This window comes from Georgenia sp. 311, assembly GCF_006151955.1.
Lineage (GTDB): Bacteria > Actinomycetota > Actinomycetes > Actinomycetales > Actinomycetaceae > Oceanitalea > Oceanitalea wutianyii.
On the sequence record NZ_VDFS01000018.1, the window covers coordinates 109,656 to 167,326 of the forward strand.

The window sequence follows — 57,671 nt, forward strand, 5'->3', positions numbered from 1 at the left end:
GGAGGCTGGCGACGCCGGGGGGCAGGAAGCGCCGGCCGGTGACGGCCTCGCTCGTGCCGGTGCGGTCGAGGTAGGGCGCGATCCCGCCGTTGTGCAGCGGCCAGCCCGCGCCGAGCACCATCGCGAGGTCGACGTCGCGCACGTCGGCGACGACGCCGTCCTGAAGGAGCAGGTGCACCTCCTCGGCGAGCGCGCGCTGGACGCGGCGCAGGACGCCGTCGGCGTCGAGCGGCTCGGGCAGCGGCCGGGAGCCGAAGAACCGGTCGAGGTCCTCGCGGACGGCCGAGGCCGCGCTCGGCCGCTCGTCGACGGTGAACCGCTCGCCCTCCTCCACCATCCGCGCGAGCCCGGGGGACTGCGGGTAGCGGTCCCCGAGCGTGCGGCGCAGCTCGTCCAGCACGTGCATCGCCACCGCCGGGCCGACGAGCTGGAGCAGCTGGAACGGCCCCATCGGCAGGCCCATCGGGCGCAGCGCGCGGTCGGCGTCGGCGACGGTCGTGCCCTCCTCGAGCGCCCCGAGCACCTCGCCGAGGAGCCGGACGAGCACGCGGTTGACGACGAAGCCCGGCGCGTCCTGGCAGGCGATCGCGCTCTTGCGCGCCCCGGCGGCGACGGCGAAGGCCGTGGCGTAGGCGGTGTCGGAGGTGTGCGGCGTGCGCACGACCTCGACGAGCGGCATCTGGGCGACCGGGTTGAAGAAGTGCAGTCCGACGACGCGCTCGGGGTGCGCGAGCCCGTCGGCCATCGCGGTGACGGACAGGGCCGAGGTGTTGGTCGCGAGGACGCAGTCCGGCCCGACGACCGCCTCGAGCTCGGCGAAGACCCGCTGCTTGACCCCGAGGTCCTCGAACACCGCCTCGACGACGAGGTCGCTGCCGGCGAGGTCGGCGAGGTCGGTGGTCGCGGTCACCCGCTGGCGCAGCTCCGCGGCCTTCGCCTCCGCCAGCCGCCCCGACCGCTGGAGACGGGCGACCTGCGCCTCGACGTGGGCCAGCCCGGCGGCTGCGCGCTCGTCGTCGAGGTCGCGCATCGTCACCGGCACCCGCAGGGTACGGGCGAGGAGGACGGCGAGCTGGCTCGCCATGAGTCCCGCGCCGAGGATGCCGACCCGCCGCACCGGCCGCGCGAGCTCCTCGGAGGGGGCGCCCTCGGGGCGACGGGCGCGCCGTCGGGTGAGGTCGAAGGCGTAGAGCCCGGCCCGCAGCTGGTCGGACATGATGAGGTCGGTGAGGGCGGCGTCCTCCGCGGCGAAGCCCTCCTCCTGCGTCGCGGTGCGGGCGGCGGCGACGAGCTCGAGGGCCCGCTGCGGCGCCGGTGCACCGCCCTCGGCACGGAGCGCGACCGCGGCGCGGCGGGTGGCGACGGCGTCATCCCACGCCGCGGCGTCGGCGGTGTGGTCCGGACGGGCGGGGGTGATGGCTCCGGCGAGCACCTCGGCGACCCACGCGAGGGCGCCGTCGCGGAAGTCCGCCTCCCCGCCGCGCTGGACGGCGTCGACGAGCCCGACGTCCAGCGCCTGCTGTGCGGACAGGGTGCGCTGGCGGGGCGGGTTGTCGATGATGACCTGCAGGGCCGCCTCCGGCCCGACGAGGCGGGGCAGCAGGTAGCACCCGCCCCAGCCGGGGACCAGGCCGAGGGAGGTCTCGGGCAGGGCGAGCGGCGCGGCGTCGGTGGAGGCGACTCGGTAGCGGCAGGCGAGCGCGATCTCCAGGCCACCCCCGAGGGCCAGCCCGTTGACGAGCGCGAAGCTCGGCAGCTCGCGGAGCGTGGCGACGATCCGATGGCCTGCCTGGGCGACGCCGCGCGCGTCGTCGTCGTGGGCCATCACGCTGACGTCGCGCAGGTCGGCGCCCGCGGCGAAGGCCTGCCCGGACCCGGTGACGGCGACGGCCACCACCTCACCCGAGCGGACACGCTCCGCGGCGGCGGCCAGCGCCTCGTCCAGCGCCGCGATGCTCCGCGGGCCGAGCGTGGCCGGGCGGCCGTCGGCGCCGGTGAGCGTGAGCAGCGCGAGCGTGCCCCCGGCGAGCGGGACGTCCTCGACCGTGACGGTCGTGGGCTGGGTGGTCGATGTCATCGTCACTCCCTCGTGATGGGTTTACCGACGACCGACAGTACCGGGTAAGTCGGGCGGCGTCCGTCCGGCGGGGGAGCGAGCGGGGAGTGAGCGGGGAGCGGGCGGCTCAGGCCGTGGCGAGTGCCGCGGTCAGCGGACCGGCCGTGAGGTCGACCTGCCACGGGCGGGCGCCCTGGTCGGCGAGGGCAGCCCGGACGGACGGCTCGTCGACGGTCCGCGGCGGCGTCCAGGCGAGCTGCCGCTGCACCGCGGGGGCGAGCAGGTTCTCCTGCGGCACGTGGTGCTCCTCGCCGAGGGCGCGCACGGCGGCGCGGACGGCGTCGAGCCGGGCGGCGGCGGCCGGGTCCTTCTCCGGCCAGGCCCGCGGCGGCGGCGGGGTGCCGGTCGAGACCGGCAGGCGGCGCGGCGGGTAGTCCTCCGGGCGCAGCGCGAGCGCACGCTCGACCGCGGCCCACCAGTAGCCGCTGCTGCGGCGGGTGCCCTTGCCCGCGAACTCGGGCAGTGCGACGAGGTCCCGCTCACTGCGCGGCAGTGCCTGCGCGGCGGCGACGATCGCGCGGTCCGGCAGCACCCGGCCCGGCGCGCGGTCCCGCTTGCGGGCGAGCTCGTCGCGCGCCTGCCACAGCTCGCGGACGACGGCGACGCCCTGGCCGCCGCGGATGGCGTGCATCCCCGACGTGCGCCGCCACGGGTCCACGCGCGGCTCGGGGGCCGGCGCGAGGCGCACGGCCTCGAACTCCTGCTCGGCCCACTCGAGCTTGCCCGCCGCCTGGAGCTCGGCGGCGAGCCGGTCGCGCAGCTCGACGAGGAACTCGACGTCGAGCGCCGCGTACCGCAGCCAGTCCTCCGGGAGCGGGCGCTCGGACCAGTCGGCGGCCGAGTGCTCCTTTGCCAGCGCGAAGCCGAGCTCCTCGGCGATGAGCGCGCCCAGGCCGACCTTCGGCCGGCCGAGCAGACGCGCGGCGAGCTCGGTGTCGAAGAGCCGGTCGGGCTGCAGGCCGAGGTCGTGGAAGCCGGGGAGGTCCTGGTTCGCGGCGTGAAGCACCCACTCCTGCCCGGCGAGTGCCTCGTTCACCGCGTCGAGCCGCCCGACGGCGATCGGGTCGATGAGCACGGTGCCCGCGCCCTCGCGGCGGAGCTGGACGAGGTAGGTGCGCTGGCCGTAGCGGTAGCCGGACGCGCGCTCGGCGTCCGCGGCGACCGGACCGGTGCCGGAGGCGAGCGCCTCGACCGCGGCGGCGAGACCGGCGTCGGTCTCGATGACCGGGGGAGTGCCCTCGTGCGGTTCGGTGACGGGGACCAGGTGGGGCGTCTCGACGTCGACGGGCTCGGTCATGGACCCAACGGTATGCCCCGGCGCGGCCCCGGCGCCCGGTGGCGCGCGGTGGTGGACCTATGGTGACGAATGCCCCACGGTCACTGGTGGGGACGCAGCGCGGTGACGCCCTCCGGGAGTGGCTCCAGGCCCGCCGCGGAGGCGGCGAGCGCGGTCCACGCGTCGAGGTGCGGCCCGAGGTCGGTGGTGTTCGGCGTCCACGACGCGCGGAGCTCGATCTCGACCGTCCGGCCGCGCAGTGCGAGCCCGCCGAAGCTCTCGGACAGGACACGCGTGACCGTGCCGGACAGCGAGTGGTAGCCCGCCCCGGCACTCTCCAACGCGTCGGTGAGCCATGCCCAGCCGACCTCCCCGAGCAGCGGGTCGGCGCCCATCTCGTCCTCGAGGGTGGCGCGGGCCATGACGATGATCCGGAACGTGCCGTTCCACGCGCTCTGGCCCTCGGGGTCGTGGAGGACGACGAACCGGCCGTTGCCGAGCATCGTCTCGGGGTCGGTCGTCGGGTTGACCTCCGCGGTGAGCGCCAGGGCGTAGGGCGCGATGCGCGTGGGCGGTGGCACCTCCGCGAGGTGCACCTCGGGCCGCTGGCGGCGTCCTCGCAGACTGAGGAGCGCGTCCTCGAAGTCCGGCGGGATACGCGAACCGTCGCTGTTCACCACTCCAGGCTAGGCCGGGCCGGCCCGAACCCGGGAGGGGCGCGCCGGTAGACTCGCCGGGCCCCGTCGTCACCGACCCTGGAGGATCCCGTGGCCGACTTCCGCCCGGTTCTGCTCGGCACCGATCTCGGCGTGTACTCCATCGCCCGGTCCTTCCACGAGGCGTACGGCGTGCGCTCGATGGTCGTGTCCAACCAGCTCCGCGGCCCGATCGACCACTCGCGGATCATCGACAACGTCCTCGTCGGTGCGGGCGCCGGGGAGGAGGAGACGGTCGCCGCCCTGCTCGACGTCGGGCGTCGCCACGCCGGGACCCCGCTGCTGCTCATGGTCAACGCCGAGCACGAGGTCGAGCTCGTCGTGCGCAACCGCGCGGCCCTCGAGCCGCACTTCGTCATCCCGTTCGCCTCCGGGGAGGTCCTCACGGCCGCCGCCGACAAGGAGGTGCTCGCCGCGACGTGCGCCCGCCTCGGGATCGCCACGCCCGCCTCCCAGGCGGTCGACCTCGCCGACGCCGGGCAGGAGGGCTGGGCGCCGCCGGCGCTCGACCTCACCTTCCCGGTGGTCCTCAAGCCCGCCGTGAGCGCCGAGCACCTGCTGCTGTCCTTCGCGGGCAAGCGCAAGGTCTACACGGCGACGACGGCCGCCCAGGCCGATGACGTGCTGCGGCGCCTCGCCAGGGCCGGGCTGCGCGACGTCGTCCTCGTCCAGGAGCTCATCCCGGGCCACGACACGCAGGGCCGCACGGTCACCTGCTACGTCGACCGGGCGGGGGAGGTGACGCTCATGGCGTCGGGGCAGCTGCTGCTCCAGCTCCACGAGCCGACGATGATCGGCAACTCTGCGGCGATCCTCACCGAGCCGCAGCCGGAGGTGGAGGAGCAGGCGGCCGCGATCCTCCGCGAGCTCGGGTTCACCGGGTTCGCCAACTTCGACGTCAAGGTCGACCCGCGTGACGGTCGCGCGCACTTCCTCGACCTCAACCCGCGCATCGGGCGCCCCAACTACTACCTCAACGTCGCCGGGCGGAACCCGGCCCGCGCCGTCGTCGCCGACTTCGCGGCCGAGCTCGGGCTCGGCGGTCCGGTGGCGTCGCCGCTGTACCGGCCCGAGCAGGAGGTGGGCGTCTACTCCTACCTGCCGTGGTCGCTCGTGCGGCGCTACCTCACCGACCCCGGTCTGCGGCGGACGGTGGCGCGCGTCCACCGGACGCGGCGCTTCACCCACCCGCTGGCCTACGCCCTGGACCGCGACCCGCGCCGGACGTTCTACCGCGCGGCGTCGACCGTCAACCTCGTGCGCGACTTCCGCGCCCACTACCCGGAGCCGACGCCGACCGGCCTGTGAGCCTCAGCCCTGCGCGGCGCCCTCGGCATACTGCGCGGCGAACTCGGCCGACGGCGGGGTGGGAGTGATGACGTCGATGAGCACGCCCCCGGGGTCGACGACGATGAAGTGCCGCTGACCCCAGTCCTCGGTGCGGATGTCCCGCGCGAGCGGCAGGCCGGCGCGGCGGACGAGGCGGTCGTACTCGCCGTCGACGTCGGTGACCTCGAGGTTGAGCAGGACGCCGGACGCGGGCCGGCCGAAGCCGGCGGGCACGCTCTCGTGCGTCGGGTCGAGGAGCGCGAGCTCGTAGGCCGGGGGACCGGGGCGGTGCAGGCTGACGTACCAGTCGGCGGCGAACGTCACCTCGAAGCCGAGGTGCTCGGTGTAGAAGCGGGTGGAGCGGGCGAGGTCCTCGGTGCCGAGGACGGGGTAGAAGCTCGTGAGTTCCATGGTTGCCTCTCTCGTTGGCGTACCTTGGGTACGTCAAGGGTGTCACGTACCTGAGGTATGTCAAGAGGGGTGGGGCGATGACGAGCAGGGCCGACCAGCGCGAGGCGACCGCGGCGGCATTCGTGTCCGAGGCGCGTGCACTCTTCGCCCGCGAGGGGTACGCCGCCGTGCCGCCGGCCCGGATCGTCGAGGCCGTCGGCAGGACCAAGGGCGCGCTCTACCACCACTTCGGGAGCAAGCTCGGGCTCTTCCGGGCCGTGGTGGAGCAGGTGCAGCGCGAGGTGGGGGCGCGCGTGGCGGCCGCCGCCGAGCAGCACACCGACCCCTGGGACCAGCTCGTCGCCGGCTGCGAGGCGTTCGTCGCGGCGGGGGCGGACCCCGACGTCCGGCGGATCATGCTCGTCGACGCCCCGGCCGTGCTCGGCTGGGCGGAGTGGCGGGCGATGGACGAGGCGTCCTCGGGGCGGCTGCTCGCCGAGGTGCTCACCGAGCTGGTCGAGGAGGGCACCCTCGAGCCGCAGCCGGTGGAACCGCTCGCGCGGCTGCTGTCCGGGGCGATGAACGAGGCCGCCCTCTGGCTCGCCGAGCAGGGCGGGGAGGGCGACCTCGAGGCGGTCACCGCCGCCCTGCGCCGCCTGCTCGACCCGCTGCGCGTCAGGCCCGGTGGACCGACACGGTGACCGAGACCGTCACCGCGAGCGGCTCCGGCAGTGCGGCGACGGCCGCGAGGAGCTCGTCCCTGTCGAGGTGGTGGGCGCTGGGGCCCATGAGCGCCTCGTGCACGACGTCCGCGTGCGTGAGCGTCGCGCGGTAGCGCACGGCCCGTTCTGCCGTCGTCGTGAAGTCGGCGAGCTGACGGGCCAGCCGGGCCTCCTTGTCCGGGGCCACCGTGAGCATCCCGAGCGGGCCGATGATCTCGGCGAGGTGGTCCTGCGCCGGCGCGACGACCACCAGTCGCCCTCCGGGCGCGAGCACGCGGGCGATCTCCGCCGGGTTGCGCGGGCCGAAGACGCTGAGCACCGCCGCGGACGAGCCGGCGGCGAGCGGGAGCGGTTGCCACACGTCCGCGCGGACCGCCGCCAGGCGCGGGTGGGCCCGGGCGGCGCGCCGGGACGCGTACGGGGAGATCTCGACGTCGACGCCGAGCGCCCGGGGGAGGGCGTCCAGCACGGTGGCGAGGTAGTAGCCGGTGCCACCGGCCAGGTCGAGGACGAGCGGGTGGTCGGCGTCGTCGGCCGCGGGGACGTCGCGGACTGCCTCGGCGAGGGCGCGGGCGACCGGCTCGTAGTGCCCGGCGGTGAGGAACGCAGTGCGCGCCGCGACCATGTCGGCGGTGTCGCCCGCGACCGCCGGCCGTGCGCCCCCGAGCAGGGTGAGGTAGCCCTGCCGGGCGATGTCGAAGGCGTGCCCCGCCGCGCACCGCACCGTGCGCTCGGTCCGGGTCAGCGTCTCGGTGCACACCGGGCAGCGCAGCCGGTCCATCACGAGGTCGAGGGGCGTCTCCATGTCACCCGCCACCCTATGCGCCCCACGATCGCCCGTGTCTCTCCCACCCGCCCCGCGCCCCGCGCCTACCCACCCCTCTCCACTCCCATCTCCACCCCCGTCACGCGCCGAGCGCTGGATCCTGCACGCGCTCGCAGCGCGGCCGCGCCCACCCCGCTGACCTGCCGAGCGCCAGGCCGTCCCGTCCCGCACCCCCTCCGCCGAGAGGTGGATTCTGCACGCACGCAGCGCCTCCGCCGAGGGCATCGGAATCTGCCACTACGTCGGGCCGAGGGGCCCGAGTTCGCGCGTCAGAACGGCGTGTTGCGCGCGTGTCGCGTACTTGGTGGCAGCTTTCGTGCGCTGGTGGGTGGGGGTGCACGATCCAGCGCCCGGCGAAGGGGGAGTGGGAACCAGCGCTCGGCGAAAGAGGGAGGAGGCGCCGGTAGGCGTGGCGGGGGAGTGAGGGGGCAGCTGGGGTGGGGAGCGGCTGGCTTAGGGTTGGGGGGTGCTCATCCTGCTTCCCCCGTCGGAGTCCAAGTCCAGCCGTAGCCGGGGCAAGCCGGCCGACCCGACGGCGGTGAGCTTCCGGGAGCTCGTCGCGCCGCGGCGGACCGTCGCGGCCGAGCTCGCCGCGGTGAGCGCCGGGCCCGACGCGCTCACGGTCCTCGGCGTCGGCCCGAGCCTGGCCGAGGAGGTCGCCCGCAACACCCGGCTCGACACCGCTCCGGCGCTCGCGGTCGGCGAGCTGTACACCGGCGTCCTGTACGACGCGCTCGACCTCGCGGGCATGGACGCCGCGGCCCGGCGCCGCGCCACCCGCTGGATCGTCGTCGTCTCCGCGCTCCACGGCGCCCTGCGCCTCAGCGACCGGGTCGCGCCCTACCGGCTGTCGATGGGCGTCACGCTCCCGGGCACCGGCCCGCTCGCCCGCTTCTGGCGCCCCCACCTCGAGGAGGTGCTGACGACGGCGGCGGGGGACGGCGTCGTCGTCGACTGCCGCTCCTCGACCTACGCGGCGGCAGGCTCGCCCCGCGGGGAGGCGGCCGAGCGCTGGGTGCAGGTGCGCGTCCCCGGCGCCAGCCACATGGCCAAGCACACCCGCGGCCTCGTCGCCGGCCACCTGTGCCGGACGGGGACGGCGCCCCGCACACCGGAGGCGCTCGCCGAGGAGCTCGGCGACGCGTTCGTCGTCCACGGGCTCACCCCGCCGGCGCGCCCCGGAAAGCCGTGGGTGCTCGACGTCACCCCGGGGCAGGCGGAATAGAACGCCGGGCGCCCGGTTGGACCTCGGGTAGGCCACCCCGACGAAAGGCGTTCGATGCCGCTCCCGCTCTCCATCCTCGACCTCGCGACCGTCGCCCGCGACCAGACCGTCGCCGAGTCCCTCGCCGGGACCGTCGCCCTCGCGCGGCAGGCGGAGACGAGCGGGTACTCGCGGGTCTGGTACGCCGAGCACCACAACATGGCGGGCATCGCCTCCTCGGCGACGTCGGTGCTCATCGCCCACGTCGCCGCGCACACGTCGAGCATCCGGCTCGGGTCCGGCGGCGTCATGCTGCCCAACCACTCCCCGCTGACGATCGCCGAGCAGTACGGCACCCTCGCGACCCTGCACCCGGGGCGCATCGACCTGGGCCTGGGCCGCGCGCCGGGCACCGACCAGAACACGATGCGCGCCCTGCGCCGCGACGTCACCTCCGCCGACTCCTTCCCCGACGACGTCCTCGAGCTCCAGGGCTACCTGCGCGGGCAGTCGCGCATCCCCGGCGTCGACGCCTACCCGGGCAAGGGCACCGACGTGCCGCTGTACATCCTCGGCTCCTCGCTGTTCGGTGCCCGCCTGGCCGCAGCGCTCGGCCTGCCCTACGCGTTCGCCTCGCACTTCGCGCCTGCCGCGCTGCACGAGGCCGTCGCCCTGTACCGCAGCTCCTTCCAGCCCTCCGACCAGCTCGCCGAGCCCTATGTCATCGCCGCCTACAACGTCGTCGCGGCCGACGACCAGGCCGACGCCGAGCGCCAGGCCCAGGAGGTCATGCGCAGCCGGGTGGCGCTCATCCTGCGCCCGGGCACGGAGTACACCGACGAGCAGGCCGACGCGCTGCTGCGGTCCCCGCAGGCCGGGCACCTGCACCAGATGATGACCTACAGCGCGGTCGGCACCCCCGACGTCGTGCGGGAGAAGGTCACCGCGTTCGCCGAGGAGAGCAGGGCGGACGAGCTGATGACCGCCCACCAGAGCCCCCGGGTGGAGCAGCGGCTGCGCTCGGCGGAGCTGCTCGCGGAGGCGTACCTCACCTGATCCCGACGGAGCCCCCGGCGCCCGCGCGGCCTAGGGTGGGGGGCGACGTGAAAGGGGACCAAGTGGAGCACAGCATCAGGCTCGTGCCGCTGGACGACGCGGAGTTCGCGGCGCTCACGGCAGATGTCGACCTCCCTGTCGAGCAGTCGCTCGCCTGGGACGCCTATGACCGCGCGGTGCCGGGCCGCTGGCCGTGGAAGCGCTTCGTCTTCCAGGTCGACGAGCAGCCGGCCGCGGTGCTGTCGCTCTCGGAGTACGTCGGGCGCGGGTTCCGCTACCTGTGGGCCAAGCACGGCCCGGTCTGGCTCGTCGAGCCGACGCCGGAGCTCGAGCTCGCGCTGCGCGAGCGGCTGGTCCACGGCGTGCACGCCGTCGACCCGCGGCTCGTGTTCGTGCGCCTCCACGCGGCGCACCCGGCCGAGGACCTCCACCCGCTGCTGCAGTCGGTGACCTACGACCGCACCGTCGTCGTCGAGCTCGCCGGCCGCAGCGACGACGACCTGCTCGCCGGCATGAAGAAGCGCGGCCGCCGCGACCTGCGCAAGGGTCTGCGCGAGCAGCCCGTGGACTGCACCGAGGAGACCGGCATCAGCGCCGAGGGCTTCGCCGAGCTCTACGAGGTCCTGCGCGAGACCGCCGAGCGCGACGGCTTCGGGGCCCACCCGATCACCGTCTACACGACGATGCTCGACGCGCTCGGCCCCCAGCACGCGCGGCTGTTCGTCGCGCGCCACGCCGGTGAGGTCCAGGCCTGGGTCATCGTCACCGTGCACGACGGCGCCGCGACCGCCTACTACGCCGCGAGTACCGAGGCCGGGCGCGCGCACGACGCCGCCACCCAGCTCTACTGGCACATCATCCGCACGCTGCGCGACGAGGGCGCCAGGACCTTCGACTTCATGGGCGTGGGCTCGGAGATCGCGCCCTCGCTGGAGGCACTGACGACGATGAAGACGAAGTTCAACCCCGAGATCGCCGAGGTCGCCCCCGCGTGGGACGTGCCGGTGCGCCCGTGGGCCTACCGCGCGCTCACCAAGGCGCTGGCCGCCAAGCGTGCCGCCGTCGCCACCGCCCGCCGCGCCGTGCCGGCGGTCCGTGGGGACGAGACCCGTGAGGAGGAGACCGCGTGAGCCTTCGTCCCGTCGACGACGCCACCTACCGCGAGCTCGCCGCCGGCCTCGCGCTGCCCATCGAGCAGGCGCCGGTGTGGGCGGCGTTCGACGCCGTCGTCGCCGGCCGTTCCCACTGGGGCCGCCTGGCCTATGAGGAGGACGGCGTGCCCGCCGCGGTCGTCTCGCTCGCCGAGGTCCGGGGTCCGGGCGGCTTCCGCTACCTGTGGGCCAAGAACGGGCCGGTGTGGCTCGTGGAGCCGACGGCGCAGCGGGAGGCGGCGCTGCGCCGCGAGCTCGCGGAGCGTCTGCGGCAGGTGGATCCGCGGTTCGTCTTCGTGCGCCTCCACGCGCTGCACGAGGCGCCCGACCTGCGCCCGGTCATGCAGGGCATCACCTACGACCGCACGGTGATCGTCGACCTCGACCGCAGCGAGGAGGACGTCTTCGCCGCGATGAAGCAGCAGGGCCGCCGCGCGATCCGCAAGGCGATGAAGGACGAGTCCCTCACGGTCACCGAGGAGACGGGCCTGGACGAGGCCGCGTTCGCCGAGCTCTACGAGGTGTTCGTCGAGACGGGTGAGCGGGAGGGCTTCGGCCCGCACCCGGCCCGCCGCTACCTCGACATGCTCACCACCCTGGGCCCGGAGCACGCGCGGGTGTTCGTCACCCGGCGCGACGGGCGGGTGCTCGCCTGGGCGCTGGTCCTCGTCAACGACGGTGCGGCGCTGTACTCGGTGGGCGCGTCCAACGCCGAGGCGCGCAGCGCCTACGCCGCCGACCTCCTCCACTGGCACGTCATGAAGACCCTGCTCGCCGAGGGCGTGCGCTCCTACGACCTCGCGGGCGCCGGGTCCGAACGCTTCCCGGGCCTGTCCGGGCTCACCCAGTTCAAGACGAAGTTCGAGAAGGAGATCACCGAGGTGGCCCCCGCGTGGGACATGCCGGTGCACCCCCTCGCCTACGACGCGCTCGTCCGGGCGCTTGGCGCCAAGCGCTGGGCCACGGCGCAGGCACGCGGCCTGCTCTCCCGGGTCCGCAGCCGCCGCAGCGCCTGACGCGCCGCCCGGTCCACCGCTCTGGGACACCCCTCCGCACCTCTGGGACGCCCCCTGGCGCGCGCCACGCGGCCGCGAAGGGGCGTCCCAGAGGGAGAGGCTCAGCCGATGATGGTCGAGCCGGTGTAGAGGTGGAGCACCGGCAGGCCCATGGCCTCCCGGGCGCGCGACGCCCAGTCCCGGCGGAAGGTGTCGTCGAGCATCTTCGGGGTGGTGACGACGACGACCTCGGAGGCACGGAAGCCGTTCGCCGCCTGGAGCAGGGCGGGCAGGGGGTCGTCCTGGACGACCTGCCCGTCGGCCGTCGCGCCGGATGCGGCGAGCAGGTCGAGGGACCGGCGCAGGGCCTCGGCCGCCTCGGTCCGCGCCTCGCGGTCGTCGGGGTCGGGGTCGGTGATGTCGGACCACAGCCGGCGCAGGTCGAGCAGGCCGAGGTCGTTGACGACCTCGTGGAGCACGTTGTGCTCGGTGTCCGCCGGCACGAGCACCTGGAAGCGGACGTCGCGCTCGGCGTAGTAGTCGACGATCTGGCGCACGTCGGTGTCGAGAAGGGCGTCCTCGGTCAGGACGATCACGGTCTCGCTCACGGGTCCTCCAGTCGGGTCGGTGATCGGTCTGTCAGCAGCGCAGGACGGCGACGTCGCGGCCGGGCAGGGTGAGGACGTCGCCGGCCACGCTCGCCTCCCCGGTCCAGCCGAGAATCAGCTCACGCACCTGGCCGCGCACCGGGATCTCGCGCGGCTCCTCGTCGAGGTTGACGACGACGGCGATCGCGCCGCGGTACATCGCCAGCCAGCCGCCGTCCTCGGGTGCCGTCACGCCGGTGTCGGCGCGCACGCCGCTGGCGAGGTCCGCCTCGGTGTGCCGCAGGCGCACGAGGTCGCGGTAGAACTCGAGCAGCCGGGCGTGGCGGGGCTCGCGGGCCTCGTCCCAGTCGAGCTTGCTCGCCTCGAACGTGCTGCGCGCCTGCGGGTCGGGCACCTCGACGTCCTCGCCGTAGACCTTCTCCCAGCCGTGGGAGGCGAACTCGGCGGTGCGGCCCTCGCGGATCGCCTGGGCGAGCTCGGGCTCGGAGTGGTCGGTGAAGTACTGGAAGGGGGTGCGTGCCCCCCACTCCTCGCCCATGAAGAGCATCGGGGTGTAGGGGCCGAGGAGGACGAGCGCGGCGGAGACGGCGAGGCCGCCGTCGTCGAGCGCGGGCCGGTCCCCGATCGCCCGGTTGCCCACCTGGTCGTGGTCCTGGGAGAAGACGACGAACCGCCGGGCGTCCACGTCGGCAGGCACCGGAGCGCCCCACTCCGTGCCGCGGAACTCGGAGTACGTGCCCGCGTGGACGAAGACCTCGCTCAGCGCCTGGCGCAGGGTCTCGGTCGTCCCGAAGCTCACGTAGTAGCCGTGCCGCTCGCCGGTGAGGCGGGCGTGCAGCGCGTGGTGCACGTCGTCGTCCCACTGGGCCGTCATCCCCAGCCCGCCCTCGGCGGTCGGGGTGACCATCCGCGCGTCGTTGAGGTCGGACTCAGCGATGAGGGACAGCGGCCGGCCGACCTCGCGCTCGAGCTCGGCGACGGCCTCGGACAGCTCGGCGAGCAGGTGGCGCTCGGAGTCGTCGATGAGGGCGTGGACGGCGTCCAGGCGCAGCGCGTCGACGTGGAAGTCGCGCAGCCAGCGCAGCGCGTTGTCGATGACGAACCGGCGCACCGGCCCGGCGTCGTCGCCGTCGAGGTTGACGGCGGCGCCCCACGGGGTGTGGTGACGCTCGGTGAAGTACGGGCCGAACTGTCCGAGGTAGTTGCCCGACGGCCCCAGGTGGTTGTGGACGACGTCGAGGCAGACGGCCAGGCCGCGGGCGTGGGCGGCGTCGACGAAGCGCTGCAGCGCCTCCGGCCCGCCGTACGGGGCGTGGACCGCGTAGAGCGCGACCCCGTCGTACCCCCAGCCGAACTCGCCGGGGAAGGCGGCCACGGGCATGAGCTCCACCATGTCGACGCCGAGGTCGACGAGGTGGTCCAGCCGCCCGATCGCGGCGTCGAGGGTGCCCTCGGGGGTGAACGTGCCGACGTGCAGCTCGTAGACCACCGCGCCGAGGCTGGAGCGGCCGGCCCACCCGTCGTCGGCCCACGGGTAGGCCGCGGCGTCGAACGTGCGCGAGGGGCCGTGGACGCCCTCGGGCTGCCACGGGCTGCGCGGGTCGGGCAGGCCGGGGCCGCCGTCGAGGTGGAGGAGGTAGTCGGTGCCGGGGGCGACCGGTTCCGGCGTCGACCACCAGCCCCCGTCCCCGGCCACCATGGGCACGCGCCCGGTGGGCAGGGAGATCTCCACGCGCTGCGCCTGCGGCGCCCAGACGGTCACTGGCTCAGTCATCGGCACGTTCCAGGAGGGCGACGGGGTGGGGGTCGAGGAGGTCGGCCAGGCGGCACGGGCCGCCCGGGTACTCCCGGCGGGTGAGGACGTCGCGCCACCGGCCCTCGGGCAGGACGACGGAGTGCTCGCCGAACCCGCCGAGCGCATCCAGACCCCGGGCGAGGCGGGTGACGACCGTGACGGCACGAGGCCCGGCGACGTCGGCGCGCGCGAAGGCGATCGCGTGGCCGGTGGACGTCGGCAGCGGCAGGTACTGGGCCTCCGCGCCGACGAACGCGTCCGCCTCCCGGCGCCGCAGCCGCAGTGCCTGCGCGGTGAGCGCGAGCTTGACCTCGTCGAGGGAGCCGGGCGTCGCGCCCGCGTCGAGCCGTTCGAGACGGGCGTCGAGCCCGGCGAAGTCGACGGGACGGCGGTTGTCGGGGTCCACGAGGGAGGTCTGGGTGACCTCGGTGCCCTGGTAGACGTCGGCGACGCCGGCGATGGTGAGCTGGAGGAGCTTGTACCCCAGGACGGCCGCGCGGACCGAGGCCGCGGTCGTGCGGCCCCACGCGGTGAGCGCGGCGTGAACCTCGGGGTGCTCGAGGATCGCGCTCGCGTAGGCGAGGAGCGACTCCTCGCGCTCGGCGTCGGGGTCGGTCCACGTTGTCCAGGACTTCTGCTCGCGGACCGCCTTGGTGAGGTAGTCCCGCAGCCGCTGCGCGGAGATGGGCCCGTCCTCCGTCCACGTGCCGGCGACAGTCTGCCACAGGAGGTTCTCCGCGCGGCCGTCGAGGTCGGTCGGACGCAGGTCCGCCGTCGCCACGCGCAGCCCACGGACAAGCTCGAGCCACTCGTCCGCGTACTCGGACAGCACGCCGATGCGCGCGCGCACGTCCTCCCCGCGCTTGGTGTCGTGGGTGCTGCCGGCGGTCATCGTCGCCGGGTGGGTGTACAGGGCCTGGGTCGCCCACGCGTGGAGCTCGTCGACGCTGATGCCGAAGCGGCGGGGCGAGCCGCCGACCTCGCACAGGCTCACCAGGTGGGTCCACCGGTAGTAGGCGGTGTCCTCCACGCCCTTGGCCATGACGGCGCCGCACGTCTGCTGGAAGCGGACGATGAGCTCGGCGCGGCGGGCGTCGTGCACCTTCCCGGCGCTGCCGACCTCGTTGCCGAGCACGAGCTCGACGACGAGGTCGAGGGTCTCGTGGCGGTCCTCGTCCAGCCTGGCGCGCGCGTGCTCGGCGGCCTCCCGCACCACCCGCTCGGCGAGCGGCGGGGCGGGCTCCCCGGGCACGACGTAGGCGCGGTAGCGGTCGAACGCGACGAGCAGCTCGACGACGCAGTCCTCGAGGGAGCGCAGCGTGTGGTCACGCAGGCGCACGTCGTGGTCGCACAGCTCGCGCAGGATCGTGGCGAGCCGGTGCACCTCGGCGTACAGCGAGGTGGCGATGACCTGGCGCTTGGACTCCGCGACGAGCGCGGAGAGCTCCCCGCGGGAATCCCCGGCGATCTCGGTCATGGCGGTGCCGAGCGCGCCCGAGCCGGACGGGTCGGTGAGCACCGAGTTGATGCGCCAGGCGGCGTCGTAGCCCGTGGTGCCCGCCACCGGCCAGTCCGCCGGCAGGGTCTCGTCGCCCTCGAGGATCTTCTCCGCGACGACCCAGGCCCCGCCGGTCGCCTCGTCGAGGCGCTGGAAGTAGTCGCGCGGGTCGGCCAGGCCGTCGGGGTGGTCGATGCGCAGCGCGTCGACGTGGCCGGCGGCGATGAGCTCGAGAAGCACGCCGTGGGTCGCCTGGAAGACGTCGGGGTCCTCCATGCGCACCGCGGCGAGGGTGTCGACGTCGAAGAACCGGCGGTAGTTGAGCTCCTCGTCGGCCACCCGCCAGTACGACAGGCGGTAGAACTGCCGGTCGAGGAGGTCGGCCAGCGGAAGGTGCTCCGTGCTCGGGCGGACGGGGAAGACGTGCTCGTAGTAGCGCAGCACCGGCTGCTCCCCGGCCTCCGGCTCGCTCGGCACGACCATCTGCTCGACCCGCAGCTCGCCGGACGCGAGGGCCTGCCCGATGCGCTGCCCGAGGACGGGCATGAGGATGCCGGGACGGTCGAGCTCGAGGTCGAGGTCGAACCACGCCGCGTAGGGGGAGGCGGGCCCCTCCTTGAGAACCGACCACAGGGCCTTGTTGTGCCACACGGGCGTGGGGACGGCCATGTGGTTGGGCACGACGTCGACGACGACCCCGAGGCCCGCGGCGTGCGCCGTCGTGCACAGCCGCTCGAGGGCCTCGCGGCCGCCGAGGTCCGCGGAGATCCGCGAGTGGTCGACGACGTCGTACCCGTGCGTCGAGCCGGGCGCCGCCTGGAGGACGGGGGACAGGTAGAGGTCGGTGACGCCGAGGCGGGTGAGGTAGGGCACCAGCCGCTCGGCGTCGGCGAAGGTGAGGTCCGGGCTGAGCTGGAGGCGGTAGGTGCTCACCGGCAGCCGGCGCCCGGGGGCGGGGAGGTGTGCGGTGGCCGCGGAGGCGGCTGCGTCCGGGCTCATGCGGCGGCCTCGCGGGGGCAGACGAGGATGACGGTGCTGTAGGGGGAGAGCTCGACGGTCTCCCCGGGCGCGTACTCCGCGTGCTCGTTGTCCTCCGCGTCGCCGTGGGGGTCGGTGTTGATCGCGGTGTTCCAGGCCTTGCCGTGGTGCTCGTCCGGGATCGTGAAGGTCACCGGCTCGGCGGCACCGTTGAGGAGGATGAGCAGGCTGTCGTCGACGATCCGCTCACCGCGGGTGTCGGGCTCGGGGATGGCGTCGCCGTTGTAGGAGATCATGATCGACCGGGCGAAGGACTGGTGCCAGTCCTCCTCCTCCATGTGCTCCCCCGACGGCTTGAGCCAGGAGATCTCCCCGACCTCGGACTGCCCGCCGTGGCCGGGGTCGCCCGCGAAGAAGCGCCGGCGGCGCAGCACCGGGTGCTCGCGCCGCAGCGCGACCATGCGGCGGGTGAAGTCGAGGATCTGCTCACGGTCCTCGTCGAGGTCCCAGTCGACCCAGGCGAGCTCGTTGTCCTGGCAGTAGACGTTGTTGTTGCCCTGCTGGGTACGGCCCATCTCGTCGCCGTGGGAGATCATCGGCACGCCCTGCGAGAAGAGCAGCGTGGCGAGGAAGTTGCGGTGGCGGCGCAGCCGCAGCGCGCGGACCTCCGGGTCGTCCGTCTCGCCCTCGACGCCGCTGTTCCACGAGCGGTTGTGCGACTCGCCGTCACGGTTGTCCTCGCCGTTGGCCTCGTTGTGCTTCTCGTTGTAGGAGACGAGGTCGCGCAGCGTGAAGCCGTCGTGGGCCGTGACGAAGTTGATCGAGGCGACGGGGTGGCGCCCGGAGTGGGCGTACACGTCCGCCGATCCGGTGATGCGCGTGGCGAACTCGGCGAGCGTCGAGGGCTCGCTGCGCCAGAAGTCGCGGACGGTGTCGCGGTAGCGCCCGTTCCACTCCGTCCACAGCGGCGGGAACCCGCCGACCTGGTAGCCGCCCTCCCCGAGGTCCCACGGCTCGGCGATGAGCTTGACCTGGGAGATCACCGGGTCCTGCTGGATGATGTCGAAGAACGCCGAGAGGCGGTCCACCTCGTGGAGCTCGCGGGCCAGCGTGGAGGCGAGGTCGAAGCGGAACCCGTCCACGTGCATCTCGGTGATCCAGTACCGCAGCGAGTCCATGATCATCTGCAGCGTGTGCGGGGAGCGCATGAGCAGGGAGTTGCCCGTGCCGGTCGTGTCGAAGTAGTGCGTCTTGTCGTCCTCGACGAGCCGGTAGTACGACGCGTTGTCGATGCCCTTGAAGGACAGCGTCGGGCCCAGGTGGTTGCCCTCGGCGGTGTGGTTGTAGACGACGTCGAGGATGACCTCGATGTTCGCCGCGTGCAGCGCCTTGACCATGGCCTTGAACTCCTGCACCTGCTCGCCGCGCGTCCCGAAGGCCGCGTAGCCGTTGTGCGGAGCGAAGAAGCCGATGGAGTTGTAGCCCCAGTAGTTGCTCAGACCCTTCTCCTGGAGGTGGGGGTCGTTGACGAACTGGTGGACCGGCATGAGCTCGATCGCCGTGACGCCGAGCGTCGTGAGGTGCTCGATGATCGCCGGGTCGGCGATGGCGGCGTAGGTGCCCCGGATCTCGTCCGGGACCTGCGGGTGGAGCTCGGTCAGGCCCTTGACGTGCGCCTCGTAGATGACCGAGTCGTGGTACTGGTGGCCCGGCGGGCGGTCGAACTCCCAGTCGAAGAACGGGTTGATGACCACCGAGTACATCGTGTGGTCGGCGGAGTCCTCGGTGTTGCGCCTCGTCGGGTCGGTGAAGTCGTAGGAGTACAGGGACTGGTGGCCCGAGATGTTGCCGTCGATGGCCTTGGCGTACGGGTCGAGGAGCAGCTTGGACGGGTCGCAGCGGTGCCCGTTGGCGGGGTCGTACGGGCCGTGGACCCGGAAGCCGTAGCGCTGCCCGGGCTGCACGGGGCGGAGGTAGCCGTGCCACACGTGGCCGTCGACCTCGGTGAGGTCGACGCGGGTCTCGGTGCCGTCGTCGTCGAGCAGGCACAGCTCGACGCGCTCGGCGACGGAGGAGAAGAGGGCGAAGTTGGTGCCGGTCCCGTCGAAGGTGGCACCCAGGGGGTATGGACGTCCAGGCCAGGGCTGCATGAGCGATAGGTTCTCATCACAGCGCCGATCCGGCCTGTGAAAGCGACTTCCTCACAAAGGAGGACAACTCCGATGTTCGATCTCCCGGCCGAGTGGCAGGTGGCACTCGAGGCCGTCGGATGGATCGGCTCAGCCATCGTCGTCTGGTCGATGATGCAGCAGCGGATCCTGCGGTTGCGCCTTTACAACCTCATCGGGTGCCTCATCCAGGTTCTTTACAACGGCGTGCTCGGGGTGTGGCCCGTCGTCGCGCTCAACGTCGTCCTCGCGATCGTCCAGGTGGTGAACCTCACTCGTCTGCTGCGCGGGCGGGACGACCCCGCCTCCTACGCCGTCGTCGACGTCCCGGCGGACGGCGCGCTGCTCGGCGGGCTGCTCGGGCGCCACCGGGAGGACATCGCCCGATTCCAGCCGGGCTTCACGCAGGCGTCGAAGGACGCCGACGCGTTCGTCGTCCTGGCCGGGGACGAGCTCGTGGGTGCCGTCGTCGTGCACGACGCCGGTGACGGGACCGCGCAGATCGAGCTCGACTACGTCACCGAGAGGTACCGCGACTTCTCGCCCGGGCGCTTCGTCTTCGGGCGCAGCGGCGTGCTCGCCGAGCGGGGCTACCGCGCCGTGGTCTCGGCCCCGGACCTCGTCGAGCCGTACTACGAGCAGATCGGGTTCCGCCGCGAGGGCGAGCGGTACGTCCTCGACCTCGTGACCGCCTCCTGAGCCGGCGAGCTCAGCGGCCGGCGGACAGCCGCTCGAGCAGCCGGCCCAGCGTCCGAGCCTCCTCGGAGGACAACGGGGCGAGGGCGTCGCGCTCGATCCGGTCGAGGTCCGGGCACAGCCTGTCGTAGAGGCGGCGGCCGCGCTCGGAGACGTGGACGACGACGCGCCGGCGGTCGGCGGCGTCGACGTCGCGGTAGACGAGCGCGGTCTCGGCCAGCCGGTCGACGACGCGGGTGAGGGTGGGCCCGGTGAGCCGGGCCGCCGTCCTCAGCTCGCGCATCGTCCGCGGCCCCGCGAGGGCGAGGCGCTCGAGGACGCGCCACTGGTCGTAGGTGAGGTCGTGCTCCCGCAGGACGGCCTCGGCCTGCGCGCGGAAGCCGACCGCGATCGCGTCCAGGAGGTCGACGGCGGTCCGAGGGGTGTCGCCGGTCATGACGTGGTCCGCTCTTCCCAAAGCAGTGACGCGGGGGCATAGTGGCCCCACCTCGGCCCAACGTATCCCGAACGGACATTCGTGGCCGGACGACGCGCAGGGCGGGGGCGTGGGCGACGACGACGTTCGAGTGGCGCTGGTGGTCCCGCTCCAGGGGCCGGCCGGCATCCTCGGTCCGTCCTGCGAGGCGGTGGCGGCCACGGCCGTGCGCGCGGTCAACGAGGACGGCGTGCTCGGCCGGGCCGTCCGGCTCGAGGTCGTCGACGGGGGAGCGCCGCCCGCGCAGGTGGCCGCCGAGGTCGGGCGGCTGCTGGCGGCCGGGCGCGTCGACGCCGTCACCGGGTGGCACATCTCGGCGGTGCGGGAGGCGCTCGCGCCGGTGACCGCGGGCCGGGTGCCCTACGTGTACACCTCGACCTACGAGGGCGGTGAGGGGCGGCCGGGCGTCTTCTGCACGGGCGAGACGCCGGCGGGGCAGGTGGCGCCGGCGCTGCGCTGGCTGCGTGACGAGCTCGGCGTGCGGCGCTGGTTCGTCGTGGGGGACGACTACGTGTGGCCCCGCCGGTCGGCGTCACGGACCGTCGAGTACGCCCGCGAGCTCGGCCTGGAGCTGTCGGGCGTGGCCTACGTGCCGCTCGGCACCACTGAATACTCTGCGGTCCTCCGCTCGGTCGAGGCGAGCGACGCGCAGGGCGTGCTCCTCTTCCTCGTCGGCCAGGATGCCGTCCACTTCAACCGGGCGTTCGCCGCGCGCGGCCTGGACGCGCGGATGGTCCGGCTGAGCTCCCTGATGGAGGAGAGCGTGCTGCTGGCCAGCGGGGCGGCCGCCACCCGCAACCTCTACTCCAGCGCCGCCTACTTCCGCTCCCTGGCGACGCCCGACGCGCTGGCGTTCGGCCGGGAGTACGTCGCCCAGCACGGGCCGCACGCCCCGCCCCTGAACAACGCGGCGGAGTCGTGCTACGAGGGCCTCGTCATGCTCGCGGGGCTGGCCCGGCGGGCGGGGAGCCTGCGCCTGGGGGACGTCGTGGCGAGCGCCGACGGCACCGGCTACGACGGCCCGCGCGGCCCGGTGCACCTGCGCGGCAACCACGCCCACCAGCGGATCCACCTCGCCGCTGCCGACGGCTACGACTTCGACGTCGTCGCCTCCTTCTGAGGGCGGACCCCGATTGGACAGAGGGACCCTTGACGGGCAAATGCTTCCAGATGAAACTGTTTCAACTGGTCCCACTGGAGGTAAGCCAATGCCGACTTACGCCTTCCGGTGCAGCTCCTGCGCGGAGTTCACCGTCATCCTGCCCATGGCCGCCGTGCGCCAGACGCACGCCTGCCCCACGTGCGCCGCGGACGCGCCACGCGTCTACGGCTCACCCGCCCTGCTCGGGACGCCGGCCGCACTGCACCGGGGGATCGACGCCGCCGCGGCGAGCGCCGAGACCCCGCAGGTCGTGCGCTCGGTCCCCGCCGGGGCACCCGGCCCTCGCGGCCGACGGTGGAGCCCGTTCACCGGGCCGCGCCCCGTCAACGCCGCCGTCCGCGCCGGCGGCCCCCACCCGGCTCTGCCCCGGTGGTGAGGTCGTGGCCGCCGTCGGCTTGGTCTACGTGGGGGCGGTGCTGTTCGTCAACGGCATCATGCTCCTCGGGCACGTCACGCCGAGGGCCGTCGCCCCGCTCAACTTCTTCGTCGGGGCCCTGCAGGTCCTGACGCCGACCTACCTCATCGTCCTCGCCGCCGGTGACCCGGCCGCGATCGCCCTCGCAGCCGGCCTCTACTTCTTCGGCTTCACCTACCTGTGGGTGGGCGTCAACTCCGTCACCGGGTGGCCCAACGACGGGCTCGGCTGGTTCTCCCTCACGGTCACGGTCGCCGGCATCGTCTTCGCGATCTACTCCTGGACCGTCGTGGGGGACCGGGCGTTCACCGTCCTGTGGCTGCTGTGGGCGCTGCTGTGGCTCGCCTTCTTCGTGCTCATGGCGCTGCGCCGCGACGACCTCGGCCCCGTGGTCGGGGTGCTCGCCGCGAGCTACGGCGTCATCACCACCGGCGGCCCGGGACTCCTGCTCCTCGGGGGCTGGTGGGAGGACTCCGGGACCCTCGCCGCGGTCCTCGCCGTCCTCGGGCTCCTCATGGTGCCCCTCAGCTTCCCCCTCAGCCGTGTGCTGAGAGCCAGTCCTGCCCCACCCCAGCCGGCCGGCACCGCGGCCGCCGACGAAAGGAACTCCCATGCCTGAGGTCGTGTTCAGCGTCGACCAGAGCAAGTCCATGCGGGACCAGGCGGTCCCGGGCCACAACCGGTGGCACCCGGACATCCCGCCCGCCGTGACGATCAAGCCGGGCACCGACATCCGGGTCGAGTGCAAGGAGTGGACCGACGGGCAGATCGGCAACAACGACTCCGCCGACGACGTGCGGGACGTCGACCTGTCCGTCGCCCACATGCTCTCCGGGCCCATCGCCGTCGAAGGGGCGGAGCCGGGAGACCTGCTCGTCGTCGACATCCTCGACCTCGGGCCGGTGCCGCAGGCCGAGGGACCGAACTGCGGGGAGGGCTGGGGGTACTCCGGCATCTTCGCCAAGGTCAACGGAGGCGGCTTCCTCACCGACTACTTCCCCGACGCCTACAAGGCCGTGTGGGACTTCCAGGGCCAGCAGTGCAGCTCGCGCCACGTCCCGGGCGTGAAGTACACCGGGATCACCCACCCCGGCCTCTTCGGCACGGCTCCCTCCCCGGAGCTCCTCGCCAGGTGGAACGCCCGCGAGCGGGCGCTCATCGCCACCGACCCCGACCGCGTGCCGCCGCTCGCGCTGCCGCCGCTGGAGGCCGGCGTCCTCGGGGGCACCGCCGAGGGGGACATCCTCGACCGCATCGCCCGGGACGGTGCCCGCACCGTGCCGCCACGGGAGAACGGTGGCAACCACGACATCAAGAACTTCACCCGGGGCAGCCGGGTGTTCTACCCGGTCCACGTGGCCGGCGGTCTGCTGTCGGGAGGCGACCTCCACTTCAGCCAGGGCGACGGCGAGATCAACTTCTGCGGCGCCATCGAGATGGGCGGCTTCATCGACTTCCACGTCGACCTCATCAAGGGCGGCATGGAGACCTACGGGATCCACCACAACCCCGTGTTCATGCCCGGCCGGGTCGCACCCGTGTACTCCGAGTACCTCACGTTCATCGGGATCTCCGTCGACCACCGCGACGACACCAACCTCTACATGGACGCGACCGAGGCGTACCGCAACGCCTGTCTCAACGCCATCGAGTACCTCAAGAAGTGGGGCTACACGGGGGAGCAGGCCTACCTCATCCTCGGCACCTCGCCGATCGAGGGCCGTATCGGCGGCGTCGTCGACATCCCGAACGCGTGCTGCTCGCTGTTCCTGCCGACCGAGATCTTCGACACCGACATCCGTCCGGGCGGCAGCGGCCCGGTCTACACCGACCGTGGCCAGGTGGCCGTGACCTCCTGACCCGAGGAACGAGCAAGGCCCCCCGACCGCTGGTCGGGGGGCCTTGCTGCTGGTGGGCGATACTGGGTTCGAACCAGTGACCTCCTCGGTGTGAACGAGGCGCTCTACCACTGAGCCAATCGCCCGTGCTGGACGATGCTAACGCACCGGCGGGCGTGGTCCCAAACGGCTCACGGGTCGAGGTCCTGGGCGACCCGCTCGGCGAAGACCTGCTGCATCCGCAGCGTCACCGGGCCGGCATGCAGCTCGCGGCCCTCGAGGACGTCCACCGGGACGATGCCGCGCGTGGCCGATGTCACGGCCGCGTGCTCCGCCGCGCGGAAGTCCGCGAGCGGGATCCTCGCCTCCCGCACGGGCAGGCCGGCCTCCGTGGCCCACTCCAGGACGAGCTCGCGGGTGACCCCGGCGAGGCAGCCGGACTCCAGCGGCGGGGTGAGGAGCTCACCGCCGGTCTCGAGGAAGAGGTTGCTCGCCCCGCCCTCGCACAGCTCCCCGCGCGTGTTGGCGAGCACGGCCTCGGTGCCGCCGTGGCGGCGGGCGTGCTCGATGGCCAGGACGTTCTCGGCGTAGGACGTGGACTTCGCGCCCGTGAGCGGCGAGCGCTCGTTGCGCACCCAGGGTGCGACGACGAGCGCGGTGCGGGCGGGCGCCGGGGCGCTGCCGGGCGCCGGGTGGGCCACGGGGTGGCTCTCCGCGGTGAGGAGCAGGGTGGGCGTCGTGGCGGCGCGGGCCGGCCCGCCCTCCGCCGGTCCCGCGGTCCAGGTGACCCGCAGGCGCCCGGTGGGGCCGTCGAGGCGGGAGGCGAGGTCGCGCGCGGCGCGGGCGACGACGTCGAGCGGCGGGGTGGGCAGGCCCACGATCTCGGCCGAGCGTGCGAGTCGCGCGAGGTGGCGCCGCAGGGCGAACGGTGTGCCGTCGATGACGACGCAGGTGTCGAAGACCCCGTCCCCGACGAGCAGGCCCCGGTCGAGCGCCGTGACGACGGGCTCGTGGGCCGGTCGGACCTCGCCGTCGAACCACACCAGGGTGCTCATGTGATCAGCCTCCCACGGACGCCAGGGAGACGAGCCGGGCCGCCTTGAGCTCGGTCTCGCGCCACTCGGCCACCGGGTCGCTGCCCCAGGTGATCCCGGCGCCGGTGCCGAAGTGGAGGGTGCCGCCGTCCTGCGGCGTCCACCAGAACGTGCGGATCCCGACGGCGAGCTCGGCGCGGCCGGCGTCGGCGTCCACCCAGCCCACGGCGCCGCAGTACGGGCCGCGGGCGACCGGCTCGAGCTCGTCGATGAGGCGGAGCGCGCTCGACTTCGGTGCCCCGCTCACCGACGCCGGCGGCAGCGTCGCGTCGAGCAGTGCCGCCCACCCGGCGGGGTCGAGCGTCTCGCGCAGCGTCCCGGCCACCCGCGAGACGAGGTGGACGAGCCCGGGGTGGTGCTCGACGGCGCAGAGGTCGAGGACCTCGACCGTGCCGGGGGCGCACACGTGCTGGAGGTCGTTGCGGACGAGGTCGGTGATCATGACGTTCTCCGCGTGGTCCTTCTCGGTGAGGTCCTCCGCCCGGGCCCCCGTGCCCTTGATCGGCCCGGAGACGACCCGCCCGTCGCGCACGGAGAGGAACAGCTCGGGGGAGGCGGTGACCACCCACGCCGGATGCTCCGCCGCCCCCACGGGCACGTGGACGACCCCGCCGTAGGGCGCCGGGTTGCCCCGGGCGAGCGTGGCGGCCAAAGGCCCCGGGTCCGGCTCCCCGAGGAGCGGGGCACGCAGCACGCGGCAGATGTTCGCCTGGTAGACGTCGCCCTCCCGGACCGCCTCGCGCACCCGCCGGACGGCGGCGAGATAGCCGGCCTCGTCCAGCGAGGACGTCCACGAGGAGGCTCGCGGGCCCTGCCACGGGACCTCCGCGTCGAAATTCGACGGCGTGGCCATGGTCACATCGGGTGCTTCTGGGGCCACCTCGGCGAACCTCCAGCCGGTCACCTCGCCCTCGAAGGTGGCCACGACTGCCCACCACCCCGACCGCAGTGCGTCGGGGTATTTGCGCAGGTCAGCGCACTCGACGAGGGTTCGTGCGAAGACTCCGGGGAAGCTCGCGAAGGGCGCCGGCGGCGTCGTGGAGGAGGGGGGCTGGCTCACCCGAAGCACGCTAGTGGGCCGAGTTGGACTCTCGGCCGACCCCGGGTTAATGTTGTCCACGTCAGCAGGGCAAGCCCGGCTGAAACGCGGATGTGGCTCAGTTGGTAGAGCATCACCTTGCCAAGGTGAGGGTCGCGGGTTCGAGTCCCGTCATCCGCTCGAGGTACCACCCCCCGGTGGGGCAGTACAAGCCTCAGGGTGGCGTGGCCGAGAGGCGAGGCAGCGGCCTGCAAAGCCGTATACACGGGTTCGAATCCCGTCGCCACCTCGGTTGTGAAGCAAGACTTGGGCGATTGGCGCAGCGGTAGCGCGCTTCCCTGACACGGAAGAGGTCACTGGTTCGATCCCAGTATCGCCCACCAGAGAAGTAGCAAGGCAGAAGGGCCGCGCGGAGAGATCCGGGCGGCCCTTCTGCTTGTGCCCACCCCGAGCTGACCCCAACGCCGACCCCAACGGGGGTAGTCGACGACGCACCTGTCACTGCGGACCTGGCACAGTGGCCTCGCCCGGCGCTGTCCGTGCCGATGCTTCCAGGTCCCGCATGACGGACAGTCCTTCCTCGAGGTAGGCGCCTGCCTGCCCGACCGGGACCCTGACCCGCAGGGTCGCGCCGACGGGTGCCACGGCGAGGTCGGAGAGGGGCACGCGGGTGACAGGGCCGCTCGAGGTGGTCGAGAGGGGAGCGTTGTCCATCGCGGCGAGGGTCCTGGCCGTGGGCGGGTTCCTGAAGTCGATCCGCCACGCGTTCACCGGTGTCCCCGCCGCGTTGGTCTCGATGAAGACGATGGAGTCGGGCACCTCGACAAGGGTCGTGCCGCTCGTCGCGTCCCTGCTTCGGGAGCCGCTGGCGACTCGGCCGGCGCTGGAGGGGGCGTCCCGTTGCCGGTAGCCGCCGCCACGGGAGCGGATCAGTCCCTCCAGCTGCCGCCGCAGGTGCTGGCCCCAGTCGCTGACGTTCCGTCCGGAGGCGTCCACCGAGCTGTACGGCTCCGGCGTGTAGTTGGTGACGGACTCGTTGAGGGTCTGTGCCGGTGTGCCGTCGGGACGCGAATTGATCGGCGCTTCGCCGGCGGCGACGAGCGGGTGCACCGACGGGTCGGGGGTGTCGGCCAGGGCGGTGCGGTGACCCGGCCCGTGCCGCGCCGTCGTCGCCCCGGTGGCGTCGACCTCGCGGAAGTGTTGGATTGCCTGGTCCGAGCGGCGGGCGGTACCGCCCGCCAGGGCCGTGTCCGTGTGCGACTGGAGCAGCCGCTGGGGGGCGCCCCGCCCCCCGGAGACGACGTTGTAGGAGCCGCCCTGGGCGTGCACCGAGTAGGGCGCCCCCGGCCGGCCCGACAGCGACATCGGCTGCCACATCCCGTTCAGCCGCACCCACTGGTCGCCGGCCTCCAGGGGCGGGAGGTCCGCGGCTGCCTGGGCGTTGAAGGCCGCGAACCCGGGGACCTCCGGCGTGAACCCGTAGCGCCCGGCCAAGGTCTCGCGCATCCGGAGCGGGTTCGCGGTCGGGACGAAGTCCGGGCTCAGCTGGAACGGGCGGAACCCGATCCCCTCCATCATCCAGCGTGGCGTCACCGGCTCCGCCGACGGGCGGAAGAGGGCACCCCCACGCCGGTGCAGGCCGCTGACCGGCACCCACGCGGTGCCCGTCCCGAGGGCTCCACCGCTCAGCCCGGCCCAGAACATCTGCGAGCCGAGCTCCGTGCCGCTGATGCGACCGGCGACGAGGTCGTCAGCCAGGTCCAGCCCCGTGCCGAACATCCCCGACGGGGCCCCGACAAGCCCTGCGCTCACCGCGTTGGCGCCGAAGCTGCGCCACCCCGTCAAGGACGCCGCCGGGCCGCCGAAGAACCGGGTGGCGACGGCGTTGGTCACCCCGGGGGACACCAGGGCGCCGCCGGCGCCGACCAGCCCGTCGATGGCGCCGCTCTTCACACCCGACCACGTGCGGTCGGCGACGTAGGCGGTGTCGAAGCTGTGCGCGTCGTCGGTGAGCGCCAAGAGCCCTTCTCCACCGGTCGCGCCCGCCAGCTCGAGCCCACCCCGGGTCCCCGCACCGGCCAGCGACCCCGCCCCGAGGGCGAGCGCGGTCGTGCCGATGCCGGTCGCACCGGCCGCGAACACCGCACCGGCCGCCAGCCCGCCGGACAGCCCGGCGGCGACACCGAAGGCGACGTCGCGGGTGATCTCCAGGGCGATCACGGCTCGCTGCGCCCCGTGGATGTGGGCCTCGTTGAACATCCGGCCGGCGACCTCGATACGCCTGGCGGCGGTCTCCGCAAGGACGAGCTGCCGGGCGGCCTCGCCGTAGTTCCCGATGAGGAGTGCCAGCGCCTGTCCGGCAAGGGCGGCGTCGACGAGGTCCGACTGGATCGCCATCGCCCGCGACGGGTCCTCAGCGTCACCCAGCCACCCGGCGATGGCGCTGATGATCGGGTGGTCCTCGTTCACCTCGGCCTGGGTCTCGTAGTGGACGTACCCGGTTGTGCGAAGATCCCTGGTCCGGCGCGCCCCGTCCCGGAACGCCTCCTCGATCCGGGCACGCATCTGCGTCACCGCGGAGGCGGGGATGACGACCCGCTCCCCGTGGTGGTACGCGACGAGCCCGCCGGGCTGCCGCGGGTCCGGCAGCAGGGCGGCCAGCTGGTCGGTGACGTGCGTGAGCTGGGCGACGACGTCGGTGTCGCTCGTCTCGAAGATCCGGGCCACGCGTTCGACGTGTCGCGCCGCCGCGCCCGCCTGGCGTGCCTGCCCGAACTGCGGCGCAAGGCTCTCCAGCTCCCGGCGCAGGACCTCGCGGTCGGCACGGGACAGGCCCGGTCGTTCGAGCGCGGCCATGATCCGGTCGACCTCGGCGTCGACGTCGGCCGGCTCGGTGTACTGGACGCTGGACCGTTCGGTGAGGATCCGGGGAGCAGGCAGGTCGCTGTCTCGCGCGGCCGGCTGCCGGGAGCGTGGCCCTCGCCGCTTCACGGGCCGGTCCGCGGCCCGCCGGGCGCGGTCCCGCTCCTGCAGCACGCTCCGCAGGCGGGCCAGTCCCCGCTCGACGCTCGCGAGCTCCGGGGTGGAGCTGGTCTGCCGGTCCCTCCACTGCTCGAGCGCGACGATCTCGTCCACGAGGGCGGCGTGCTCCCACGACTCCACGTCCGGGGAGCCGACGAGCCACTCGTCGACGGACCTCGCCAGCCCGGGGGACGCGCCCGTCACGGTGGCCGCCGTCGTCCCGCGCTCGCCGCCCGGGCCGACGGTCAGCGTGTGCGCCTCGGCCTCGTGGGCGGGCCCCGGTGGGGGACCGCCCTGTCGCTGCTGCAGCACGTGGGCGATCTCGTGGGACAGCAGGCGCATCCCCCCGGTCGTCCCCGGCTGGTAGCGCCCGCGGGCGAAGCCGACCGACTCGCCCACGGTGTACGCCGCGGCGCCCAGTGCGCGGGCGGTCCCCGCGACGGTGTCGTTGTCGTGCACGCTCACCGTCGACAGGTCCTGCCCGAAGCGCTGCTCCAAGGACCTGCGGGTCCCCGCGTCGAGCGGGTGACCCGTGCCCCTGGTCGAGGGCGCGGCCGCGGTGGACGCCGGCCGCTGCTGCGACCGGCGGCCGGCGGCCCAGGACGGGCCCATCAGAGCTCGTCCGTCGGAGTCGGCCACGGGTCCCGGTCCGGGCGCGAGCCCGCTGCCTCGGCGTCGTCCGGGAGGCGGTCGCGTTCGAGGTGGTCATAGATGTCCTGCCCAGGACCCGACGTCCCGTCGTCGCCGGTCGTGCCCCGCAGCACCGCCAGGTCCGCGTCGCTGAGGCCGAGCTCGCCGAGTCCGGCGAAGTCGTTCTGGCTGATCGTGACCTGCCGTCCCGTCCGTCCGCCGACCTCGAAGGTGATGCGGCGAACCGATCCGGGCTCGTCGCTGGTCGGGGAGTACTGGACCTCGTAGGTGATCGAGTCCAGCACGCTGACCTCGACGCTCCCGTCGGCGGTGGGCACCCGGAGGCGGGTGCCCTGGGCCCGGATCGCGACGTCGACCGTCCACCCCAGGTCGTGTGCCTTGCGGATGACGGCCTCGATGCCCCGGTTCTGCGTGCGAAGGTTGAAGGTGTCGGGCGCGAACCACAGCCCTTGGAGCAGCTCCGAGCCGAAGCCCGGGCCGGACATGTGTGCGCGGTGGAAGCCCCTGAAGAACGAGGCGAGCCGGGAGCGCAGGGCCGGTCGCACCCCGAGCCCGCCGAGCTCGGAGGCACTGAGGGTGTAGCGCTCCAGACCGACCTCCGGCAGGGACCTGTCCAGGCCCTCGGTGATGCGGCCCTCTGCCGTGGCCACCACCTGCGTCTGCTCCACGTCCTGGAACCTGTCGAACGGACGCCGGGTCGCCCGCCCCCACTCACCGGGTGTCTCGGTCCCCCTGATGTGCGGGTCGCCGAGGGCCCGCAGCCGCTCCCGCGCGCGGGCGACGAGGGAACGGGCGCGCTCGAAGGCCAGGCCGAACTCGACCGGGGTCATCGTGGCGAACCGGCGCAGGCCGTCCAGGGCCTGCTGTGCGGCGGTCAGCTCCTGAGTCATCGTGGCGACTACACCCGGCGTGCGGTCGACCGGCCGGGGCAGCGCCTCGACCGACCGGCCGGCGGCGAACCCCTGGCGCAGCTCCTCGAGGTCGGCGGTCAGCTGGTCCACCCGCGAGTCGCGGCGCGGTTCGCCGTGCTCGCCGAGGCCGGCGGCCAGCCGTTCCAGCCGGCGTACCCGGGCCTCCAGCGTGCCGCGCGAGACCCTCCCGTCATCCGCCGTCGTGGCTCTGAGGTTGTCGACGATGACGCCGCGGTCGCGGTCGGTCAGCATGCCGGCACGCTCGAGGCTCTCGACGGCGCGGTCCAGCCGCTGGGTCAGCTGAGCGTTCCACGCCCGCCGGTCGCCCAGGTCGGCATCCGCCGGGTGGCGGATCCGGCGGGTCACCTGAGCTCGCATCCGGGCGAACGCCGCGGCGTCCAGCGCCGCGACGTACCCGCGCCGGGGCTGGTCGTAGCCGTTCTGGAACAGGTCGAAGTAGAAGTCCACCTGACCCTGGAGGTTGGCGATGTCCGCCTCGATGTCGCGCGCGTGCGGAGAGCCGGTGCTGACGGCGGCGGCGAGCTCGCCCATCCGCAGACGGATGACCTCAGGCAGCTTGTGGAGCTCGAGGAGCGCCTCGAAGGCCAGCGAGTCGGGGTGCGGCTGGCCCCGGGTGCCGCCGAGGACGGCCGCGACCCGGTCGAAGGTGATCCGGACCAGACCGACGAAGCCCTGATAGCGGCGCAGCTGGGCGATCGTGCCCGCGTGGGCGCGGACGTCGGCCGCGGTCGCGCGAGCCCCGGCGACGACGTCGATGCTCCGGACCAGCCCGAACGCATCGGTCTCGAAGTGCACCCGCACGGAGTTCGACTCACCGGCCTGCTCCCGACGGAACCCGATCCCGTCCGCGACGCCGGGCGGCAGCAGCGAGGCCAGTGACGGGTCGGGTGCCGATGGTGGTCGGCGGTCGACGTCCGCGTCGCCACGCGGCCCGGGCGGCTCCGCGCCCGTGGGGGACGCCGCGGCCTCCGACGTCGTTCGCGGGCTGTCCGCCTCCGGGCCCGGGCGAGGCACGTCCCCGTCCGTCACGGTTCGGGTGCCCTCTCCGACCGCCGGACCTTCCGGGACACCGGGCTGGGCCGACCTCCGCAGCTGCTCGGCACGCCCGATGAGGTGGGAGCCCGCGGCCATCCCGTTGGCCTGGAGGGCGCCGCCGAGCAGCATCATGATCGCGGCCCGCTTCTCGCTGTCCGACCCCGGCCCGTTCATCACGGCCCTGATCTCTGCGAGCGTGTGGATGTTGACCAGGATCAGCCCGAGGTGGTCGGCGCCGGCACCGACGATCGCGATACCGCGGCCCGTGGCGCCGACCACCCGCAACGCGGCCGAGCCGCTGCGCGTGCCGCGCGAGACCACCTTCCCGATCGGCCCCGCGAAGGAGCTGAGCACGTCCACGACGTCGAGCCAGGTCGAGAGGTCGTCGAAACGCAACGTGTCCGCGGATGCCTGGTCCGCCAGCCGGTATGCGGCCGGCACGGCGCCGACCATCCCGATCGGCACCATCAGCGCGAGGGACGCCCCGCCGGTGAACGGCGCGGCCACGAGGGCGGCGATGGCGGCGGCGTTCGCGACGGCCTCCACCGTGCTCATCGCGATCGCCGTCGGGTCGGCCTCCACCCGGATCGTGAACTGGCGCCCCGTCGTCCCTCCTGGTGTGTCGGGGATCTGCAGTCTCAGGTGGCCCCGACCGAACGCGTTGTACCGCTCGAAGAGGGCCTCCACCGCCGCGAGGACGGCCTCCCTGCGGCGGATGACCGGGTCGTCCGGGTGGCTCCCCGTGCCCCGTCCGTGGGCGTCGCGCCCGCTGGTCAGCTCGTAGGCGTCCACGAGGACGCTGTGCCCCTCGGGCGTCGTGGTCGAGAAGATCTCGATCAGCGGCTGGAGGGCGCTCCCGGTGTCGGGGACGAAGGCCACGGTGAGGATCTCGCCGTGCCCGCCGGTCCCGATGCGGGCGGTCCGGCGCTCCATCACCCGCCGCATCGCCTCCAGCTGCGCGACGATCGGCCGGCGTTGCAGCTCGCCGAGGTCCGCCCGCGCGGACTCCCTCTCGTAGTCGCGGATGAGCCGCGCCAACCTGCGCCCGGCGTCGGGGGAGGCCGTGTCCCTCAGGCGGTCCCTGCGGTCCTCGAGCATGCCCCGCAGCTCGGGCGCGAGGTCCGGGTCGCGCAGGAGCTCGGCAAGGATGTCGAGCTCCTGCTGGACCTGGTCGGTGTCGGTCAGGGCGGAGGACAGGGACCGCTGCGCCAGGTCCTCCTGCGTCCGGATCCAGATCGGGACGACGGCGGTCGAGGGGTACCGGCGGACCTCGTCGTCGCCGTCCAGCCTCGGGTCGAGGATGCCCCGGACCAGGTAGAGCCCCGGGCCGAGGTCCTCGAAGGAGATCTCCTCCTCGCACCGGTCGCGGGTCACCTGGCCGACGAAGTCGCGGATGACGGAGCCGGCGAGCCGCATGAGGGCGGCGACCCCGGCGATCGTCACCGCACCCACGCCGATCCCCGAGCCGATCATCGTCGTGACGGCCACGGCGATGGTGGCCGGGTCGAGGTCCTCGGTGGCGGACTCGGCGAGGGTGCGGGCGTCTGCCGCGAGGTAGCCGGCCTCCTGCCCGAGGTGGTGGCCGAGGACGTCGCGAGCGCGGGGCTGATGGCCGCTGCCGAGCGGCTGCCGGGCCGTCTCCCCGAGCACGGCGTCGAGCTCGCCCTGGGGGACGGTCTCGATGTTGCTGTCGGCGGCCCGGCGCACGTCCGAGTCGGGCACGCGGAGCACCTCGAAACGGTAGGTGAACCCTCCGAACGCGTCGGCCAGGTGGTCGTAGACGTCGCCGAAGACGACGTTGAGCCGGAACACGTGCGTGCTCGAGATCGACGCGGCCCAGCCCTCGGACCGGTGCAGGTCCGGCACGTGCGTCAGCGTCGAGGGGAACGGGGGCGCGTTCCGGTCGCCCAGGGTGTCCACCATCCGCATGTCGGTCGCGGTGCCCGCCACCTGTGTCCGGCGCTGGAAGCGCCGCCACAGCTCCGTCCGCACGTCGCCCTGGACGCCGGCGCCCGTCAGCTCGCCGCGGACGAGCGCGTCCACCAGTGCCGGCTGCGAGTGGACGAACCGGATCAGCTGCACCGCGTCGCTCACCGAGACGTTCGCGTCGTCGCCGGGTCCGTCGACCCGCGACGGCGCGCCGTCCGCCTGGGGAGCGGGCACCGGTGCCAGGCCCCAGAAGCGTCGGAACGACGGGTCGTCGAACAGGGCCTCGTCGATGCGGATCTCGTCGACCGCCAGCACATCGGGCCACAGCGTGGTGTAGAGCCCCTCGGCGGCGTGCGTGAGGACGGTCCCCAGGGCGACCGAAGGCCGCAGCAGCGGCAGGGCCTCGAGTGCCCAGTCCCGGACGGTCCCTGCCAGGGACTGCAGGTGGGCCAGCGCGATCGGCTGGGTGTACCAGCCCGGAAGGTCGCCCACGACCTGCCTGAACTCCGGACTGGCCAGGGTCTGCGACAGCGCCGAGGCGAACCAGCCCACGTACAGGATCTCGGTGTTCTCCCGGCTGATGTCGAGTCTCTCCCAGACCGGGGCGTCCTCGCCCCCGGCGACCTCCCGGAGCAGGTGCTGGACGATCCGCCACGCCACCGCCGTGCTGATCGTGAAGGCCGGGTAGACCGACCTGGCGCCCGCCACCTCGACGTCGGTGTTGGTGGCGAGGAACGACTCGCAGTACCGGCGGTCGTAACGCTCCCCGAGGAGGTGCTTGGCGTAGACGGAGAAGTAGTGCTCCTGCCACGAACGTTCGGGAAGGGGGCGCTCGGGCCCCGTGGGGGTGACCGTGATGTTCGTGAACCCGGAGTACGCCACGGTGGCGGGGGGCGGGTACGAGCCGTCGGCCTCGGACAGTGGAGGCGGCTGGGGTGCTCCCTCTCCAGGCCCGGCGTCCCGCTGGATCACGGGCCGGCCCGCCACGCCCGCGGGCCCCTGCTGGACCACGTGGGTGGCCTCGTGCGCGAGGAGCGGCAGGTCGGTGAGCTGGGCGGGGTCCGAGAGCCAGATCTGCGAGCCGTAGGTGAAGGCCTGCGCACCCAGCAGCCTGGCGGCCCGGCGCGCCTCGACGTCGTGGCGCACCCGGACGCGGCCGAGGTCGGCGGCGAGGACGGCCGAGAGCCGGCTCAGGACGGGTGGCGGCAGCGGGTCACCGGGCCGTGCCCTGGACAGGATCGCCGAGAGCTCCGTGCCGTTCGCGGCGGTCGGCGCGGTCACCGGTGCCGTCGCAGCCCTGGGCCGGGGGCGGCCCGGGGGGCTGGAGGGCTGGGCCCGGGCCACGTCGGCGAAGCGGTCGGCCTCCTGCTCGTACTCGTCACCCGGCGGCCCGATCTCGAGGCTCTCGACGGCTCCACCCTCAGGGTCAGGGGCGTTCTCGGCGTGCGAGGCGTGCGGGGCGTGCTCGTGAGCCCGGAGCGCCGCCCGCCCGGCGAGGGCGTGACCCGGCGCGGCTCGCCGCGGAGCCGGTCGCGGGCCCACGCCGACGTCGCTCACACGTTCGCATCCCGTCCGTGCAGGTCGATCAGCAGGTTCCGCACCCGGGCGACCGTCGCGGTCGCGGTCCCGGTCAGCTTCGGGACCTTGTCCGCCCGGTACAGGTCGTCGAGGGTGTGGATGCCGACGGCGGCGAGCCGGTCGGCGTTCTCCCTCGACACGGCCGTCAGGGCTGTGACGTCCAGCGTGCCGAGACGCCGCGGGTCGCCGACCAGCGCGGTGCGGAAGGTGTTCCTCCCTGCCTGGTCCAGGACGGCCTCGGCCTCGGCGACGGCGTGGACGTACTCCTCGAGCTCGATCACGGGTGTGCCGACCCGTGCCTCGAGGTCCTGGGCGTCGTCGATGACCGAGTCGCCCCTGAGCGGGGTGTGGGCGAGGACCATCCCGGCGGTCAGTGGTCGAGCTCCGGTCAGGGTCGGCCGGGCCGAGTCGAGAAGGGGAACCGTGTCCCACTCCTTCTTGAGGTCGGCCACACTCCTTCCCACGAGGTCCGCCGCCCGGACGGCGAGCACCGCCTCGACCGGTGTGTCGTCCCGGTAGAGCGCGATGGTGACCGTCGTGTCGGGCGCGTCGCTCGCGACGCCGACCAGGGTCTGGGGCTTCGTGCCGATGGCCCAGGTCTTCCCGTGGGTATCCCTCGGGGCGGCGCAGTCGAAGCACATCCCCCGGAGGGAGACGACGTACCGGCGCTCGCCGTCGGCGTCGAAGGACTCGATCCCCTCCCGGCTCAGGGTGAGCGCGGCGAGCACGACCCAGCCCGACTGTGGGCACGACGCGCACGTCGCCGCCGTCGCGCACGGGTGCGCCGTGGACCGACAGGGTTGCTCGTAGTGCTCAGGGAGCTCCTCGAGCAGGCTCACCTCGTACCAGTCGCGGATCCGGCTGTTCTCGCAGGCGGTGTCGGAGCACGAGCAGCCGGTGGGACCGAGCACGGGTTTGACGGGGATCTCGACGTGCCGGAGCGCGAGGTAACGCGGTTCGTCCATGGGGAACGTGGCGACAGGGGCGCACCACGGGTCGCTGGCGGGCGGGCACAGCAGCGACCCTGCGCCGTCGGTGTGGCACAGGTCGACGACGAGGTCGGCGGGAACCACGATCTCGTTCCCGTACGGGTCGATCGCGTAGCCGGCGCTGATGCCCACCGTGCACGGGTTCTCGCTGTCCGTGCCCGGGGTGGCGCACCGGGTGACCACGAGCCCGCAGACGATGCCCCAGCCGTGGAGGAACCGGTTGTGCCGCCGCAGCCGGTCGGCGACGTAGAGCTGGTCCTGGGACAGGTCGTCCGGGCCGACGCGCTGCCGGTCGAAGTATCGGGTCCGTTCCAGGCCTGTGGCGGTCTCGCCTCCTCCCGGTGCTGACCCGCCGCACTCACACGGTGCCGTGCAGGGGGCCAGGCGGGTGGGCAGTTCAGCTGCGGTCGTCATCGTCGTGCTCCCAGTAGAAGGTCCAGTGGATCCAGGCACCGGTCTGGCCGGTGCGTGGCATCCGCAGCCGCGTAGGACGGATGCTGCGCTCGTGGGTGGGGGAGGGGCCGTGTGCGTAGACGTGGGCGACGTCCGGCTCCGTCAGGCAGGTGCCGGCGAACGCGCCGACCGCCTGCTCACCGGCGTGGGCGGGGACGACGACCAGCACCCTGCCGTCGTCGAGGCCGGTCATGTCGGCGACGAACCGCACGACCTCCCTCAGCTCGTCGTGGACGGTCGCGTCGAACGAGGCGGGGAAGCGGTCGGTCACCGCTGCTGCCGCGCCGTCCGGGAGCGGGGCGGCCGTGAGCGGTAGCTCTGCCGGCCCGTCCGGGCCGACGATCCACGCACGGGGCGTGAGTCCGTCCAGCGGTCCGGTCCCGGCGAGCTCGACCGTGAGCTCGGTGCCGCTCATCCGGGAGGCGTTGGGCGGGTGCACGGCGGTGACGGCCGTGGCCCCGGCGACGACCGGCGCCACCTCGAAGACCGCATGGACCCGTCCGCCCTCGTACGGGTCTCCGAAGCAGCCCGGCTGCTCGCTGCCCATGATCGTGTCGAGGGTGGTCCCGGGGGCCGTGAACCGGTCGGCCCGCCAGATCCTGGCGCGGGTGTCCCGGGTGAGCGGTGTGCCCGCGTACTCGATACGGGCGATGCCCCCGGTGGGGGAGGCGGCGGCCGGCCCGGAGTCCGGGGTCGCCCTCGCCTGGAGGAGGACCACCTGCCGGGAGCCGGCCCGTCTCGCGTCCCTGGACCGGAACTCGTAGACGAGCCGGTGGCCGGCGGGGGAGGGCTGGGATGCCGTGGGGAGGAACCGCAGTCCGACCCGGGTGAAGGTGACGGTCCCAGCGCCGTCGGGGGCTGTGTGCTCCGTGGCGACCCAGGCCCGCAGCCAGTCGTCGGGGTCGTCGACCCGGTCCACGTCGATCGGCTGGTCGAAGGTGAGCTCGACACGTGGTCGTTGCCGCCACCGACCCCACTCCGAGGGGGAGCCCTCGCGGGAGAGGACCCGGCCGGGCGGCGGCCAGATCCGGCACAGGCTCGGCGGTTCGGTGCGCTCACCCTCCGCCATGCCGAGGCGGGCAGCCAGGTCGACGTTCCGCACCACGTCCCTGCGCCCGTCGGCGGTCACCCCGGCCACCGCGTCCTGGGTCAGCGTGACGGTGCCGAGGGTCACGCAGTCCCCACAGTCCGTGCCGCACCCCTGCGGGGAGGTCCCGCACCCGCAGGCCTCACCGCTCGCGCACCCCGGTCGGTGGCTGCGCAGCTCGAGCCGGAAGCCCTCGCGGACCGCGCCGGGCAGGCACTCGGTGCGCGTGTCGCAGTCGGTGACGACGACCCGTGCCGGGGCGGTAGGACACTCGTGGTGGACGAGGCAGAGCCGGAACGTGCCCCGGGGGTCCGGGGCACAGTCGGGCTCGAGCACGGTGCGTGCGTCGTCGACGGCGACCGCGGCCGGGACGACGACGAGGCGGCCGTGCCCGTCGACGGCGGCACCCGCAGCGACCGCCAGCCCGCGCGTCCCGTGCGGGGAGAGCTCCAGGCCGCAGAGCACGCTGCACCCCACGGTGAGCCGGGTGAGGGTCTGCTGGACGTGGCGGAAGTAGGCCTGGTCGCGCTGGAACTCGGCGACCCCCATCTCCTTGCCGTGCCAGTAGGTGTTGCGTTCCAGGAGCGGCAGCGCGTCGCCACGGTCGTGGTCGGCCGGTACAGCGAGGGCGGTCGTGTGCTGTGTCATGTCGGGTTACCTGCTCTCGCACGGTTGGACGGGCTGTGGGTGGGGGTGGCCGGCGGAGCGGTCCCGCCGGGGGCGGCTGGCGGCGGGCTCGGGCCGACGACGGTGGTCATGCCGACGACGGCCCGGACGCCCACGACCGTGCCCGGCCGCACGCACACGTGGGCGTGGGTGTGCGCGGGCTTCTCCCGCTCGACGGTGGCCGCGATCCCGGCGCGCCGGGCCGGGCTGTCCATGTCCGGGGGGAGGAGGACGGTGAACCGGTGGGCCAGGTCGCCGAACAGCGGCGCCCCCCGGTCGTTCGGGCCGATGAGGTGGGCCCGGTCCAGGACGGCGGTCCGGTCCAGCACCGCGCCCTCGGCCGGGGCCGCCGTCGTCATCGTCGTGCGCCCGAGCTCGCTCGCGCGGTCGCCGAGCACCCACACGTGCGCGTGTCCGGCCGGCTCGTCGATGGTGACGTCGACGCCGTGCTCGATGACGATCTGCCGGCGCAGCGCCGCGGGGGTGCCGCGGCGGGCGTGCCACCGGAACGCCTCCGCGACGACCCGACGCCGCAGGGCCGGGTCCCACCCTTCGTCCAGCGGGGCGTCGACCCAGGTGGACAGCCAGTCGAGCCAGCGGTCGCCGTCGAGGTCGTCGGTGGCGGTCGCGGGGTCGAGCTGGATGGGGAGCTCGACCAGTGCGTCGGTGATCTCGTCCAGGCCGGTGGCGAGCAGCCGCAGGAACGGGTCGAGGAACTCCTCCGGGCGTCCGCGTGCGCGGTAGACCTGCGGGAGCTCGTCGATGAGGGCGGGCCCGTTGAGGTGGAGCTCGACCAGGTCGATCCATGGCGCCGGCCCCGCCTCGGGGACGACCGTGAGCTCGAGCTGGGCCCAGGACGACTCGGAGGGGACGCGCACGACCCGGTCCGGGGACGCCGTCCCGCTCGGCGATCCGTGGAGGACGTCACCGTCCGCGGCCAGGAACCGGGCGGTGAGCGTCGCGTGCCCCGCACCGAAGCTGCCGCGGGCCCGGATGCGGGCGAGGTTGCGCGCGCCGGGGTCCACGGTGAGCGGGAAAGGGCCCACGACGGCGGTCGCGCGCTCGGCCAGGACGGTACCGACGATGTGCCGGGTGACGGCCGGGTCGGACGCCCACAGCACCTGCGCGTGGTCGGTGGTGACGCCCAGCACGGTTCCGGCGCTCTCGCCCAGGGCGGCCCCGCCCGCGGTGCTGACGACCCTGACCCGGCCCAGAGCGGGCGCCGAGACGTGCAGACGGTCGCCGACCGCACGGACGAGGAAGGGCCCGCTCAGGCCGGGGACCCGGTCCGTCCTGGTGTCCGCGGGGTCGAGACCCACGACGGTCACCAGGGCGGTGTCGGTGCCGACGACGACGTGGCCCGCGGCGTCCACCGTGACCGAACGGGCCCCGTCGATCCGGTGGACCAGGACCGCGGCCCCGTCCCGGGTGAGCCGCTTGAGGCCGTCGGCATCGACGGCGAGGACGGTGTCCCCGCGGGTGACGACGTCCTCCGGCCCGTCCAGTCCCGCCCACCGGACGAGCAGCCGGCCGGTCGTCACGTCCCGGCCGTCGACGGTGCCGCGTGGGGTGTCGGCGACCAGGAGCATCCCGTCCCGGTCCAGGGCCAGTCCGGCCGCTGCGCCGAACCCGGTGAGAGGTGACGACGTCCGTGCGCCCGTGCAGTCGTACCCGTCGACCGCGTGCCGGTCCTCGGTCACCGCGAGCACGGCGCCTCCGATCGAGACCAGGCCGCGGACGCGGGCTGCCTCCGCGGGCACCGGTCCGTCCGTCAACGGACCGGACCAGGCGGGCAGCGAGGCGACGAGGAGCCGCCGTCCTGCCTCGTCGATGTCGAACCCGGTCGTGACGACGGGCAGGGCAGGGTCCGGGAAGCGGGCCGTCCACCGGCCGACGCCCAGTGCCTCGCTGGTGCTCATAGGGATCCCTCCACCCCGATCCAGGTGATCGCCCACTCCAGCTCGGTCGCCACCAGCGTGGTGATCTCGTCCGTCAGCCCGGAGCCGTCGAGGAACTCGGCGAAGGTGCCATCGGTCCGACCGGCGCGGACCGTGGGGACGAGGATCTCGACGGTGAGCCTGGTGGCGCCGGCGCCCACGACGTCCGGCTCGGTGGTCCACAGCATCACCGGGGTGGAGAGCTCGGGGCCGGTGACGTCGAACCAGCGCCGCCCCGAGAGCCTGGCCTGGTAGTCCGGGGTGCCACGGAACCCGGCGACGGACGTGTCGGCCACCGTGCGCAGGCCGTAGGCGACCCCGGCATTGGTGGTGGCGAGCTCCCAGCCGGCGGGTGACGGGCGATGCACCCCCGCGTCCACGTAGGGCAGGCGCCGCTCACCCAGCACCTGACGGCGCCCGAAGCTGATGCTGCTGAGCACGCAGCCGGTCACCCGCACCGTGGCCAGCGGCAGCGCCGACCCGGCCGCACCGGGGAAGTCGGTCGCGGGGACGAACTCCACCAGCGGCTCGTCCATCCACGCGCTCACCCCGTCCGCGCCGCACAGGCCGGTGTCGGTGAAGCCGGTGGGGTCGGGGTCGAAGCGACACACCAGTACGTAGTCGGTCGGGCCCGGCACGGGAGGGACCTGCACCGTCACCGGTGCGACCAGCACGATCTCGTGGCCCTCGGGGTCGATGCCGTACCCCGGCTCGACGGTCACCTCCACCTGGCCGACGGTGGCGGTCACCGTCAGTCCCTGGCCGATCCCGGCGCCGTGCAGGAACCTGTTGTGCGCCCACCGACGCGCCCACTCGGTGGCCAGGTTGTCGTTCAGCGTCCGTGCGGTCAGGGACTGCCCAGCGAAGTAGGACGCCCGTCGCGGGCCGGTGGGGAGCACCATCAGGCCTGTCCTTCCGTCTCTAGCCGATCACCGGGGGCGGGATCGGTGGCTTGTCGGAGCAGTCGGCGAGGTCAGCCGGTGTGACCTGCTCGCGGCGGGTGTCGACGCCGACCCAGGAGACGTCGAGCAGGACCGCCCGGTCCGTGCCGTCACGGGCGGAGCGGGACCCGTCGCGGAGCGTCTGGAAGGCCGCGGCGGTGATGTGCAGGAAGAGGGTGAGCGTGAAGCTGGTCGACGTGGGACGGCAGATCGTGGTGAACCACCCGCGGACCTCGCGCTGGACGGCGATCGCGCCACCGTCCGCGAGAGAGACGGAGACGAAGTACAGCGGCGGGCGGGCGAAGGCGGCGTCCGCGGTACGGACCTGCCGCTCGAGCGTGTGCCGCCACTCGTCGACCTCCAGGTCGTCCAGGGTCAACAGCTCACGGCCGACTCCGATGTGCGGTCGCACCGGTGCCGGGACCAGGCTGCGTCCCTCGTGACTGACGGGTGGCACCCACTCGACCGTCGCGTGGGGCCCGGACGGGACAGCGGCGGCCCGCAGGAGACCGAGCGGCACGTCCGAGGGTCGGGCCGACGCCGTGGCTGGCCGGGCGGTGACCCTCGCGTCCGGGCCGAGCCACAGGCGGTACCGCCCGGGCGTGGCCGGAGGATCGACGAGGGCCACCTGCCGGAGGACCACGAAGTCCCCCCGCGGGGTGAACGCCTCCCCGGCCGAGACCTCGACCCGGCCTCCGGTGACGCGGGCCTCCAGCCCGCCGGCCACGCCGTAGCGGCCGTGGACCTTCGCGACGTGGTGCGCGTCGGCGCTCGCGGTCCGCAGCGACACGCGGTCCACGGCGAGGTCCCCGAGCACCGTCCTGGACTCGAACACGCGTGGTGCGGTGGATCCGGTCATGACGTGCCCGCCCGTCCGCCGACGGCAGTGACGTCGACGTCACCGAGCGCGACCACGTCCCCGGCCGGCACACAGACGTTGCCGCACCCGGTCCCGCACGTGCAGGACGCGCCGGGCCGGAGGCAGCGGCACCCTCCCCGGCGCACGGTGACCGAGGCTGCGAGGTCGACGTCGGGGACCGCGCCGACGACGGCCATGAGCTCGCTCTGGTAGACGTCGCGACCGAAACGCCAGCCACGCCCGTCCGAACCTCCGCGCAAGGGGTGCAGGAACCCGCGGAGCGCGTCCCCGGCTGCGGCCACGGCCCGAGCCGGGTGCGCGCCCGGGCGAAGCACCACCTGCGCCGTCACGTGCACCTCCGTGTAGCTGGGCCCGAACACCCGGACCCGGGTGCCGACGGTGCGGTACCTGTCCAGGTGCCGCACGACCCGCTCGTGGTCGTCGGGCGAGAGCGCCGGGTGGTGGTCCGGGGCGCGCGGGCTGACGATCACCGAGACGGTGCCCGGCGCGAGCTGGCAGGGCAGGGCCAGGTCGACGTTCGCCCACGCGCGGGCTCGAGCCACGTCCACGCCCGGCGTGGCGAGGGCGACCCGCTCGAGGTCGGCGCAGGTGACGGCGCGCGAGGGCACCGGCAGGCCATCGAGCACCTGCCGGTCGAGGTCGTCGCACGAGTCAGCATCGCCCAGCGCCTCGGTGAGCCGCTCGTGGGCCCAGAGCATGGCCGCGGCCCGGTTGAGGGTGTCCTCGAGCTGCTCGCCCGGCCGCGACCGCAGCCCGAGCAGGCGCAGGAACATCTCGCGGTGGCCCGCCGGGATCTGGTCCGACCGGTAGGACAGCGCCTCGACCTTCGCGGCCAGCAGCTCCAGGATGGTGATGCCGGGGTCATGGACGTTGTGGTCGGTCCACGTCGGTGCCGTGCTGGGCAGCCGGTCCCGCGCCTCCTGCACGAGCTGGACCCACCTCAGGTCGTCGAGGACCTCCACGGGTAGAGCCATCAGTGCACCTCCGGCCTGGTGAGCGTGAGCGTGACCGGGCCGGGCACCGGCAGCTCGGCTCGTCCGAGCTGGTGGCTGGTGCCGGCGACCCGCCCGCCGACGAGGACGGTGAAGCTCTCCACGTGGTCGACGTCGGGATGGTTCTCGAGCAGGCCGGCCAGGCGGGCCGGGTGGACGGTGGCGCCGAAGCCGTGCCCCCCGGTCACCGGGTGCAGGTAGGAACGCACCGCGGCGGCGACGCGGTCGAGCGGGTTGCCGGGGCGGACGTTGCCGGGCGTCGGCCGGCGCAGGGCGACCGTCACCTCCAGGCCGACCGCGACGAACACCGGGCCGGTCACCGTCAGCCCGACGAGTGCGCCGGGCGGGCACCGGCGGACGAGGTGGCGCCGCACCTTCTCGAGCAGCTGGGCCGACGGGACCGGCGGCGTGGCGTGGGACTCGGGCAGGACGTGGACCGCCAGGGTGCCTCCCAGGTCGTCCGGGTGAGCGACCACCGTGGCGAGCAGCACCTCGGGCGAGGCCTCCAGGGCGAGCGCACCGTAGTCGGACTCCGTCACGGCCTGGAAGCGGTGGCGCACGACGTGGGGCGCGCGGAGGATCGCGCGCTCCGCCGTCTCGGCCGCCGCACCACCGCTCGCCGCGACGGGGTTGGACAGGGCACCGACCAGCATCGCGGACAGGGGGTTGGCGATCGCCCCTGCGGCCACGTTGCCCTCGGGGCCCCCACCGGACGTACCGGTCAGCCGCACGTTGTCCCCCCCGGTGGGCAGCGCCCGCCCGTGCCGGTCGTCGCCGAACCGGTGGACCCCGGTGGCGAGGTCGACGGTGAGGTGCCGGTCGGTTGGGCTGGAGGAGGTGAGGTTGGGGCGGACCGTCCACCGCACCCACACCGCGGTCGGGGACCCGTCGTCGGCCCGCTCCACGACGAGGGTGTGGGCGCTCCCCGCCAGCTCCCGCTCCAGGATCGGGAGGTCCGTCCGGGACCGTGGCCCGTCCAGCTCCCGGACCTCGACGACGAGGCCGGGCAGCAGGGGGGCGTTGGTGGAGAACAGGCGCTGGTTCGGCCGGCCCGTCCCGGAGCCGAGCACCTCCCCGTTCACCGGCCGCGACTGGGTGGTCCAGGCGACGTTCGGGACGACGCGGTTCACGGTGACGTCCGGCAGCGGGCTGCCGGGTGCCAGCCGGGCCCGCAGCCAGGTGCGCGGCGTCCCGAACAGCGGTGGTTCGGGGTCCTCGACGGTCGCCCGGGGGTGCTCGTCCCGCAGCGGTCGGCTGAGGGTGATCGTCCGGCCGGCGACACTCGCCACGGTGACGAGCTCCCCGCCGTTCTCGTCCCGGACGTGCACGAGCTCTCCGGCCTCGAACCGGGCCGCGTCGGCGGGGGTGAGCGTGGTGACGGTCGTCCCGACGGCGCGTGCCGGCCCCACCCGCCGCAGCGGGCGGTTGCCGGGCCAGGTGGGGCGGACCAGGCCGGTGTCGGTGAGGTGGTCGGTGCCGTCCTCGACGGGAAGCGTCGTCCAGCCCCGGCCGTCGTAGCGCTCCCAGAGCAGCTCGTGGTCGGCCGGAGAGGCACCGTTGCCGTCGGCGGGCGGCTCGATCTCGAACAGCAGCCCCAGCTCGGCGGCCGGCAGCGGCCCGTCGAAGCCGAGGTACAGCGCCGGCGTCCGGTCCTCCAGCGGGGTGAACGGTGGGAACGGTGTCCCGCGCCAGCGGGCCGCTTCGGTGCGCTCCCGGTGCAGGGAGCCGTCGAAGGTGATGACGTGGTCCGCCGCCGTGGCAGGGGACCGGCCGCGGACCTCGACACGCAGGTCGGAGAAGAGCACCGGGGCGCTCTCCGGCACCTCGACGGTGTCCGAGCCGATCTGGATCTCCCGCGTGCCCGCATAGCTGCTGCCGGGGGCGAGCCGTAGCCGTGCCCACGTGCCCGTCTCCTCCTGCACCTGCGACGGCAGCCAGTCGGTCGGAAGGGTCACCGGCAGGACGTTGCGGACGTTGTCCGCCTCCGGTGTGAACGTGCCGCCGGGGACGAGGTCGACCCACCCGCGACCGTTCCAGTACTCCAACAGCAGGTCCGGGTCCGCGGTCGGCGCGCGGCCGGTGGAGGGGCTGGTCGCGACGACGAGGTCGGCGGTGGCGGTGCCGGCCGCGACCACCTCGGTCGCGTCGACGTACAGGACCGACGTCCGGTCAGGGGCGGGACCGAAGGGCAGGAAGGGCAGTGTCGGGTCGACGGGTGAACCGTCGACGAGGAGGGAGGTGAGAGGGAAGGTGACCGGGGTGCTCGCGCTGCCCAGGGTGACGGCAACCCTGATCTGGTCGATCTGCGGCAGCGCGAGCGGGTCCGCGGGGCCGAGGACCGAGTCGAGCTGGGCGCGCAGCCAGTAGCTGGGGATCCCGTCGACCTCCGTCTGGGCCGACTCGATCCCGTGGCTGGTCATCGTGACCGTCCCGCTGCGGCCCAGGCTGCGCGCCGGCTCGTCGCGGGCGGTGCGGGTGTCGGTCAGGTCCGTCACCTGGTCGGCGGGAAAGGCGCGCCAGACGGTGCCGTCCCACACGGACCAGGTCAGCTGCAGAGGGACCCGGGAGTCCTGGGCCAGCTCGATCTCGACCGTGATCGTCGCCTCGTCCTTGAGGGCGAAGAGCCGGTCGTGCCCCAGGTACAGGGCGCGGCGCACTGGCTGGGCACCGGTGAACGGGGCGAAGGGGCGGCCTCCCAGGGCCTCGGTGGTGTGGTCGGCGACGGCGTCACTCCCGGGCACGACAGACCGGACCTCGGCCAGCACGCTGGGGCTGATGCCGAGGTCGTGCTCGGTGCGGAAGACGACGTGGCCGTCGGGCGCGGGAGCCCCCACCGCGGACCCGGCGGGGATGACGGCCCCGACCATGACGCGGTCCGACAGACCGGGCGGGGCGGGGAGAGGGTCGAACCTCACCGGTGCGCGGGCGGCGGACGGCGGGAGGGCGTCGATCCCCAGGGAGCTGAGGAAGGCCATCTTGTGCTTGTCCGGCGCCTTGTCGACCCGTGCCCACAGGGAGGCGGCCATCGTTGCCTCGGCCGCCAGGACGGCACGTCCGGGGTCGTCGGGCCGGGCCGACCAGGCCGGGACGTAGCCCGGGCGTCGTCGCAGGAGCTCGTCGGCGACCTCGTCGGCGGTGCGCCGCAGGTCGGGGGAGCGGCGGGGAGGATGGCTGCTCATCCGGCGACCCCCTGCCTGCGCTGCGCGGTGTCCACGGTCGCGTCGCCGTGGGCCTCGTCGAGGTAGAACGGGTAGACGAGGTTGTAGAACGTGTTCGTGGCGCGCACCCGATAGGCGATGTCGACGTCGACCCGTGCGACGGTGCTGGGCGGAACGGTCACGGTGACCTCGTCGACGTCGATGCGTGGCTCCCACCGGACCAGCGCCTCGGTCACGCGGTGCTGGAGCAGGGCCAGCCTGGTGGTGGAGGCCGAGTCGAAGACGAACCGACGCACGTCGGAGCCGAACACGGGCCGCATCACCCGTTCGCCGAGGTTCGTGCTCAGGATGATCAGGACGGACTGCCGGACGTCCTCCTCGTGGCCGGCCAGGGCAACGCCCCCGTCCCCGTCGAGGGTGACGGGGAAGGACCACCCGGTGCCGAGGAAGCTACGGTCCGGGCCGGGGCCGGGTCTCTCCGGTGACGGCGCAGTCATCGCTCAGCCTCCGATGCTCACGGTGGGGCAGCCGGCGACGACCGGTGCGCCGCACCCTGCGGTGTCCCCGACGCGGGCTGCCGGTCGGCCGTCGACCGAGACGGTCCCGCTGCCGCTGACGATCGTGGACGGGGGGTGAGACGGCGGTGGCGGGAAGGAGCACGTGTGCGCGTCACCGAGCACGGCGGCAGGCCGGCCACCGATCGTCACGGTGGTCGATCCAGGGCCGGTGATCACCCCGGGGTGTCCCGTCTGGTCGCCGACGCGGGCCGCTGCAGGCATGTCAGTTCAGTCCGATCCGGGCTGCCTTGACGGTGCAGCTGGTCCCGCCGTCGACGGCGACCTTGGTCGGCGAGGTGATGGACACCTTGGTCGTGCCGCTCACTGTCACGGTGGGGGCGTCGAGGGTGATCGACTTCTTCGCCGTGACGGTCACGTCCCCGACGGCCGTCGCCTCGATGACCGCGGTGTCGCTCCTGGTGGCCAGCTTGATCCCGGTCGGCCCGAGCGTGAGAGACATCCCGGTGGACGTGGTGACCGTGATGGTCTGTGCGACGTCGTCCATGTCGATCTCGTGCCCGACCTCGCTGAGGACGCTGACCCTGGTGACCGGGTCGACGGGTCCGCGCCGCGGCGGCGGGTCGACGTTGTTCCACAGACCCCCGACGACGTAGCAGTCGGTGGCGTCGTTGCGGTTGAACGCGACGAGCACGGTGTCGCCCGGGTGCGGCAGGGAGTAGAGGCCGCGGCCGGCACCCGCCCCGGGGAGCGCGACCCGCGCCCACGGCCGCATGTCCCGGAGCCAGGGCACGTCGATCTGCACCCGACCGCAGGAGAGCGAGTCGAACGCGGAGACGACCTCGGCCACCGCGATGGTGAAGGTGTCCCCCGTGGGGACCTCCGTCTCGGGGGACGGCTCAGTAGCTGACGGCACCGGACACCTCCAGGAAGGGGATGGAGAGGGAGACCGCGCCCTGCTGGGCCGCGGGGATCGAACCGAACCAGATCTCCTTGCGGGCGCGGAACGTCGTGGAGTAGCCGCCCGGGCCGACGGTGTGGGTGGCCGTCGTGATCCGGTACCTGCCGCCGTACTGCTCGCCGAGACCCTCGAGCTGGACGACCTTGCCGGCCTGGAGGGCCGGTTCGCCGACGACCGTCCCGCTCCCGGTGAGCCGGTTGTTCAGGCTGGGGACGAGCTTGCCCAGGATCCGTCTGGGAGCGGTGAAGAGCGTGAGGTTCTCGCCCAGCACCAGCGAGTTCTCCCCGCCGCCCAGCCGGGTGCTGCCTGATCCCGTCCTGGGTGCCGGTGGCAGGGACCCCAGGACCGCGGGGACCACGCTGATGTCGAGGGAGGCGTTGTCCCAGTCGTAGCCGACGGTGATGGCGAAGACGGTCTTGATCGCGGAGACCCGCAGGTACGCCGTGATCGAGGCCAGCACTCCGACGGAGGTGACCCGCGGCGTCCAGTCGACCAGGGAGGATCCGTACCGGTAGGTGCGCACCGGTTCGAGCTCACCCTCGGGCGACAGGAACCGCAGCTTGTGGCCGCCGGTCGCGCCCGAGTGGTCGACCAGCATGTCCCAGCCGTTCTCGCGGGCGAGGACCTTGAGGAAGTCGAGGTCGGACTGGCCCTGCTGGCGCCGCACCATCTTCTGCATCTCGTCGCAGTCACCGATGCTCACCGCGAGGGTCACCCCGTAGACGAGGACCGACAGCGTCGCGCCCAGCGGGTCGAGGATGGGGAGGAACCCGTTCTCCAGCGCCAGCAGGGGCGCGATCGCCGCGTCCGGGAGGGCAGTCGTCCCGATCGTGGGGATGGGCACCGCGTACCAGCGCGTCTGGGTCCGGTCCGCGAGGTGCGTCATCCGGTCCTGGGCGGCGACGGTCAGCGTCGGGGCGCCGTCCGCCGGGAACGTCGCCTCCGCCGAGACGACCTCCCCGACGAACATCTGCTCGAAGCCGTCCGGGTTGTACCCCAGGGACAAGCGGACGGGTGTCCCCACCCGCAGCAGCGGCTCGTCGGTCCACCGCAGGTGCTGGTTCGCGAGACTGACCTCGACCCGGTCGGCACCGTCGAGCGCGGAGGTGAGGGTCAGTGAGCTGATGGCCGCCCGCAGACCCGCCGGGACGGGACGGCCGTCCAGCTCCAGGCGGTAGTCGGGGGAGAATCGCTCGTTCACGAGAACTCCCTGTCGGTGTGCGCGTCGCGGTAGGGCAGGGACGGGATCCGCAGCGCGTCCCCGACGGCGATCTCGGACGGGTCGGCCAGGCCGTTCGCCAGCGCGATCGGACGCCACTTCGTCGGGTCCGCGTAAGCGTCATGGGCGATCGAGAGCAGCGTCTCTCCCTGCCGGACCACGTGCTCGGTGGTGTAGTCGGCGGTCTCCCGCTTGACCGCCTTCGCCTCCAGCTCGAGGTTGCGGTACTCGTTGAACGTCACCTGCAGACGCATCCGGACGGGCACCCCGTCCTCGCGGAACATCACGTAGGTCGACGTCGCGGACGCGAGGACGCAGGTGAACACCAGCGAGCCCCAGGCGAACTGCAGGCGGGGCGGGGCATGTGTCGCGGGGTGGATGCTCATGAGGGAGAGCACCTGGTCGGCGATCGTGCGGGCGTCCTCGCCGGCGCCCTGGTCGACGTAGGTGTCGATGAACAGCTCCATCTCCAGCGTCTGCATCGCACCGGCGACGAACTGCAGCAGCGGCCCGGACAGGCCGGGGATCGTGGTCTGGGCGTAGGTGACCTCACGGCGCTGCGAGTACTCCTCGGGGTTGAAGAGCACGGGGACGGGATCATCGCCCGTCTCCAGGTTGAGGATGCTCGCCTTCTCCAGGCGTCGGGTCGTCTGCACGGCGCCTCACCCTCCCGGCCCGTGGCCGCGGCGCTCCCGGTCGGCGCGCTCGCGGCGTTCGATCGCGGTGATCACCTGTCTGGTCACGGCGTCGATGTCGATGGGGACGGGCTGCTGGGGCCGGTCCTGGCCGAGGGCCGTGCGGCCCGGTCGGCCGGGGCCTCCCTGCGCACGCGTGGACGCCTGGACGACGGCGCCACCGGCCGGGGGCACCGGCATCACCGGGCGAGCGACCCGGCGCGGCACGGGTGCGGGGCCGGTCCCGGGGGCGCGCCGGGGGGTGGCGGGGACGACGGGGACGGTGCGGGTCGCCGGCGCGGGTCGCGGACGGAGCGCCGGGGGCCGGGCCGGTCCGGGTGCCCCACCGGGCCGAGGGACCGTGCCGTGCAGTCGCTGGGGCAGCTCGTGACGTCGGCTGGGAGCCGGACCCGGCACCGGGACCGGGTCGGCCTGGTCGGCCGGTCCGGACCGTGCGAGCCGCCCGCGCAGGCGTCCAGGTCGGGGTACCGGCCGGCCGGCCGGCCGCCGGTCCGGGAGGACCGGCGCCGCGACGTGCAGGTGGGTGTGGGCGTGCAGCACGGATCTCGACCCCGTGCGGACGGTCGGACCGCCGACCGTGACGACGTCGCCGGCTCGGACGGACAGCGCGACGCGGTGCTCGAGCGGGCGGACCGGCCGGAGCAGCACCTGTCCAGCGGGACCCGCCGGCAGCGGCGCGGTGCCCGCGCGGAGCCGGTAGAGCGGCCGGAACGCGAGACGGAGGTCGCGCCCGTGCGTCAGCCGTCGCGGTCGGGTCATCGGACGCTTCATGTCTCTCCCAGGCTGTTCACCTGATCGTTGAGGTCGGAGATCTGCTGCACCCAGCGCCGCCGGTCGGCGTGCTCAAGGCGCATGATCTGGTTGAGGTCCCAGTGGAAGTGGTACGCCAGGAAGGCCATCTCCTCGTTCAACCAGTCGAGGGGATAGCCGGTCATTCCCCCGGCGCCACGCTCTGCAGCCGCACCGGCTCGGCGCACCGCTCGCAGCGGACATGAACCTCGTCGACGGCGACCTGGTTGATGGTGTTGTAGAGGTTCTGCAGATAGTCCAGGTCTGCGGCGAAGAGGCGTTCGATCGTGGCGGTGCTGATGTGGCGGACGTCGCCGAGGCGGGTCACCACGCGGGACAGGATGATGACGTTGAGGTAGGCGGGGTTCGCCCGCACCCGCTCGTCGCGCTGCGGGAGGATCTCGTCCGCGGCGGTGGCGAGGCGCATCACTCCTTCCCGGTGGATCGTCCCCTCCGTGTCGAGCAGGCCTCGGGGGAGGATGAAGTCGAACTCGGTCTGAAGCATCAGCCGATCTCCAGTCCTTCGTGCGCGAACGTGACGGACTCGGTGGCGACGGAGCTGGCCGTCGCGTTGTAGTCGGCCGGCTTGAACTCCTTCGGCCACGCGTTGATGAAGTTGTAGCGCAGCACCTCCGTCCCCTGCCGGTCGGTCACGATGATCGAGCCCGACCGCAGGGTGACCACCCCGCTGACCACCTCGCGGTGCCAGTCGTACAGGGTGTTGTCGCCCTTGGTCGTCCCGCGCTTGAGGACGATGTCGGAGTACGTGGTCTTGCCGGGCAGCTTCCGGACCGTCGTGTTCTCGCCCCCTTCCCGGTAGTCGATCGACTCGATGGTGCTGCCGAGCCCGGTCACCTCCGCGAAGTCTCCGACGGTGATGCCCTCGATCTCGACCTTGAAGTTGAAGCTGACCAGCGGGTCGTTGGTCCTCGTCGCCATGTCACGCCTCCTCTACGTCTGTGCCACCGTCGAAGAGACCGATGGTGATGACGATGAACTCTGCTGGGCGGACCGGCGCGACCTTGATCTCGATGTTGAGCCTGCCCACGTTCCGTACCTCGGGCGGGTTGAGCCCGTCGTCGATGCGGACGCGGAACGCCTCGTCCTCGGTGGCACCGAACAGCGCGCCGTTCCGCCACTGGGTACGCAGGAACACCCGGATGACCCTCTCGAGGCTCTTCCACAGGCTCCGGTCGTTCGGGGCGAACACCGCCCACCGGACGGCCTCCTGGATGGACTCCTCGATGAACAGCAGCAGACGGCGCACGTTGACGAACATCCAGTCGGTGACGTTCGGGGCGACAGTCGTCCGAGCTCCCCAGACGGCTACCTGTGCGGTGCCGGGCAGGATTCGCAGGACGTTCGTGCCGCCCAGGTTCAGTGGCCCCTGCTCCTCGTCGGTCACCAGCCACTCGACGCCGAGCACGCCGCTCAGCGTCTTGTTCTGGCCGGCGGGAGCGTGGAAGACGCCCTCCTTCGCGTCGGTCCGGGCCATGACGCCGGCGACGTGCCCAGAGGGTGGGATCGCGAGCCGGCGAGGTGGCAGGGGAGGGAGCTGGGTCGGGTCGAGCACCAGGACCCAGGGGTAGTACAGGGCCGCGAACCCCCGCTCGGACTGGACGGCCTGGCGGAACATTCCCACACCGTTCTCCATCGAGGGCGTCAGACCGGGCGGCGGGTCGATGACGGCGATCCTGTCGGCCATCTTCACGCAGTGGCGGATCATCGCGTCGTGGACGAGGGTCCGGGTGTCGGGCGGGAGCGAGGCGGCGTCGGGCGCGCAGACGATGCTCACCTCGTCGATACGGGCCAGGGCGTCCAGCGCCGCGCCGTAGTCGGCGAGCCCGAGCGTGGCGGGGGTCCCGACCGTCCCCGCCGGCAGCTGTGTCGGCGCGATCGTGGCGGGCATCTGGTCCTCGTTCGTTCCGAGGAACGGCGGGTCCGGTGCAGTGACCGTGACCAGGTCGGAGGTGATGCTGGTCAGCCAGTACGAGGCCGACGTCGGACTGGTCGACAGGCCCGTGAACACCTCGGTCGCGCCACCGTCGCTGTCGGTCACGGCGAGGGAGAACTCGAGCACCTCCAGGGTCCCGCCGGCGGCGATCGTGACGGTTCGCGCGGGTGTCGAGGTGAGGGTGACCAGCCCCGAGCTGGCCACCTGGGAGATCACCGCGTGGGCGGTGTCGGCACCGCTCGAGAGACGCACGAGCATGCCCGGTGCCAGGCCCTGCGGGGAGAGGACGCGAAACCGGTCCGTGGTGGGGGACAGGTCGGTGATCGTCAAGGTCGGGCCGGGCGGAGCAGTGTCGACCGTGACGACGTTGCCGGTGACGGTGAGGACGGTCGCGGTGTCGGTGCCGTCGCTGACGACGTCCCCGGGCGCGAACGGGGACGGGTCGTCCACCGTCAGGTCGGTGCCGGCCCGAGCAGTGATCGTCGCGGTCCCCGACGCGAGGGTGTAGCGACCGATGCTCATCGTCGGGTTCCGTCCCGCGAGCTCGAAGTCGACGTCCGGCGCGGCGACCCTGACCCTGGCGCCGTCGATGCTGACGACGGCCGTCCTGGCGGTCTGCGGTACCGAGTTCGTCAGGGTGACCGGCGAGCCGGGACGGAGCACCGCGACCGGCTCGCCGAGGCGCAACGTCCCGCCCGCGCCACCGGCCGTGAGCGGCGCGGTGTGCAGGGTCGGGTGGGCGGCGAGCGCGACCGACGGGCGGATCCAGGTGCCATCGATGTGCGTGATCCTCGCGGTGACCGCACCGTCGGTGACGACGTCGTCGCCCACCTGGAAGCCGCTGGCGTCGTCAAGGTTGAGGTCGTGCGTGGTGTCGCCGGGGATGGGAGAGGGGCCGGGCGGCGGCGACGCGACGTTGGCGGTGGTGCCGACGACGGAGAAGGACTGTCCCGAGCTCCTCATCACCTCCACCGTCGGGGTGTGGCCGGGAGCGTCCGCCCGCACGACGGCGACGGTCGCGCCGTCGTCGTTGAGGAGCGGCAGGGAGCCGGCGACCGAGTTGTCCGTGCGGACGACGTACGCGCGGCTCCCGCCGTTCTCGAAGAAGCCGAGGACGGCGAGGGAGAGGTGGAAGAGCCTGCCGTCGACGACGAGGTGCGGCGCGGCCGGTCCGGTCGTGCCGAACGTGGCGATGAACTGGTCGTAGTTGGTGACGGCCGTGGGCGTGCCGGCCGGGCCGCGGCCTGTCGGGCCGACGAAGGCGGCGGTGGACGTGCCGACGCCCTGGATCACGCCGGGGCCGGTGACCTCGTTGATGTACACGCCGGGTGTCGATACCTGGATGGCCATGCTGTGCCCGCCTTTCCGTGGTGGCTCAGAGGATGTCGATATCGAAGGTGCCGTTCCCGGGCACGGTGACGGGCTGGAGGGGGGCGGCCACCGTGCTGGTCCGGGCGGACAGCTGGTAGGTGGCGGCGGGGAGGCGGGCGAAGGTGAAGCGCCCGGCGCCGTCGGAGGTGGCGGTCGCGACGGTGGATGTCGCTGATGCGTCGAGCAGCTCGACCGTCGCGCCCGGGATCCCGTGGCCGCTGCTGTCCCGGACGGTGCCGCCGATGAGGACGAGGGAGTCCTCGGCGTCGCCGCCGACACCGGTGGCGACGTGAAGTGCGCGGACGGGCGGTGCGAGCGCCTGGGTCCGGCGTCTGATGGGCAGGGTGACGACGACGTGGGCTGCCGGGTGCCAGGTGTTCCCGTGCCCCATACCGGTCCAGAAGTCCGCGAGGTTCGGGTACCCCTCGGGCGGCAGCAGCTTCGTCGGCATGTCGACGTCCTCGAGGGTGGGGTCGACCTGCGGGGGGAGCGGTGAGCCGAAGATGCTGGCGGCGTTGAGCGGTGCCGCGTCGGCGATGACGCGGATCGACTCGCCGAGCAGCCAGTCCTCCACGACGGTCGGGGTGGCGACGTTCGGGTCGGCCGAGGGGATCCACGCGGAGATCAGGTAGTGGCAGTCGACCTTGAACGGTTCGGGATCGGCCCGGTCGACGGCGCCGGACGTGCGCTGGTCCCTGGCCTCGCGGACCTCGACGAGGTAGACGTTGACGGCGGGGTTGCCACTGGCGTTGACCGCGGCGCGCCACGAGTCGTCCGGCGGACGCACGGCGACGTCGATGGGTGGGCCGCCCGGTGTGGTGGTGAGCTCGGAGTCGAGGAGGTGCCGGAGCATCTCGTCGAGCTGGTTGATCATGCGTTCCTCACCCCCGCTCGTGGTCGCATCAGTGAGCGGAAGTCGCCGATCTTCGTCAGCTCGAGACGGACCGCCTCGGCAAGCGCGTCGCCGTCGATGTCCACCCTGACGGGGCTCGCGCCTGTGCCGGCAGCCCTGTCGGCGACGGCACCGCCGGCCCGGTCAAGGGTGACGAAGGCGGCGTTGCGGGCGATGTTGGCGATGCTGCCGCCGGACAGGGCGTGGTCGACGGCGAGCCGGTCCAGCAGTGCGCACTCCTGCAGGCGCTGACCGTCGACCAGGTGCTCGACCGGCGAGCCTTCCGTCGTCACCGTCGGCCAGACCGAGCGCCACAGCCTGGCCCGGGCAGCCTCGTCGGGCAGCTGGAACCGGATCGTCGCCGTGAGCCGGCGGTGGAAGGCAGGGTCGATGGTGTTCGCGCCGACCAGGTTGGTCGTGAAGATCGCGTTGCCGGAGAACTGCTCCAGCCGGCTGAGCAGGTGCGACGTGCTCGAGTTGGCATACCGGGCGTTCACGCTGTCCACCTCGGTGCGGCGGGCCAGGACGGCGTCTGCCTCGTCGAGGACGACGATGCCGCCGTTCGACTCGGCGGCGGCGAACACCTTGTCGACAGCCTTCTCGAAGTCCCCGACCCACCGGGACAACAGGGAGGAGAGCTCGAGGTACTGGACGGGGAGGCCGAGCTCGTGGGCGATCGCCTCAGCGGCCATCGACTTGCCGGTGCCGGGCGGACCGGCGAAGAGCAGGTAGGTGCCCGTGAGGCGGCTGGAGCGCTGGTCCCATCCCTGGTCGACGATGACCTGCTCCCGGTGCCGGATCCGGGCGCACACGTACTCCAGCTCGGCCCGGGTGCGCTCGCCCACCACGAGGTCGGCCAGGGTGGCCCGCGGGTGCGTCGTCACCAACAGCCCGTCGGCGTCGTCGCCTGGCGTGCCGCAAAGGGCGGCCGTCACGGCCTCGACGTCGACGGTGACCATCCGTTGCCCCCCGGCCGCCGCCACCAGTGTGGCGGTGGCCCGGTCGACCGTGACGGGGAACCGGCTCGCGAGCTCTCCCAGACCGCCGGCTACGTTCACGGTCGTCCAGGTGGCCGCGGCCTCCCACACTGCCAGGCGGCCCGCGGCCCTCGGCGGCTCGACCGCGATGTTCGGCCGGGTAGCGGTCGCCTCGCCGGTGGCGGTGGTCGGGTCCGCCATGGGCAGCGACCGCGATGCCGCGGTCAGAAGGCGGGGAGTCGGTCCGGAGGGGACGCTTGCCCATGTGGGCATGCCCGCCAGCTCCACGAGGACGATGGCGTCCAGGCGTAACGCCTCCCGCCAGAGCCGTTCCGCGACGGCCTCGTCGAGGCTGTCGGTCGTGATGGTCAGCAGGCGACGGCCGGCGAGCGCGGCGGCGTCGAGAGCCGCGGAGCGGCGCGCGGCCGCGGTCGATCCCCACAGGTGGGGGTTGTGACCGCGCTGCAGGGCGTCCACCGCGCTGGACGCGGTGGACGAGGGGCCGAAGTGGTCGAGCACGCGGGCCGTCTGCTCCGGGTCGAGCACGTTGATCCCAGGGAGTGGCGCTGTCGAGCCCATCAGCAGCCACCTGAGCGAGCGATCGAGGGCGAGCGGCCGAGACCGCTCGGCACGGCCCGGCGCGGGTGGTCCGAGCTCGACCAGCCCGTACCGGGCCAACGGGCCGGTTCCAAGATCGCGATACAGGTTCAGCCGGGTGACGGTGTCGGTCGCCAGCAGGGTGCTGACCAAGTCGATCGTCGGTGCGGTCGCGCCCGGGTCCTGGGCCAGGTAGGCGAACCGGTCCCCGTAGCGGGCGTCGAGCTCGGTCACGAAGCACAGCAGCAGGACGTCCACGTCGCTGCCGGACAGGCCGTACCGTCGGATGATCGACTCCAGGGGGTGCGGTTCCCCCGAGGTCGCGTCGCCGCGACTCAGCGACTGGAGATCGCCCAGGAGGGTAGACGCCGCCCCGAACCCGCCCGCGGCCGGTGCATTGGGGGAGCCCCCGGTCCCGGCGTCGGAGGGGGGTTCCCCGTCGATCTCACCGAGGTGCCGTGCGGCCCAGTCGGCGAAGGTCCCGCCCGCGTCGTACATGGCTTGTGCGGTCCGCGTCGCGGCGTTCAGCAGCGCATCTGCCCGGCGGCACGCGACCAGGACCAGGTCCAGCCACTGCAGGCGCCGGGCTCGCGCGGCCGAGACGGCCATGGCGAGCATCGCCTCGGTGAGCTGGGCGCACGGCAGGACGAACAGCACGCGACCGTCCTCGGCCACGGTGAGCGAGGTTGACGCCTCCGCCGTGACCGTGTCGCTGCCGGTGATCACCAGGTCGGCGACCCGCCCCGCCGGGAGGACATCCGCGTGGATCTCGACGTCACCGATGCGATGCAGCGCCGCCTCGACGAGCTCGGCCAGCATCCCGTCGCCGAGATCGCGGAGGAGGACCACGCTCGTGGGCCTCCGGGTGCCGTCCACGTCCTCATCATCGAGGTCGTGCACACCGCGGTAAATGGCCTCTTCGGGCATGGATCGGGCCACGCCGGAGCCGCCCCGTACCGGGGGAGAGCCAGTCCCGGAGCCATGCCGGGTGCCATCGGGGCGAGCCCATTGCAACCGGGCCCCTCGGAGGACCACAATGTTGCGACATGGCTGGAGGACCTCGTGGGGGAGGACGTCATGCCGACCGTGTTCGTCGTGTCACCGGTCGCCATGTTCCGCGAGGGAATCGCCTCCTACCTGGAGGGGTGCCCGGGATTCGAGGTCGTGGGAGTCTCCGGCACGCTCACCGGCGAGGCGCGGGCGGCGGACGTCTGCGTGGTGGACCGGGCCGACCTGGAGACCGAGCGGGCCGGACCCTTCTGCAGCAACATGCGGCGGAGCGGAACCAACGTCGTGGTGATCGGTGTGCGACGTGAGGGCGGTGACGTGCTCGTCTGGCTCGAAGCGGGGGCGGCGGGCTACGTCACGAGGGACGAGTCCCTCGCCGACCTGCACGAGGCAATCCTCGAGACCTTGCGCTATGGCGCCCGCGTCGAGCCCGACGACGTCGCGCTCCTCCTGCAGCGGCTGAGGAACCCGCCCGTTCCTTCGGGCGGGGAGGACCACGGCCCTGCCGCGGCGCTGACGCACCGGGAGCAAGAGGTCGCCGATCTGGTGTGCCAGAGCCTGTCGAACCAAGAGATCGCCTCGGTGCTGGGCATCTCGATCCACACGACGAAGCACCACGTCAGATCCACCATGGCCAAGCTGGGCGTTGACCGGCGGGGCCGGGTGCCGGCGGCGCTGGCCGGGATCGAGGCGGCCGAGTGACATCGCCGGACGAACCGGCCGGGCGCTGCACGACCTGCCGCACCTCCTTCCGGCACCGCCGGCACACCGGCACCGGGGTCGCTCGCCCGCCCCTCGAGCGCCAGCTCGCCCAGTGTCGAGAGTGAGTCGCGTGCGGTCTCGGGCGTGACGTGCCCGTAGACGTCTGCCGTGATGGTGTGACGAGCGGCTCATCGT

General features: G+C 73.4%; 45 protein-coding genes and 4 tRNA genes. 15 read left to right on the plus strand and 34 right to left on the minus strand.

The annotated features are described in order from the left end of the window. From FHE66_RS03410 to FHE66_RS03420, 3 genes are all read right to left on the minus strand, one after another. On the minus strand, positions 1-2,077 hold a 2,077-nt coding region (locus FHE66_RS03410; protein ID WP_139071653.1), incomplete at its 3' end, for a 3-hydroxyacyl-CoA dehydrogenase NAD-binding domain-containing protein. 106 nt (positions 2,078-2,183) lie between these two features. Next, positions 2,184-3,413 (minus strand): ribonuclease D, encoded by a 1,230-nt coding sequence (locus tag FHE66_RS03415; protein ID WP_139071585.1) that lies wholly within the window; start codon positions 3,411-3,413, stop codon positions 2,184-2,186. Between the two features lie 80 nt (positions 3,414-3,493). Further along, positions 3,494-4,069 (minus strand): DUF3000 domain-containing protein, encoded by a 576-nt coding sequence (locus FHE66_RS03420; protein ID WP_139071586.1) that lies wholly within the window; start codon positions 4,067-4,069, stop codon positions 3,494-3,496. Positions 4,070-4,159: 90 nt separating this feature from the next. On the opposite strand from FHE66_RS03420, the gene FHE66_RS03425 reads away from it, so the two are divergent. After that, a complete protein-coding gene (locus FHE66_RS03425) occupies positions 4,160-5,416 on the plus strand; it encodes an ATP-grasp domain-containing protein (RefSeq protein WP_139071587.1) in 1,257 nt (418 codons plus the stop codon). Positions 5,417-5,419: 3 nt separating this feature from the next. On the opposite strand, the gene FHE66_RS03430 is transcribed toward FHE66_RS03425, so the two are convergent. Next, positions 5,420-5,848: a VOC family protein gene (locus FHE66_RS03430; protein ID WP_139071588.1), complete on the minus strand. Its 429-nt coding sequence runs from the start codon at positions 5,846-5,848 to the stop codon at positions 5,420-5,422. 77 nt (positions 5,849-5,925) lie between these two features. Here FHE66_RS03430 and FHE66_RS03435 point away from each other — a divergent pair, with 77 nt between their 5' ends. Next, positions 5,926-6,528, plus strand: a complete 603-nt coding sequence (locus FHE66_RS03435) for a TetR/AcrR family transcriptional regulator (protein WP_139071589.1) — start codon at positions 5,926-5,928, stop codon at positions 6,526-6,528. Here the strand turns inward: FHE66_RS03435 and FHE66_RS03440 are convergent. Continuing rightward, positions 6,503-7,354 (minus strand): putative RNA methyltransferase, encoded by an 852-nt coding sequence (locus FHE66_RS03440; protein ID WP_139071590.1) that lies wholly within the window; start codon positions 7,352-7,354, stop codon positions 6,503-6,505. The genes FHE66_RS03435 and FHE66_RS03440 overlap by 26 nt on opposite strands. Before the next feature lie 487 nt (positions 7,355-7,841). Here FHE66_RS03440 and FHE66_RS03445 point away from each other — a divergent pair, with 487 nt between their 5' ends. The 4 genes from FHE66_RS03445 (at position 7,842) to FHE66_RS03460 (ending at position 11,802) form a co-directional block, all read left to right on the plus strand. After that, complete coding sequence (locus tag FHE66_RS03445; protein WP_139071591.1) at positions 7,842-8,600, plus strand: YaaA family protein; 759 nt, start codon at positions 7,842-7,844, stop codon at positions 8,598-8,600. 54 nt (positions 8,601-8,654) lie between these two features. Continuing rightward, positions 8,655-9,635, plus strand: a complete 981-nt coding sequence (locus tag FHE66_RS03450) for an LLM class flavin-dependent oxidoreductase (RefSeq protein ID WP_139071592.1) — start codon at positions 8,655-8,657, stop codon at positions 9,633-9,635. A 62-nt stretch (positions 9,636-9,697) separates the two neighbouring features. Next, the gene (locus FHE66_RS03455) at positions 9,698-10,765 is read left to right on the plus strand and encodes a GNAT family N-acetyltransferase (protein ID WP_218013599.1); all 1,068 of its coding nucleotides are present in this window, start codon (positions 9,698-9,700) and stop codon (positions 10,763-10,765) included. After that, entirely contained in the window at positions 10,762-11,802 is a 1,041-nt protein-coding gene (locus FHE66_RS03460; RefSeq protein WP_139071593.1) for a GNAT family N-acetyltransferase, read from the plus strand. The genes FHE66_RS03455 and FHE66_RS03460 overlap by 4 nt, the downstream gene beginning before the upstream one ends. A 101-nt stretch (positions 11,803-11,903) precedes the next feature. On the opposite strand, the gene FHE66_RS03465 is transcribed toward FHE66_RS03460, so the two are convergent. The 4 genes from FHE66_RS03465 to glgX are packed head-to-tail and all read right to left on the minus strand — an operon-like array spanning position 11,904 to position 18,810. Beyond that, a complete protein-coding gene (locus tag FHE66_RS03465; RefSeq protein ID WP_139071594.1) occupies positions 11,904-12,389 on the minus strand; it encodes a hypothetical protein in 486 nt (161 codons plus the stop codon). A 31-nt stretch (positions 12,390-12,420) separates the two neighbouring features. After that, positions 12,421-14,163, minus strand: a complete 1,743-nt coding sequence (treZ, locus tag FHE66_RS03470; RefSeq protein WP_139071595.1) for a malto-oligosyltrehalose trehalohydrolase — start codon at positions 14,161-14,163, stop codon at positions 12,421-12,423. Continuing rightward, positions 14,156-16,681, minus strand: a complete 2,526-nt coding sequence (gene treY / locus FHE66_RS03475; protein WP_139071596.1) for a malto-oligosyltrehalose synthase — start codon at positions 16,679-16,681, stop codon at positions 14,156-14,158. The genes treZ and treY overlap by 8 nt, the downstream gene beginning before the upstream one ends. Continuing rightward, positions 16,678-18,810, minus strand: coding sequence for a glycogen debranching protein GlgX (gene glgX / locus FHE66_RS03480; protein WP_139071597.1), 2,133 nt, complete (start codon positions 18,808-18,810; stop codon positions 16,678-16,680). The genes treY and glgX overlap by 4 nt, the downstream gene beginning before the upstream one ends. 72 nt (positions 18,811-18,882) lie before the next feature. Here glgX and FHE66_RS03485 point away from each other — a divergent pair, with 72 nt between their 5' ends. After that, on the plus strand, positions 18,883-19,527 hold the full coding sequence (locus FHE66_RS03485) for a YgjV family protein (RefSeq protein ID WP_139071598.1): 645 nt from the start codon (positions 18,883-18,885) through the stop codon (positions 19,525-19,527). A 10-nt stretch (positions 19,528-19,537) separates the two neighbouring features. Here FHE66_RS03485 and FHE66_RS03490 read toward each other — a convergent pair whose 3' ends face one another. After that, the gene (locus FHE66_RS03490; protein WP_139071599.1) at positions 19,538-19,960 is read right to left on the minus strand and encodes a MarR family winged helix-turn-helix transcriptional regulator; all 423 of its coding nucleotides are present in this window, start codon (positions 19,958-19,960) and stop codon (positions 19,538-19,540) included. A 109-nt stretch (positions 19,961-20,069) separates the two neighbouring features. Here FHE66_RS03490 and FHE66_RS03495 point away from each other — a divergent pair, with 109 nt between their 5' ends. The 4 genes from FHE66_RS03495 to fmdA all read left to right on the plus strand — a co-directional run bounded on the left by FHE66_RS03495 (position 20,070) and on the right by fmdA (position 23,435). Then, positions 20,070-21,119: a substrate-binding domain-containing protein gene (locus FHE66_RS03495; protein ID WP_255303591.1), complete on the plus strand. Its 1,050-nt coding sequence runs from the start codon at positions 20,070-20,072 to the stop codon at positions 21,117-21,119. 88 nt (positions 21,120-21,207) lie between these two features. Continuing rightward, a complete protein-coding gene (locus FHE66_RS03500; RefSeq protein ID WP_176554626.1) occupies positions 21,208-21,537 on the plus strand; it encodes an FmdB family zinc ribbon protein in 330 nt (109 codons plus the stop codon). Between the two features lie 4 nt (positions 21,538-21,541). Further along, entirely contained in the window at positions 21,542-22,195 is a 654-nt protein-coding gene (locus tag FHE66_RS03505; RefSeq protein WP_139071602.1) for an AmiS/UreI family transporter, read from the plus strand. Continuing rightward, positions 22,188-23,435, plus strand: a complete 1,248-nt coding sequence (fmdA, locus tag FHE66_RS03510) for a formamidase (protein ID WP_139071603.1) — start codon at positions 22,188-22,190, stop codon at positions 23,433-23,435. The genes FHE66_RS03505 and fmdA overlap by 8 nt, the downstream gene beginning before the upstream one ends. A gap of 50 nt (positions 23,436-23,485) precedes the next feature. On the opposite strand, the gene FHE66_RS03515 is transcribed toward fmdA, so the two are convergent. The 3 genes from FHE66_RS03515 to FHE66_RS03525 all read right to left on the minus strand — a co-directional run bounded on the left by FHE66_RS03515 (position 23,486) and on the right by FHE66_RS03525 (position 25,361). Continuing rightward, positions 23,486-23,560 (minus strand) — tRNA-Val (locus FHE66_RS03515). 45 nt (positions 23,561-23,605) lie between these two features. Further along, a complete protein-coding gene (locus FHE66_RS03520; RefSeq protein ID WP_139071604.1) occupies positions 23,606-24,469 on the minus strand; it encodes an aminotransferase class IV in 864 nt (287 codons plus the stop codon). A gap of 4 nt (positions 24,470-24,473) precedes the next feature. Continuing rightward, positions 24,474-25,361: a chorismate-binding protein gene (locus FHE66_RS03525; RefSeq protein ID WP_139071605.1), complete on the minus strand. Its 888-nt coding sequence runs from the start codon at positions 25,359-25,361 to the stop codon at positions 24,474-24,476. A 293-nt stretch (positions 25,362-25,654) separates the two neighbouring features. On the opposite strand from FHE66_RS03525, the gene FHE66_RS03530 reads away from it, so the two are divergent. The 3 genes from FHE66_RS03530 (at position 25,655) to FHE66_RS03540 (ending at position 25,930) form a co-directional block, all read left to right on the plus strand. Beyond that, positions 25,655-25,727: transfer RNA gene (locus FHE66_RS03530), tRNA-Gly, on the plus strand. 38 nt (positions 25,728-25,765) lie between these two features. Continuing rightward, a tRNA-Cys gene (locus tag FHE66_RS03535) sits at positions 25,766-25,836 on the plus strand. A gap of 19 nt (positions 25,837-25,855) precedes the next feature. Continuing rightward, positions 25,856-25,930: transfer RNA gene (locus tag FHE66_RS03540), tRNA-Val, on the plus strand. A 115-nt stretch (positions 25,931-26,045) separates the two neighbouring features. Here FHE66_RS03540 and FHE66_RS03545 read toward each other — a convergent pair. From FHE66_RS03545 to FHE66_RS03640, 21 genes are all read right to left on the minus strand, one after another. Continuing rightward, positions 26,046-29,180, minus strand: a complete 3,135-nt coding sequence (locus tag FHE66_RS03545) for a DUF4157 domain-containing protein (RefSeq protein ID WP_139071606.1) — start codon at positions 29,178-29,180, stop codon at positions 26,046-26,048. Continuing rightward, complete coding sequence (locus FHE66_RS03550; protein ID WP_176554627.1) at positions 29,180-34,396, minus strand: DUF4157 domain-containing protein; 5,217 nt, start codon at positions 34,394-34,396, stop codon at positions 29,180-29,182. Before FHE66_RS03550 ends, FHE66_RS03545 begins: the two co-directional genes overlap by 1 nt. 272 nt (positions 34,397-34,668) lie before the next feature. Then, positions 34,669-36,096 (minus strand): hypothetical protein, encoded by a 1,428-nt coding sequence (locus FHE66_RS03555; RefSeq protein ID WP_139071608.1) that lies wholly within the window; start codon positions 36,094-36,096, stop codon positions 34,669-34,671. Beyond that, positions 36,080-37,870, minus strand: a complete 1,791-nt coding sequence (locus FHE66_RS03560; RefSeq protein ID WP_139071609.1) for a hypothetical protein — start codon at positions 37,868-37,870, stop codon at positions 36,080-36,082. The genes FHE66_RS03555 and FHE66_RS03560 overlap by 17 nt, the downstream gene beginning before the upstream one ends. Beyond that, on the minus strand, positions 37,867-39,807 hold the full coding sequence (locus FHE66_RS03565; protein ID WP_139071610.1) for a phage tail protein: 1,941 nt from the start codon (positions 39,805-39,807) through the stop codon (positions 37,867-37,869). The genes FHE66_RS03560 and FHE66_RS03565 overlap by 4 nt, the downstream gene beginning before the upstream one ends. After that, complete coding sequence (locus FHE66_RS03570) at positions 39,804-40,727, minus strand: hypothetical protein (protein WP_139071611.1); 924 nt, start codon at positions 40,725-40,727, stop codon at positions 39,804-39,806. Before FHE66_RS03570 ends, FHE66_RS03565 begins: the two co-directional genes overlap by 4 nt. A 19-nt stretch (positions 40,728-40,746) precedes the next feature. Next, positions 40,747-41,601: a hypothetical protein gene (locus tag FHE66_RS03575; RefSeq protein WP_139071612.1), complete on the minus strand. Its 855-nt coding sequence runs from the start codon at positions 41,599-41,601 to the stop codon at positions 40,747-40,749. Between the two features lie 20 nt (positions 41,602-41,621). Continuing rightward, positions 41,622-42,620, minus strand: coding sequence for a baseplate J/gp47 family protein (locus FHE66_RS03580; protein WP_139071613.1), 999 nt, complete (start codon positions 42,618-42,620; stop codon positions 41,622-41,624). Continuing rightward, positions 42,620-45,817, minus strand: a complete 3,198-nt coding sequence (locus FHE66_RS03585; RefSeq protein ID WP_139071614.1) for a baseplate J/gp47 family protein — start codon at positions 45,815-45,817, stop codon at positions 42,620-42,622. The genes FHE66_RS03580 and FHE66_RS03585 overlap by 1 nt, the downstream gene beginning before the upstream one ends. Then, positions 45,814-46,293: a GPW/gp25 family protein gene (locus tag FHE66_RS03590; RefSeq protein ID WP_139071615.1), complete on the minus strand. Its 480-nt coding sequence runs from the start codon at positions 46,291-46,293 to the stop codon at positions 45,814-45,816. Before FHE66_RS03590 ends, FHE66_RS03585 begins: the two co-directional genes overlap by 4 nt. Before the next feature lie 3 nt (positions 46,294-46,296). Then, a complete protein-coding gene (locus FHE66_RS03595; protein WP_139071616.1) occupies positions 46,297-46,575 on the minus strand; it encodes a PAAR domain-containing protein in 279 nt (92 codons plus the stop codon). Between the two features lies 1 nt (position 46,576). Beyond that, a complete protein-coding gene (locus tag FHE66_RS03600) occupies positions 46,577-47,227 on the minus strand; it encodes a phage baseplate assembly protein V (protein WP_139071617.1) in 651 nt (216 codons plus the stop codon). Then, the gene (locus FHE66_RS03605) at positions 47,211-48,473 is read right to left on the minus strand and encodes a phage late control D family protein (RefSeq protein WP_139071618.1); all 1,263 of its coding nucleotides are present in this window, start codon (positions 48,471-48,473) and stop codon (positions 47,211-47,213) included. The genes FHE66_RS03600 and FHE66_RS03605 overlap by 17 nt, the downstream gene beginning before the upstream one ends. Further along, entirely contained in the window at positions 48,470-49,147 is a 678-nt protein-coding gene (locus FHE66_RS03610; protein WP_218013600.1) for a LysM peptidoglycan-binding domain-containing protein, read from the minus strand. The genes FHE66_RS03605 and FHE66_RS03610 overlap by 4 nt, the downstream gene beginning before the upstream one ends. Positions 49,148-49,153: 6 nt before the next feature. Then, positions 49,154-49,945 (minus strand): hypothetical protein, encoded by a 792-nt coding sequence (locus FHE66_RS03615; RefSeq protein ID WP_139071619.1) that lies wholly within the window; start codon positions 49,943-49,945, stop codon positions 49,154-49,156. Positions 49,946-49,953: 8 nt separating this feature from the next. Beyond that, positions 49,954-50,121, minus strand: coding sequence for a DUF6760 family protein (locus FHE66_RS15320; protein WP_176554628.1), 168 nt, complete (start codon positions 50,119-50,121; stop codon positions 49,954-49,956). After that, on the minus strand, positions 50,118-50,480 hold the full coding sequence (locus tag FHE66_RS03620) for a phage tail assembly protein (protein WP_139071620.1): 363 nt from the start codon (positions 50,478-50,480) through the stop codon (positions 50,118-50,120). The genes FHE66_RS15320 and FHE66_RS03620 overlap by 4 nt, the downstream gene beginning before the upstream one ends. Continuing rightward, positions 50,480-50,914, minus strand: coding sequence for a phage tail protein (locus FHE66_RS03625; RefSeq protein ID WP_139071621.1), 435 nt, complete (start codon positions 50,912-50,914; stop codon positions 50,480-50,482). The genes FHE66_RS03620 and FHE66_RS03625 overlap by 1 nt, the downstream gene beginning before the upstream one ends. A gap of 1 nt (position 50,915) precedes the next feature. Continuing rightward, positions 50,916-53,279, minus strand: a complete 2,364-nt coding sequence (locus FHE66_RS03630; protein WP_139071622.1) for a phage tail sheath subtilisin-like domain-containing protein — start codon at positions 53,277-53,279, stop codon at positions 50,916-50,918. A 25-nt stretch (positions 53,280-53,304) separates the two neighbouring features. Further along, positions 53,305-54,174: a Pvc16 family protein gene (locus tag FHE66_RS03635; protein WP_139071623.1), complete on the minus strand. Its 870-nt coding sequence runs from the start codon at positions 54,172-54,174 to the stop codon at positions 53,305-53,307. Beyond that, positions 54,171-56,801, minus strand: coding sequence for an ATP-binding protein (locus FHE66_RS03640; protein ID WP_176554629.1), 2,631 nt, complete (start codon positions 56,799-56,801; stop codon positions 54,171-54,173). Before FHE66_RS03640 ends, FHE66_RS03635 begins: the two co-directional genes overlap by 4 nt. A 42-nt stretch (positions 56,802-56,843) precedes the next feature. On the opposite strand from FHE66_RS03640, the gene FHE66_RS03645 reads away from it, so the two are divergent. Beyond that, positions 56,844-57,476 (plus strand): response regulator transcription factor, encoded by a 633-nt coding sequence (locus FHE66_RS03645; protein WP_139948469.1) that lies wholly within the window; start codon positions 56,844-56,846, stop codon positions 57,474-57,476. The last annotated feature ends 195 nt before the right edge of the window (positions 57,477-57,671 follow it).

Coding starts and splice junctions, on each gene's coding strand:
- FHE66_RS03555 (WP_139071608.1), bottom strand. CDS start 36,096: ATGACGACCGCAGCTGAACTGCCCACCCGCCTGGCCCCCTGCACGGCA.
- FHE66_RS03560 (WP_139071609.1), bottom strand. CDS start 37,870: ATGACACAGCACACGACCGCCCTCGCTGTACCGGCCGACCACGACCGT.
- FHE66_RS03500 (WP_176554626.1), top strand. CDS start 21,208: ATGCCGACTTACGCCTTCCGGTGCAGCTCCTGCGCGGAGTTCACCGTC.
- fmdA (WP_139071603.1), top strand. CDS start 22,188: ATGCCTGAGGTCGTGTTCAGCGTCGACCAGAGCAAGTCCATGCGGGAC.
- FHE66_RS03645 (WP_139948469.1), top strand. CDS start 56,844: ATGCCGACCGTGTTCGTCGTGTCACCGGTCGCCATGTTCCGCGAGGGA.
- FHE66_RS03590 (WP_139071615.1), bottom strand. CDS start 46,293: ATGACTGCGCCGTCACCGGAGAGACCCGGCCCCGGCCCGGACCGTAGC.
- FHE66_RS03545 (WP_139071606.1), bottom strand. CDS start 29,180: ATGGGCCCGTCCTGGGCCGCCGGCCGCCGGTCGCAGCAGCGGCCGGCG.
- FHE66_RS03435 (WP_139071589.1), top strand. CDS start 5,926: ATGACGAGCAGGGCCGACCAGCGCGAGGCGACCGCGGCGGCATTCGTG.
- FHE66_RS03450 (WP_139071592.1), top strand. CDS start 8,655: ATGCCGCTCCCGCTCTCCATCCTCGACCTCGCGACCGTCGCCCGCGAC.
- treZ (WP_139071595.1), bottom strand. CDS start 14,163: ATGACTGAGCCAGTGACCGTCTGGGCGCCGCAGGCGCAGCGCGTGGAG.
- FHE66_RS03630 (WP_139071622.1), bottom strand. CDS start 53,279: ATGGCCATCCAGGTATCGACACCCGGCGTGTACATCAACGAGGTCACC.
- FHE66_RS03565 (WP_139071610.1), bottom strand. CDS start 39,807: ATGAGCACCAGCGAGGCACTGGGCGTCGGCCGGTGGACGGCCCGCTTC.
- FHE66_RS03485 (WP_139071598.1), top strand. CDS start 18,883: ATGTTCGATCTCCCGGCCGAGTGGCAGGTGGCACTCGAGGCCGTCGGA.
- FHE66_RS15320 (WP_176554628.1), bottom strand. CDS start 50,121: ATGACCGGCTATCCCCTCGACTGGTTGAACGAGGAGATGGCCTTCCTG.
- FHE66_RS03570 (WP_139071611.1), bottom strand. CDS start 40,727: ATGGTGCTCCCCACCGGCCCGCGACGGGCGTCCTACTTCGCTGGGCAG.
- FHE66_RS03520 (WP_139071604.1), bottom strand. CDS start 24,469: ATGAGCACCCTGGTGTGGTTCGACGGCGAGGTCCGACCGGCCCACGAG.
- FHE66_RS03525 (WP_139071605.1), bottom strand. CDS start 25,361: ATGGCCACGCCGTCGAATTTCGACGCGGAGGTCCCGTGGCAGGGCCCG.
- FHE66_RS03430 (WP_139071588.1), bottom strand. CDS start 5,848: ATGGAACTCACGAGCTTCTACCCCGTCCTCGGCACCGAGGACCTCGCC.
- FHE66_RS03440 (WP_139071590.1), bottom strand. CDS start 7,354: ATGGAGACGCCCCTCGACCTCGTGATGGACCGGCTGCGCTGCCCGGTG.
- FHE66_RS03585 (WP_139071614.1), bottom strand. CDS start 45,817: ATGAGCAGCCATCCTCCCCGCCGCTCCCCCGACCTGCGGCGCACCGCC.
- FHE66_RS03415 (WP_139071585.1), bottom strand. CDS start 3,413: ATGACCGAGCCCGTCGACGTCGAGACGCCCCACCTGGTCCCCGTCACC.
- FHE66_RS03620 (WP_139071620.1), bottom strand. CDS start 50,480: ATGCTTCAGACCGAGTTCGACTTCATCCTCCCCCGAGGCCTGCTCGAC.
- FHE66_RS03615 (WP_139071619.1), bottom strand. CDS start 49,945: ATGACCCGACCGCGACGGCTGACGCACGGGCGCGACCTCCGTCTCGCG.
- FHE66_RS03490 (WP_139071599.1), bottom strand. CDS start 19,960: ATGACCGGCGACACCCCTCGGACCGCCGTCGACCTCCTGGACGCGATC.
- FHE66_RS03580 (WP_139071613.1), bottom strand. CDS start 42,620: ATGGCTCTACCCGTGGAGGTCCTCGACGACCTGAGGTGGGTCCAGCTC.
- FHE66_RS03635 (WP_139071623.1), bottom strand. CDS start 54,174: ATGATCAACCAGCTCGACGAGATGCTCCGGCACCTCCTCGACTCCGAG.
- FHE66_RS03595 (WP_139071616.1), bottom strand. CDS start 46,575: ATGCCTGCAGCGGCCCGCGTCGGCGACCAGACGGGACACCCCGGGGTG.
- glgX (WP_139071597.1), bottom strand. CDS start 18,810: ATGCAGCCCTGGCCTGGACGTCCATACCCCCTGGGTGCCACCTTCGAC.
- FHE66_RS03625 (WP_139071621.1), bottom strand. CDS start 50,914: ATGGCGACGAGGACCAACGACCCGCTGGTCAGCTTCAACTTCAAGGTC.
- treY (WP_139071596.1), bottom strand. CDS start 16,681: ATGAGCCCGGACGCAGCCGCCTCCGCGGCCACCGCACACCTCCCCGCC.